Source organism: Nakamurella leprariae, from assembly GCF_016918035.1.
Classification (GTDB): domain Bacteria; phylum Actinomycetota; class Actinomycetes; order Mycobacteriales; family Nakamurellaceae; genus Nakamurella; species Nakamurella leprariae.
Map to the genome: position 1 here is coordinate 228706 of NZ_JAERWK010000010.1, position 57671 is coordinate 286376.

Consider the following 57671-nt stretch of genomic DNA (forward strand, 5'->3'; position numbering starts at 1 on the left):
GGTTCAGTCCGGTGAGATCAGCACCATCCGCCGGGCCGCCCGCCGCGGCGATCGCATCCGCCACCCGGGCGCCGGCGGGCAGGGTGACGACGCCCGGACTGCGGACCAGGCCGGTGACCGACACCAGGATCGGCTGGTCGGCCGAGGTGGACGGAGCCGGACCGTCCGGCGATGCGGCTGCGGCTGCGGCTGCGGCTGCGGCTGCGGCTGCCGCATCGGCGGTCCCGGGAGCTCCGTCGACCGGCGCCGGGACCGCGGCCGCGATCGGCTCGAGGCCCGGCACCGGCAACTCGGTGGGTCGCTGCCACCAGACCCCCACCGCAGCGACGACCGCCGCCACGGCGGCCACCGCCACCAGCAGGCGGGAGCCCCGCCGACCGGGGTCGACCCGCGCACCCCGCAACGGCTCCGGCACCCACTGTTCGACCAGCCGCCGACGCCAGCGCGCCGTGCGCAACCGGATCCGGCGCACCGGCAGCTCGCCGGGTGGCGCGTCGGCCGGCGAGTCGGACGACGACCCGGGCAGCGGGTCGGCCGGCCCGCTCGATCCGCGCGGCGGGGAAGGGTGTCCGCTGTCGTCGGGCTCCGGAGCCAGGGCCGGTCCGGCGCGGTGGGGTCGGCCGGGTCGGAGGGCGTCGAACGCGTGCCCGCCTGACAGGGGTGCGCCCGCTGCGGCCCCGGAGCCGGCACCCCGCACCGGCATCCGCCCGGCCGGCCGGACGGGCGCGTCGGGGGTCCAGCCGGCCGGCGACGGAGCGCTGCGGTCGACGGGCACTCCGGCAGTGTCGAGGCCTGTGCATCGCCGGGTGCGGTCGCCGGCCGCGGCTGTGGACAGCTCCGGGCATGGGGACAACTGCCCGGATCCGTCCTGCCGCTGCGCCCACCCGGTGGTCCCGCCCGGATCGATCCGGAGGTGACCGGCCGGGGTGTCACTGCGGGTCGAGCACCACCACGGACCGCAGCACGTCGCCGCCGTGCATCTTCTCGAACGCCTCGTTGATGTCGTCGATCCCGATCCGCTCGGTGACGAACTTCTCGAGCGGCAACCGGCCCTGCAGGAACAGGTCGATCAGCACCGGGAAGTCGCGGGTCGGCAGGCAGTCGCCGTACCAGGACGACTTGAGCGCCCCGCCCCGGCTGAAGATCTCCTGCAGCGGGATCTCCAGCTGCATCGACGGTGTCGGCACGCCGACCAGCACCACGGTGCCGGCCAGATCGCGCAGGAAGAAGGCCTGCTTCCACGTCTCCGGGCGGCCGACCGCGTCGATGGCGACGTCCACCCCGAACCCGTCGGTCAGCGCCTGCACCTCGGCGATCACGTCCTCGTCACTGCGGCCGCCACCGGCCAGCACCGTGTGCGTGGCGCCGAACTCCTTGGCCCAGTCCAGCTTCCGCTGGTCGGTGTCGATGGCCACGATGGTGTGCGCACCGACCAGCGCGGCCCCGGCGATGGCCGCGTCCCCCACGCCCCCGCAGCCGATGACCGCGACCGAGTCGTTCCGGGTGACGCCACCGGTGTTCAGGGCGGCGCCGATGCCGGCCATCACCCCGCAGCCGAGCAGTCCGGCCACATCGGCGGGCGCGGCCGGGTCCACCGTGGTGCACTGTCCGGCGGCGACCAGCGTCTTGTCGGCGAAGGCACCGATGCCCAGGGCCGCGGACAGCTCGGTGCCGTCGGTCAGGGTCATCTTCTGGGTGGCGTTGTGCGTGGCGAAGCAGTACTGCGGCCGCCCCCGCTTGCACGCCCGGCACTCGCCGCAGACCGCGCGCCAGTTGAGGATCACGAAGTCGCCCGGCGCCAGGTCGGTGACGTCCGGACCGACCGACTCGACCACGCCGGCGGCCTCGTGGCCGAGCAGGTACGGGTAGTCCTGGCCGATGCCGCCCTGCTGGTAGTGCAGGTCGGTGTGGCACACGCCGCACGCCTTGATCGCCACCACGGCCTCCCCGGGCCCCGGATCGGGCACGACGATCGTGGTCACCTCGACGGGCGCGTCCTGGCTGCGGGCGATGACGCCCCGGACTTCCTGCGGCATGGCCTGTCTCCTCGCTGTCCAGCGGCCGGCGGTCGGCACGGGCACCCGGCCCGGGCTCGGACCGGGCGCCGCCGCCGCCGCGATCGTGTCATGCCCTGGGCCACGGCCGCCGCCCCGGAGCGGCCGGCACGGTCAGACGCCGGCGACCTCGTCCTCACCGCTGGGCAGCACGACGCCGCCGAGCCCGGCGTTGTAGGCGTGCAGCCGCCACGGCGCCCCGGGCACCGGGCCGTCCACCCGGTGCAGCCCCACCCAGTGGCAGTTGCCCACGCCGATCAGCGTCGACCAGGCCTCCTCCGGCAGCTGCAGCAGCTCGCCGGTCAACCCGACGATGAGTCCGCCGTGCGCGACCAGCAGCGCCCGCCGGGCCGTGGTGCCGGCGTCGAGCTCGTCGACCACGGCCCGCGCGCGCTGCGCGACCTGCCACCGCGATTCGCCGCCGGGCGGGGCGAGCCGGCTGCTGCTGGTCCGCCAGGCCGCCCACTCGCCGGGCCACCCGGCCTCGACGTCGGCGCGGGTGAGCCCCTCCCAGTCCCCCAGCGAGGTCTCCCGCAGCCGGGCGTCCGTGGCCAGCGGCAAGCGGCACCGGGCCGCCACCACCTCGGCGGTCTCCCGGGCGCGGGACAGGTCGGAGGAGACGATCAGCTCGGGTTGCAACGCCGCGACCGACGGTGCCGCCTCGGCCGCCTGGCGACGACCCAGCTCGTTGAGCGGGACGTCCCGGTGACCCTGCATGCGGCGCGCGCGGTTCCAGTCCGTCTCGCCGTGCCGGAGCACGATGAGGTGCTCCAGCGTCATCGGACGGTGTCGGCCTCGTCGGTGCTCGGGGTCGGCTCCAGATCGCCCGTCGCAGCCGCGGCCGGCGATCCATCCGCATCGTCACCCGGTGAGGCTGCATCGACGAAGGGGATGATCGGGCAGTCCCGCCACAACCGGTCCAGCGCGTAGAAGACGCGCTCCTCGGCGTGCTGCACGTGCACGACGACGTCGAGGAAGTCGAGCAGCACCCACCGGCCGTCCCGCTCCCCCTCGCGACGGACCGGCTTGACCCCCTCGAGCCGGAGCCGTTCCTCGACGGCGTCGACGATGGCCCCGACCTGCCGCTCGTTGGCGCCGGTGACGATCACGAAGCAGTCGGTGATCGCGAGGCGGTCCGACACGTCGACGATGAGGATGTCGCTGGCGAGCTTGTCGGACGCCGCCTGGGCGGCGATGCGGGCCAGGTCCAGGGCGTGGTCGGTGGCGGTCACAGATCTCCTCGGTGCGCGGACGGGGTCCGGTGGGGCGGGACGGGGCCGCCGCCGGGCGGCGCGTCGTGGTCGCCGGCCGGCGGCTGCAGGCGGCGGTTGGTGGTCCGGTCGGCCAGTGCCGTCCCGGGCTGGTAGAGCCGGTGCTTGGCGATGTACTGCACCACCCCGTCCGGGACCAGGTACCAGACCGGTTGGCCGGACTCCACCCGCCGACGGCAGTCGGTCGACGAGATCGCCATGGCCGGCACCTCGACCAGCGTGGCCGCGCCCCGGGGCAGCGCACTGTCGCTGAGCTGGAAGCCGGGCCGGGTCACGCCGATGAAGTGCGCCATGGCGAAGACCTGGTCGACGTCCTTCCAGCTGGCGATGGCCTCCAGGGCGTCGGCACCGGTGATGAAGAACCACTGCGCGTCCGGCTCGGCGCCCCGCAGGTCGGTGAGCGTGTCCTTGGTGTACGTCGGCCCTGGGCGGTCGATGTCGACACGGGAGACGGTGAACCGCGGGTTCGCCGCGGTCGCGATGACCGACATCAGGTAGCGGTGCTCGGCCTTGCTGACCCCGCTCTTCTGGTACGGGTGACCGGTCGGGACGAAGATCACCTCGTCCAGTTCGAACCGGTCGGCGACCTCGGACGCGGCGACCAGATGGCCGTGGTGGATGGGGTCGAACGTCCCGCCCATGACGCCGATCCGGCGCCCGCCGCGGCGGTGCGCTCCGGCGGTCCCGGTCACGTGGCCGTCGCCGTCCGCCCCGGTCATCGGGGCGGTCACGGGGCCGCTCACGAGGCCGACCGGGTCTGGCCGGTGCCGGTCACCACGTACTTGGTGCTGGTCAGCTCGGGCAGCCCCATCGGCCCCCGGGCGTGCAGCTTCTGGGTGGAGATGCCGATCTCGGCGCCGAACCCGAACTCGCCGCCGTCGGTGAACGCGGTGGAGGCGTTCACCATCACCGCGGCCGCGTCGACGCCGGCGGTGAACCGCTGCGCCGCGGCCAGCGACCCGGTGACGATGGCCTCGGTGTGACCGGTGCCGTGCGCGGTGATGTGCTCGACGGCCGCGTCCAGGTCGTCCACCACCGCGGCCGCGATGTCCAGCGACAGGTACTCGGTGTCGAAGTCCTCGGCGGTCGCCGGGACGACGGCCGGGACGAGGGAGGCGTCGTCGCCGGCGGCTCCGATGACCCCGGCGATCTCGAGCACCGCCGGGTCGGCGTGCACCGTCACCCCGACGGCCTGCAGCGCCCGCACCGCCGACGGCACGAACGACGCCGCGATGTCCCGGTGCACCAGGAGGGTCTCGGCCGCGTTGCACACAGACGGACGGCGGGCCTTGGAGTTGACCAGGATGTCGAGCGCCATCTCCAGGTCCGCGGACTCGTCCACGTAGACGTGGCAGTTGCCCACCCCGGTCTCCAGCACCGGCACGGTGGAGTGGTTGACCACGGTCTGGATGAGCCCGGCGCCGCCACGCGGAATGATCACGTCGACCAGACCGCGGGCGGTCATCAGGTGGGTGACCGACGCCCGGTCCGTGCCCGGCACCAGCTGCACCGAGTCGGCCGGGAGCCCGGCCGACTCGGCCGCCGCCTGCAGGATGTCCACGAGCACCCGGTTCGACCGGAAGGCCGACCCGGACCCGCGCAGCAGTGCGGCGTTCCCGGACTTCAGCGCAATGCCCGCCGCGTCCACGGTGACGTTCGGCCGGGCCTCGTAGATCATGGCCACGACACCGAGCGGCACCCGCACCTGGGTCAGCTGCAACCCGTTGGGCAGCACCGACCCGCGCACCACCTGACCGATGGGATCCGGCAGTCCGATGAGGGTCTGGAGTCCGCCGGCCATCGCCTCGATCCGCGACGGGGTGAGCCGGAGCCGATCGACCAGGGCCGGGCCGGTGCCGGCCGCCTCGGCGGCGGCGACGTCCTGGGCGTTGGCCGCCAGCACGTCAGCCTGCTGGGCACGCAGCGCTGCGGCCATGGCGAGCAGCGCGGCGTTGCGGACCGCACCGGACACCTGGGCCAGCGCCCGGGCCGCGACCCTGGCCCGCTCCGCCGTGGCCAGGACGGCCTCCCGCGAGGCTGGACCCGCTCCGTCCACGGTCGGCACTGCCGGGGCCGGCGCGGGCGCAGCGGCGGTGGTCTCGGTGCTGGCGGTCATCGCGGACTCCCTGGGTGTTCGTCGTCCGGGGCTCCGGTGCCACGGTCGGTGTCGGGATCGATGTGCTCGTCGGAGGGCTCGGCGCGGCGGTCGTCGGCCCGGTCGGGACCGGGACGGCCGCCCGGCGCGGCGCTGCTCCCGGTCAACCGGACCAGGTCGTCGGCGTGCACCACGGGGTGGCGCAGCTCCTCGGCCACGTCGGCCAGCGACCGGCCCCGGATCCCCGCGACCTCGCCGGCGTCGTGCCCGGCGAACCCCCGCGCCACCACGACACCGTCCGGACCGATCAGCTCGATGACGTCTCCGGCCCCGAAATCGCCGTGCACGGCGATGATCCCGGCGGGCAGCAGCGACTTGCGCCGTTCCAGCACCGCACGCACCGCACCGGCGTCCAGGGTCACCGATCCGGTGGCGTCGGCCGCGTGCCGCAACCAGAACAGCCGCGCGGAGGTGCGCCGCGCCGCGGGGGCGAACACCGTTCCGACCGCGCGGACCGTGGCCCCGGCCGTCGCGGGTGCGTCGGTGCGCAGGGCCTGGGCCGCGTCGGCGGCCGCGGCCAGCAGCACCGGGATCCCGGCTCCGGTGGCGGTGAGCGCCGACGTGAGCTTGGACGCCATCCCACCGGTGCCGACATCGCTGCCGCTGTCGGCGATCCCGATGCCCACCAGTGCCCGGGCATCCGGCACGAACGGGATGCGGGCGGACTCCGGCAGCCGGGGGTCGCCGGTGTACAGGGCGTCGACGTCGGACAGCAGCACCAGCGCCTCCGCCCCGACCAGGTGGGCGACGAGGGCGGCCAGTCGGTCGTTGTCGCCGAACCGGATCTCGGCGGTGGCGACCGTGTCGTTCTCGTTCACCACCGGCACCACCCGGTCGAACGACAACAGCCGGGCGAAGGTGTTCTGCGCGTTGCGGTAGTGCGCCCGACGCACCACGTCGTCACTGGTCAGCAGCACCTGGCCGACCAGCACCCGGTGCCGGGCGAAGGACCCGGCGTACCGGGCCGCGAGCTGCTGCTGCCCCACCGACGCGGCCGCCTGCTGGGTGGCCAGGTCCCGGGGGCGGCGCCGCAGGTTGAGCGGGGCCAGGCCGGCCGCGATCGCACCGGAGGACACCAGCACCACGTTCGAGCCGGTGTCCACCCGGTCGGCGATGGCGTCGACGAGGGCGTCCAGCCGGGCCGGGTCCAGGCCGCCGTGCGACGTGGTGAGCGAGGACGACCCGACCTTGACCACGATGGTCCGGGCCTGGGCGATGCGGTGCCGCACCGACGCCTCGGTGTCGGGATCGCCGGTCACCCGGTCGGCCTCGGTGGAGTCGGCGGCGGCAGCGGCAGCGGCAGCGACGTCGGTGGCCGGCACCGCCGGCCCGGTCGACCGCAGCGACGCCGAGGTCACGACGTCGCGTCCCGATCCGAGCGGGCTTCGTCGGCGGCGGGATCCAGCCGGTCGGCCAGCAGGTCGTCGAACTCGTGCCCCTCGACCGGCAGCCCACGCCGGAGCCGGTGCAGCGCCTTGCGTTCCGCGGCGCCGATGCGGGTGTTGGGCTCCAGCCGGACGTCGCTGCCCCGGCCGCCCAGCGGCTGGTTGGCCGCGATGGCCGACACGGGTTCCCAGTCGAAGGTGACGTCGCCGATGGTGACCGGCGCCCCGGGCCGGGCACCGGCCGCGGCCAGGGCGTCCTCGACGCCGAGCCGGGCCAGACGATCGGCCAGGTAGCCGACGGCCTCGTCGTTGTTGAAGTCGGTCTGCCGCACCCACCGCTCCGGCCGGACGCCGGAGACCACGAAGGCGCCGTCCTCCTCGGGATCGGCGGTGACGCGGAAGTGTTCCTCGTTGAACGCCTTCGGCCGCAGCACGACCCGCGCGGGCGGGGCGGCGGGACGGTTGCGCCGGTCGGCGGCGACCGTCTCGGCCAGGGCGTACCGCAGCTCGGACAGCCCCTCGTGGGTGGCCGTGGAGACCAGGAACACCCGATGACCGGTGGCCTCCAGGTCCGCCCGCACGAACTCGGCCAGCTCGCGGGCCTCCGGCACGTCGACCTTGTTCAGCACGACCAGCCGGGGCCGGTCGGTCAGGTCGGTGGACAGCGACGGAGTGTACTGAGCGAGTTCGGCCTCCAACGCCTCGATGTCGCTGGCCGGGTCGCGGCCCGACTCGAACGTCGCGCAGTCGACCACGTGGACGAGCACCGCACAGCGTTCGATGTGCCGCAGGAACTCCAGGCCCAGCCCGCGGCCCTGGCTGGCCCCGGGGATGAGACCGGGCACGTCCGCGATGGTGAAGACCTCGCTGCCCGCCGACACCACACCCAGGTTCGGTTCCAGCGTGGTGAACGGGTAATCGGCGATCTTGGGACGCGCGGCCGACAGCACCGAGACCAGTGACGACTTGCCGGCGCTGGGGAAGCCGACCAGACCGACGTCGGCCACCGACTTGAGCTCGAGCACGACCTCGGCCGCCTCGCCGGGCTCGCCGAGCAACGCGAAGCCGGGCGCCTTGCGGGTGCTGGAGGCCAGCGCCGCGTTGCCCAGGCCACCACGGCCGCCACGGGCGGCGACGTACGTCGTCCCGGCGCCGGTGAGGTCCGCCAGCATCTCGCCGTCCAGCCCGAGCACCACGGTGCCGTCCGGGACGGCCAGCTCCAGATCGGTGCCGTTGGCCCCGTCCCGGTGGTCGCCGGCCCCGGGACGGCCGTTGCCGCCGCGAGCGTGCGGCCGGAAGTGGAAGTCGAGCAACGTGTGCACGTTGGGGTCGACGACCAGCGTCACGTTGCCGCCGTTGCCGCCGTTGCCGCCGTCCGGCCCACCCAACGGCTTGAACTTCTCCCGGTGCACCGACGAGCAGCCGTGCCCGCCGTCACCGGCCTGCAGGTGCAGGACCGCGCGGTCGACGAACCGAGCCATGCCTCTCTCCTCCCGGCGGTGCCGGATCCGCTCCGGCCGGTTGCGTGTGGTGCAGCGCCCGGCCGGCCGACCGGGTCGCTGCCCGGTCCACCGACCGCGACAACGCACAGGGGCGGGGCCCGGCGGCCGGGGGCGCCCCGCGCGGGGGGGTGGGGGGGGGCGGGGGCGGGGGGGGGCGCCGGGGCGACCCCGCGCCCCCCCCCCGGGGGGGGGGGGGCGGGGGGCGCCCCCCGCCACCCGGGAGCGGATGAAGCCGGGCCTGTAGGTGGACCTGGCCACCTCCTCGGAGCGGGCCGGCTTCGACTTCCTGTTCATCGAGGACACGGCGATGATCGAGGGCACCTACCGGCGGTCAGCGCCGCGGCAACCGCACCGCCGCTACGGCGTAACGCCACCGCAACACCGTCCCGACCAGCGAGAACGAGCCCCGAACGGGGCGTTCCGCCGCTCGACCTGCTGGTTCCCCGGAGTCCGGTCCCTCAGCCGCGACCGGCAACGGCGTAACTGGATGCTTACCGACCGGACCCGAACCCGTTTCCAAGGGTGGATTGGATAGCAGCATGGAAGCAACGCTGACCCGATCGGCCGCCGACCTCGACCTCGACCCGGCGGCCCAGAACGCCGTCGTGACCGTCCGCGACCTGCGGGTCAAGGCGGCCAACAGTCGTGGCACCAACGAGCTGCTGCACGGCGTGTCCGTGGCCGTGGCTCCCGGCACCATGCACGGCCTGGTCGGTGAGACCGGCTCCGGCAAGTCGATCACCGCGGCCGCGATCATGGGCCTGCTGCCCAAGGGGGTGACCGTCACCTCCGGCTCGATCAAGCTGGGCGACCGGGAACTGGTCGGTCTGGGCCACAACGAACTGCACGAACTGCGCGGGCCGGCCTTCGGCATGATCTTCCAGAACCCGCGCACGGCTCTGCATCCCATGTACTCGGTGGGCAAGCAGATGGGCCGGGTGCTGGCCGAGCACATGGAGCTGGGCCGCAAGGAGCGCACCGAGCGGGTGCTGCACTACCTGCGGCTGGTCGGCATCCCGGACGCCACCCGCATCGCCCACGCCTTCCCGCACGAGCTGTCCGGCGGTCTGGCCCAGCGCGTGGTCATCGCCACCTCGCTGCTGTGCGACCCCACCTTCCTGATCGCCGACGAACCGACCACCGGCCTGGACGCCACCGTGCAGCGGCAGATCCTGGAGCTGCTGGCCCGGCTGCAGGAGGACCTCAAGCTCTCGGTCCTGATGATCACGCACGACCTGTCGATCGTGGCGCAGTACTGCGCGACGGTCAGTGTGATGTACCAGGGCAACGTCGTCGAGGACGGCACGGTCCGCCAGGTGCTGCGCAGCCCGTCGGCGCCGTACTCCCGCAACCTGCTCAAGGCGTCCCGGCTGGAGTTCGTCACCCAGCGCGAGCGCTCCGGCCTGACGGCGATGTCGGCATGACGCTCATCGACCAGCGGGGTCCGGCGACACCGGAGTCCCGCGACGTGGTGGTGCTGCGCAACCTGCGCAAGACCTTCCGCGGCCGGGGTGGGTCCGCCGACGTGGTGGCCATCGACAACACCTCGATGCGGATCGAGCGCGGCTCGACCCTGGGCATCGTGGGGGAGTCGGGCTCGGGCAAGTCGACGCTGGCCCGCACCCTGCTCGGGCTGATCGCCGCCGATTCGGGCGAGGCCAACGTGCTGGGCGTCAACACCGTCGGCGCGACCGAGCGCAGCCTGCGACCACTGCGGCGCAGGGCCGGCATCGTCTTCCAGGAGCCCTACGAGGCGCTCGACCCGCGGATGAAGGTCGGCGACCTCATCGGCGAGCCGCTCAAGCTGCACCGCGGTCTGCGCGGGACGGCGCTGCGGGAGCGGGTGACGGAGCTGATGCAGCTGGTCGTCCTGGACCCGGCCCTGGCCGAGCGGTATCCGCACCAGATGTCCGGCGGTCAGCAGCAGCGCACCAACATCGCCCGGGCGCTGGCCACCGAGCCGGAGCTGCTGGTGCTGGACGAACCGACCTCGGCACTGGACGTCTCGGTCCGCTCCGAGATCCTGAGTCTGCTGGTGTCGCTGCAGAACCGGCTCGACATGACCTACGTCCTGGTCTCCCACGACCTGCCGACCATCCGCGCCGTGTGCTCGCACCTGGCCGTGATGTACCTCGGCCGGGTCGTCGAGCAGGGCACCGTCGAGCAGGTGCTGGGCTCGCCGTCCCACCCGTACACCCGCTTCCTGCTCGGATCGGCGCTCTCGCTCGATCCGGACGAGAAGACCGCCCCGCCCGCGGTGAACTCCGTCGGCCTCGACGGCAAGGTCGACCGGCGGGGGTGCTGCTTCGCCCCGCGCTGCGTGTACCGCGTCGACGAGTGCACGACCAGCATCCCGAAGCTGATGCACCGGAACACTCCGTCCGAGGCCGCCTGTCACCGCGCCGGCACCGTCTGAGCCAGGCACCCGCAGCAGTTCCGCTCGCCGAGAACCGTCGTGCACCGGGGCACGACGGCAGCGTGGTGTGCCGCCCAGCGCGGCCTCGACACGCATGTCCGTCCGAACGACCGGTCCGGTCCGCCCCGCCGGGGCCGGTGAAGGGAACACCCACCACGATGGTCACCACACTGCCCGAGCAGGCGCCCCCACCCAGCGGACCGACGCCGCCCGGATCGACGACCGTCGTCCCCGACGGCAAGCCGGCCAAGCAGTCCGTCATCCTGCCGATGATTCTGCGGCGGCTGCTGGTGATGATCCCCACCCTGCTCGGCGTCGTGACCATCACCTTCATCCTGACCCGGGCGCTGGGCGGCAACCCGGCCAAGCAGATCGCCGGCCAGGCCGCCGACCCGGCCACCATCGCCGCCATCGAGGCCGAGTACGGCTTCGACAAGCCGTTGATCGTGCAGTACTGGAACTACATCACCGGCCTGTTCCGCGGTGACCTCGGCACCTCGACGGTGACCAACGAGCCGGTGCTCGACGATCTGGTCGCCCGGTTCCCCGCCACCCTCGAGATGATCATCCTGGCCATCGCGGTCGCGCTGGTCATCGGCATCCCGCTGGGTGCCTGGGCGGCCCGGACCAAGCGCAAGGCCATCGGCGGCGCGATCAGCGCGGTCACCTTCTTCACCCTGGCGGTGCCGGACTTCTGGCTCGCCCTCATGGCCATCTATGTGTTCTTCTTCGTGCTCGGCTGGCTGCCCGCACCCACCGGCCAGGTGAGCCTGAGTGCGACCGGACCGGAGAACATCACCGGTGCCGCGCTGGTCGACTCGGTCATCACCGGTGACTGGGTCGCCTTCAGCGACGCGTTCCTGCACGCCGTGCTGCCCATCGGGGTGCTCGGCATCCTGCTGTCGGCGCCGATCGCCCGGCTCATGCGCGGCGCCATGATGGTCGCCCTGGAGTCGGACTTCATCCGGTTCGGCACCTCGATCGGCCTGAGCCGACTGATGCTGTGGCGCTACGCGGTCCGCGGGTCCATCCCGACGGTCATCACCTTCACCGGAACGTTGTTCGTGCTGCTCTGCGGCGGCGCGATCCTCATCGAGACCGTGTTCAGCTGGGGCGGTGTCGGCCAGTACGCGGCCCAGGCCATCCAGCGCAACGACTACGACGCCACCGCCGGCTTCGTGCTGGTCTCCGGGATCATCGCGATGGTCGGCTTCCTGGTCATCGACCTGATCCAGATGAAGGTCGACCCCCGCATCCGGGTCACCGGGCGCACCCGCCCGCTGCGCACCCTGTTCACCTGGCGCGCCGCCCGCTCCGAGGCTGAGCTGCCGGTGGCCGTGCCGGTCTCGATCGACCGCCCCGGTGAGCCGATCACTGCGGGTCCGGTCGACGAGGCGGCGCTGGACGAGGAGGAGCGGGTCGATCCGGAGCCGGTCCGGCCCAAGCGGTCCATGGCCGATCGGTTCGCCCCGGTGACCGAGCTCGGCTCGGTGCTGTGGGAGATCGTCCGGGACCTGCGCCCGCAGCGCATCCCCGGCGCCATCTGGCGGACCATCCGCAGTGGCAACGTCCCGCTGCTGGCCGGCGGCGCGATCATCGCGCTGATGGTGCTGGCCGCCTTCATCGTGCCGACGTTCTGGAAGTTCGACGTGCTGGCGCCGGACGTGCTCAACCCGCTGGCCGAGCCGAGCGCCGAGCATCCGTTCGGCACCGACAACTCCGGCTTCGACGTCTTCATCCGGGTCATCTACGCGGCGCGCACCGACCTGTGGATCGCCTTCGCCGGCGTGGCCATCTCCGCGGTGCTGGGCATCTTCCTCGGCATGCTGGTCGGCTATTCGCGCAAGCGCTGGGTGGACGACGTGGCGATGCGCATCGTCGACATGATCCAGGTCTTCCCGGTCCTCATCGTGGCCGTGGCCATGGTCGCCTTCTCCGGCAACAGCCTGACCAACGTCATCTGGGCGCTGGTGTTCATCAACGCGCCGATCTTCATGCGGCTGGCCCGCGGTGAGGTGCTCACCGTCCGTGAGCACCGCTACATCGAGGCCGCCGGGGCGATGGGCAACAGCCGCATCCGCACCCTGGTCAAGCACGTGCTGCCCAACATCATGAGCCAGGGCATCGTGCAGATGGGCATCCAGCTCGGCTACGCCATCCTGACCGTCGCCGGCCTGGCCTTCCTGGGCGTCGGCGTGCAGGCACCCACCGCGGAATGGGGTTCGATGATCCTGTCCGGCAAGGACAACATCGTCACCGGGCAGTGGTGGACCGTCACCTTCCCGGGCCTGGCCATCCTCGTCGCCGTCGCAGGGTTCAACCTGCTCGCCGACGGTGTGGCCAAGGCCCGCGACATCTACCGCTGACCCCTCGGACGGTCCGGCCGGTGCCTGCGGGTGTCGGCCGGACCGCGTCCCCGTTGTGTCCTCCTTTCGTCATCCGCCGGCCCGATCCGGCGAGAGAGGTTCTCATGAGCGACGCGCGTTTCCATCTGGCCTGGTTCCTCAACTTCAGTTCCCCGGCCTGGAACGGCACCTTCACCGGTTCGGACGGAGCGACCTGGACCGACGGCCGCGTGCACGTGGAGATGGCGCGCTCGCTGGAGCGGGGCGGCTTCGACTACCTGATGCTCGAGGACTCCTCGATGGTCTCCGACGGCTACGAGGGAAGTTCCCGGGTCGATCTGAAGTACGGACTGTACGCACCGAAGCACGACCCGATGCCGCTGATCCCGCTCATGGCGGACGCGACCCGGCACATCGGCATCGTCGGCACGGCCTCCACCACGTTCTACCCGCCGTACCTGCTGGCCCGGCGGATGAGCACGCTCGACCACCTCACCGGAGGCCGGGTCGGCTGGAACATCGTCACCTCCAGCGAGGACCGCGCCGCCCAGAACTTCGGGATGGACACGCTGTTCGAGCACGACCACCGGTACGACCGGGCGGACGAGTACGTCGACCTGGTCACCCGGCTCTGGGAATCGTGGGAGCCGGACGCGGTGGTCAAGGACGCGGCCACCGGCACCTTCGTGGATCACACCAAGGTCCACACGGTGGACTTCGACGGCAAGTTCTTCGCCAGTCGCGGCCCGCTGAACACGATGCCGCCCATCCAGGGGCGCCCGGTCATCTGTCAGGCCGGCGGCTCGCCGCGGGGCCGTCAGTTCGCTGCGACGCACGCCGACACGCTGTTGGCCTCCGCGTACGGCGTGGAGAAGATGAAGGCCTACCGCGATGACATCCGCGCTCGGCGCGCGGACCTCGGTGGCGACCCGGACTCGGTCAAGGTCATGTTCATCGTGTCCCCGGTGCTGGGCGAGACGATGCAGGAGGCTCAGGAGAAGGCGGATGCGATGGCTGCTGACTCGGCGGACAAGGTCGAGGCGGCGCTGGGGCACCTGTCCGCCCTCACCGAGAACGACTTCTCCACGTTCGATCTGGACGCGCCGGTGCCCACGGTGACCACCAACGGGCACCGGTCCACGTTGGCCGACTTCCTCAGCCTGGGGGAGGGGAACACCCGCACGCTCCGCGAGATCGCCAACGCCTGGACGATCAACTCGCTGCCGCTGGTGGGGACCCCTGATCACGTGGCCGGCCTGATGGGCGAGGCCATGCAGGAGGTGGGCGGCGACGGCTTCCTGATCACCGGCAAGCCGAACCGGCGCTACATCAGCGAGATCGCCGACGGCCTGTGCCCCGAACTGCGTCGTCGCGGACTGATCCGCGACGGCTACGAGCACCGCACCTTCCGCGAGAACCTCATGGCCTTCTGACCGATCACCCACCGATCACCGACCGCTCCGGCAGTTGTCCGGCCGGGAAACGGAGCCTTCCACACCATGTTTCACCTGGGTGCCTTCACCTCGTTCAAGCCGGTCAACTGGGCCGGGCCGTGGAGCGGTGATTCGGCCGACACATGGGCCGACGGGTCGTTCTGGATCGACATGCTGGTCGCCCTGGAGCGGGCCAAGTTCGACTACGTGATGTTCGAGGATTCCTCCATGGTGTCCGACGCCTACGGCGGCACCATGGAGAACGATCTGAAGTACGCGCTGTACGCGCCGAAGCACGACCCGATGATGCTGATGCCGCTGCTGGCCAAGTACACCGACCACATCGGCCTGATCGCCACCGGGTCGACCACGTTGTCGCCGCCCTGGATGCTGGCCCGCACGCTGGTCACCCTGGACCACATCAGCCACGGGCGCAGTGGATGGAACGTGGTGACCTCCAGCGAGGACCGGGCGGCGCAGAACTACGGACTGCCGACGTTGCCCGAGCACGACGACCGGTACGACCGCGCCGAGGAATTCGTCGAGCTGGTCACCGCGCTGATGGCGTCGTGGGATCCGGACGCCCTGGTCATGGACCGTGACACCAACACCTACGTGGACGCCGCCAAGGTGCACACGATCGATTTCCAGGGCCGCTACCACAGCAGCCGGGGCCCGCTGAACACGCTGGCACCGCCGAACGGCAAGCCGATCTACTGCCAGGCCGGCAGTTCGCCGCGCGGCCGGGACTTCGCCGCCAAGCACGCCGACACCATCCTGGTGTCCATCCACGGCGTCGAGCAGATGGCCGCCTACCGCGTGGACATGCACCGGCGGATGGAGGCGATCGGCCGCGACCCGTCGACCTGCAAGCTGCTGTTCGTGGTCATGCCGGTGCTCGGCGACACCGAGCGGGCCGCGACCGCCAAGCGGACCCGGTCCACCCGGAACATCGACGCGGCGCTGGGCAGTCTGTCCGCCATCACCGAGATCGATTTCTCCGCCTTCGATCTGGATCAGCCGTTGCCGGCGGTCACCACCAACGGTCACGCCGGATACCTGGCCGAGTTCGCCCGAGTGGGTGCCGCCCAGTCCACGTTGCGTGAGCTGGTGAACAACTGGTCGATCAGTTGCCTGGACCTGGTCGGGACGCCGGAGACGGTGGCCGAGCAGATGGCCGAGACGATGGAGATCGTGGGTGGTGACGGATTCCTCATTGCCGGGGTCAGCAGCCGCCGGTATCTGACCGAGGTGGTCGACGGCCTGGCGCCCGCACTGCAGGCGATCGGCGCCACGCGGTCGGAGTACTCGTCCACCACGCTGCGTGGCAACCTCATGGAGTTCTGACGCGACAACGCGTCTCGCCGGACCCGCCTGATCGACGGCGCAACCGTCCGGTAACGAGGACGAATCCTGCGACATCATCGACGTTGTCAGACTGCTCGTCGTAGCCCCCGCATCACCCGACGGTTCCCCTGGTCCCGTCGTGATCCCCCTCCAGCACGCGGCACCACCCCGTGGAGTTCCGTTGGACCACCCGGAGCCCGGTGTCACGGCCACCGTGCGCACCCCGCACGGCTCGAGAAAGAGCGCGCGAACTCACATGGCAGAGATGAAGGACGACCTGACGTCGCTGGCCAACGCGGCGTCGACCGCCCTGACGGTCAAGGCGCTGAACCGGCGCTCGCTGTTCCGCATCGGCGGATCCGCGCTGGCACTCGGTGGTGCCAGCGCCTTCCTGGCCGCCTGCGGCGGCAATCCTGCCGGCAACCGGGGTGGGACGTCCAGCGGGGGCAGCGCCGCCGCGTCCGGCGGTGCCGCCGGGGGGACCGACACGCTCACCGTCTCCACCTCGCTCGGCGGCACCGTCTTCGACCCCGAGCTCCCGGCCGGCAACTTCCAGTTCCCGATGCTGTACGACTCGCTGTTCGACACCGACACCCCGCCGGACTCGGCCGAGGCGCAGGCGTTGCTGGCCGACTTCGAGCCGCAGCCGGCGCTGGCCACGAAGTGGGAGTCGAACGAGGACAACTCGGTCTGGACGATCACGCTGAACACCGAGGCGACCAGCCCCTACGGCAACAAGCTCACCTCGGCCGACATCCTGTGGACCTTCGAGCGCCACCTGGCCATGAAGTGGTACGGCGGGATCTTCCTGAACCGGGTCGGTGTCACCGACATCAGCCAGATCGAGGCGCCCACCCCGGACACGTTCGTGATGAACCTGGCCGGCCCGGTGGGCCGCACCTATTTCCTGCTGGTCATGGGCTGCTTCATCGTCCCGATCTTCGACTCGGTCGAGGGTCAGCAGCACGTCACCGCCGAGGATCCGTGGGCCTCGGACTGGATCAGCAAGAACGCCTGCGGGTTCGGCCCCTACACGCTCAAGTCGTCGTCCCCGGACGGTGCGCTGAACGTGTTCGAGGCGAACCCGAACTACTACGGCGAGACGCCGATCCAGACGGTCACCTTCCGTCAGACCACGGAGACCAGCACCCAGCTGCAGCTGCTGCTGCGCGGGGAGGCCCAGCTGATCGACTCGCTGTCGCCGATCCAGGTGGCCGAGGTCGAGAACAGCGACTCCGCCAAGATCACCCGGGTAGCCAACACCGGCTACACGTTCATCGGGTTCAACAACAGCCAGGACAACTACAAGGAGGTCGCGCTGCATCAGGGCATGGCCTACGCGCTGCCGTTCGGGGACATCGTGGACAGCGTCTACAAGGGCCTGGCCACGCCCATGCAGAGCGTGCTGCCCGACTTCTTCCAGGGTGCCACCAACGAGTTCTGGACCTACGAGCAGGATCTCGATCGGGCGCGCGAGCTGCTGGCGCCGTTCGCCGACGCCGGTCTGGTGCTGCAGTACAAGGCCGGCGACACGGTCATCCAGACCCTGGCCGTGCTCATCCAGAGTTCGCTGCAGGCGGTCGGCCTGCCGATCGAGCTGAACGCGATGGATCCCGCTTCCTTCCAGCAGCAGCTGACCGGGGCCACGCTGTCGATGTGGATCGACAACCAGTCGACGCCGCTAGTGCCGGACTCGCTGTACGGCCTGCAGCTGCTGTTCCCCAGCGAGCCGACGCAGGTGCTCATCCACTACTCGAACCCGATCGTGGACGAGGCCGTGGGCGCCCTGGCCAGCTCGTTCGACCCGCAGGAGCAGGTCGAGCTGATCCGCACCGCTCAGGAGCAGATCATGAAGGACCTGGCTGTGCTGCCGCTGGCCCAGACCGGTGGGCTGGTGCCGACCGCGAACAACGTCACCAACATCAAGGGCCACGGCGCCAACCTGGCCTGGGCCAAGGGTCTGCAGTACAGCTGACCGACTCGTCCGCGACCGTCCCGCAGTCCCGCCTGCCCGGCGGCCCGCCGGTCTCCCCGACCGGTGGGCCGCCGGGACGGTGACGCACGCGAACACCGCACCGGAGCAACCCCTCTCGATCCACACCCCTGCCGGCCTGACGGCCGCGACCGACTTGGAAGGTGGCCGCGATGGCCGAGATCCGTCCCGACCTGGCGCTGTTGGCCTCGCTGAACGCTCAGGCGTCCACGGAGTCCAATCTGCGGGCCCTGACCCGGCGTTCCGTGCTGCGCGGGGCGGGTGCCCTGCTCGCGGCGGGCGGCGCGAGCGCCTTCCTGGCCGCCTGTGGCGGCGGCAATCCCGCCGGCAACGTCGGCGGCACCTCGGGTGCCGCGGCGACCGCGGGCGGGGCTGCTGCCGTCTCCGACACCCTGACCGTCGCCGCCGCCTCCAGCGGCACCATCTTCGACCCGGACGTGCGGGGCAACACCTCGCAGTACCAGATGCTGTACGACACCCTGTTCGACACCTCGACCCCGCCGGACGCCACCGAGGCGCAGCAGTACCTGGCCGATTTCGAGCCGATGCCGTCGCTGGCCACCAAGTGGGAGTCCAACGATGACAACTCGGTGTGGACGATCACGCTGAACACCGAGGCGACCAGCCCGTTCGGCAACAAGCTGACCTCGGCCGATGTGCTGTGGTCCTTCGAGCGGCACCTGGCGCTCAAGTGGTACGCCGGGATCTTCCTGAACCGGGTCGGGGTCACCGACATCAGCCAGATCGAGGCGCCCAGCGACGACACCGTCGTGATGAACCTGGCCGGCCCGGTCGGCCGCAGCTACTTCCTGTTGCTGATGGGCTGCTACATCGTGCCCATCCTGGACTCGGTCGAGGGCAAGAAGCACGTGACCGGCGACGACCCCTGGGGGTCGGAGTTCATCAAGACCAACGCGTGCGGGTTCGGCCCGTACACGCTGGCCAGCTCGGCCCCGGACGGTTCGATGAACGTCTTCGAGGCCAACCCGAACTACTACGCCGAGGTGCCGATCAAGACGATCACCTGGCGTCAGACCACGGAGACCAGCACCCAGCTGCAGCTGCTGCTGCGCGGCGAGGTCCAGCTGATCGACGGGCTGTCCCCGATCCAGGTCGACCAGGTGGATGCCAGCGACATGGCCAAGGTGACCCGGGTGGCCACCACCGGCAACGTCATCCTGGGCTTCAACCACGATCAGGAGCACTACGGGGACGTCGAGCTGCACCAGGGCATCGCCTACGCGTTGCCGTTCGACGACATCATCAACAGCGTCTACCGCGGTCAGGCCACGCAGATGAAGAGCGTGCTGGTCGACTTCCTGCTCGGCGCCACCGACGAGTACTGGGTCTACGAGCGGGATCTGGACAAGGCGCGGACGCTGCTGGCGCCGTACGCGGACGCCGGCCTGGTGCTGCAGTACCAGGGTGGTGACACGCTGGTGCAGACCCTCGCCGTGCTCATGCAGAGCTCGCTGGCCGAGGCCGGTCTGAACATCCAGCTCGAGGCGTTGGACCCCAGCACCTATCAGACCAAGATCACCGAGGCGACCATGTCGATGTGGATCGACTCCAAGACCGCGCCGCTGGTGCCGGCCTCGCTGTACGCGCTGCAGCTGCTGTACCCGACCGCGCCCACCCAGGTGCTGCTGCACTACTCGAATTCGGTGGTGGACGAGGCCGTGGGTGCGCTGGCCAGCGCGTCCGACCAGGACGAGCAGATCGAGCTGATCCGCACTGCGCAGGAGCAGCTCATGAAGGATCTGCCGATCGTGCCGATCGCGCAGACCGGCCAGCTGGTCCCGACCGCGATCAACATCGAGAACGTCCGAGGGCACGGTGCCAACGCCGTGTGGCCCAAGGGGCTCGAGTACAGCTGACACCGCCGCCCGGGCCGTAGCTCCGGGCCCGGGCGGACCGGCGCGACGATGCGTGGCCCGCCCGGGCTCCGGGATCAGACCTGCTCGGTCGCCGTCGCGGCCGACATGGCCGACGTCATCGCGGCGGCCCGGTTCACCGCGGACACCGCAGCCTTGAGCGTGGCGGTGGTGATCGACGAGTCGATGCCGATGCCCCAGACCACTTGTCCGTCGATGGCGCACTCGACGTAGGCGGCGGCCCGGGCGTCGCCGCCTGCGGACAGCGCGTGCTCCACGTAGTCCAGCACCCGGACGTCGGACCCGATCTGGCCCAGCGCCTGGCAGAACGCGGCCAGCGGACCGTTGCCGGCGCCGGTGATGACCGACTCCTCGCCCTGGTGCACGATCCGGGCGGTCACCTCGTCGAAGACGGTGGTCTCGCTGCCGTCGGCGGGCGCGTCGGGGGACTCGACCCGGGCCCGGACCAGCTGCAGCGGCGCGGTGCGCTCCAGGTACTCGTCGGCGAAGTACCGCCACATGGCGGCCGGGTCGACCTCGCCGCCCTCGCTGTCGGTGACGCCCTGGATGACGCGGGAGAACTCGATCTGCATGCGCCGCGGCAGGTCCAGGCCGTGCTCGGTCTTCATGATGTAGGCGACGCCGCCCTTGCCGGACTGCGAGTTGACCCGGATGACCGCCTCATAGGTGCGGCCGACGTCCTTGGGGTCGATCGGCAGGTAGGGCACCTGCCAGGTGAACGCCTCCACCGGCACACCGGCGGTGGCGGCGTCCCGCTGCAGGTGGTCGAAGCCCTTCTTGATGGCGTCCTGGTGCGACCCCGAGAACGCCGTGTAGACCAGGTCACCGCCGTAGGGGTGCCGCTCCGGCACGGCCAGCTGGTTGCAGTACTCGACGGTTCGGCGGATCTCGTCGATGTCGGAGAAGTCGATCTGCGGGTCGACGCCCTGGCTGAACATGTTCAGGCCCAGGGTGACCAGGCAGACGTTGCCGGTGCGCTCGCCGTTGCCGAACAGGCAGCCCTCGATACGGTCGGCGCCGGCCAGGTACCCCAGCTCGGCCGCGGCGACCGCGGTGCCGCGGTCGTTGTGCGGGTGCAGCGACAGGATCAGCGAGTCGCGCCGCTCCAGGTTGCGGTGCATCCACTCGATGGAGTCGGCGTAGATGTTCGGCGTGGCCATCTCGACGGTGGCCGGCAGGTTCACGATCATCGGCCGCTCCGGGGAGGGCTGCCAGATCGCGGACACCTGGTTGCACACCTCGACGGCGTACTCCAGCTCGGTACCGGTGTAGGACTCGGGGGAGTACTCGAAGCGCCAATCGGTCTGCGGGTACTTCTCCGCCCAGCGGGCGACCTCCTCGGCGCCATTGGTGGCAATGCCCGCGATTCCCCTCCTGTCCAGGCCGAAGACGACCCGGCGCTGCAGCGTGGAGGTGGAGTTGTACAGGTGCACGACCGCCGAGTGCGCGCCCTCGACCGCCTCGAACGTGCGGGCGATCAGCTCCGGGCGGGCCTGGGTCAGCACCTGGATCCGGACGTCCTCGGGGATGGCGTCCTGCTCGATGATCTCGCGGACGAAGTCGAAGTCGGTCTGGCTGGCCGCCGGGAAGCCGACCTCGATCTCCTTGTAGCCCATGGCCACCAGCAGGTCGAACATGCGCCGCTTGCGGGCCGGGGTCATCGGATCGATCAGCGCCTGGTTGCCGTCGCGCAGGTCGACCGCGCACCACAGCGGGGCCGTGGTGATCTGCCGGTCCGGCCAGGTCCGGTCGGCCAGGTCGATCGGCGCGAACGGGGTGTACCGCTGCACCGGCATGTGCGACGCGCGCTGGCGGTTCCAGGCCGGCTGATCAGCCGGGGCCGGACCGCTCGGGATGACGATGCGGGACGGAGTGGGAGTGCCCATGTCAGGAGTGTCCTTCTCGGTTGACACCCGGGGCCGTCGCCAGTGGATGCGGCTCGCCGGGCGGAGGTTGCGACCGGCAGCACGACGTCCCGCGGCGGGGGAGCCAGTCTGGAATCAGACCCCGTCGCGGCGACGAAGGAGCAGGCCGTCGCGGCCCGGCGCGGCCGGACCGACGTCTGCGAGGCGGATCACGGGCTGCACTGTACGCCCGGCCCCGCCGGGCGCCCAATTCGGGCACCCGATCCGGGCCGATCAGCCCCGTGCCCGGGCGGCCTCGAGCACCGTCGCCAGCACCGCCCGGTGCACCACCTCCTCCAGGGCCGCCGCCGCCGGATCGACCATGCCGGGGCCGCCGCGCAACGGACCGCCGGGGTGCACCGGCGCCAGGTTGACGTGCAGATGGGCGACCCGCTCGCCGAACAGGTACCCGTAGGTGCGCTCGGCGCCGGTGGCGTCCCGCAGCAGGGCGGTGGCGGCGGCCAGCGCGGGGCCGAAGGTGGCGGCCTCCGGACCGTCGAGATCGGCGATCGACGGGATGTGCCGGACCGGCTCCAGGTGGGCGAAGCCCGCCACCGGGCCTCGCAGCACCACGGACAGCCGCCAGCCGTCCCGCTCCCAGATCCGGGCGCGGTCGAAGGCGGCGTCGGCCGCGGTCGGGTCGCACAACAGGCAGGCCGCTGCCCGATGCCGGGTGGTCATCGCGCCACCGTGCCAGGACCGGGCCGTTGGGGCGACTCACTCTGCGTCGTCCCAGAACTGCAGCCACGGCATCGACCCGACGAGCCCCAGCGACACCGCGGAGACCACCAGCACGACGAGCAGCACGACGAGCAGCACGACGAGCGTGGTGCGGCGGCCGGCGCCGTCGATCGGGTCCAGCCAGCGGCGGAACCATCCGGGCGTGTACCGGGCGGCGCCCACGGCCCGGCCGTCGGCCAGCAGCTGCCGGCGGACCGCCCCGTCCGGCCACGCGTCCCGTCGTGCGCCGCGGCCGCGGCCAGCGCCCGCTGCGCCCACGCGCGAACCGCCCGGCGTCCGGGCATGGTGGAACAGCGCCACCCCGACCGCCCGAACCCCGGCGCTCCGTCGCGGTGGTCCACCCGCGCGGCCGGCGCCGGCACGTCAGGGAGCGACCAGGCGGCGGCCCTGGACGTGCACCGCGGTGATGGCCGGCTCGCGCATGGTCATCAGCAGCGTGAAGAGCGTCTGGTCCCGCGCGGTGTCGGGATCCTCGGACCGGGTCCCGTGGTCGATCGCGGCGCCCAGCGGCCCCCACGCCCGGGGGTCGACGACCAGGAAGTCGGCCTCCTTGCCGGCGTCGAAGTTGCCGAACCGGTCCTCCATGTCCAGCGCCCGCGCCCCGGCCAGCGTGCCGGTGAACAACATCTCGGCCGGGTGCATCGAGACGGCCGCGTCACCGGGCTCGGAGATGTGCACCTTGAAGGCGTCCGACATGACCTCGGAGATGAGCCAGGTGTCGCCGCCGCCGAAGTCGGTGCCGGCGGCGACGTTCACGCCCGAGGCGATGGTGCGCCGCCACGGCATGGTGCCGGAGCCCAGGAACTGCTGGGAGACCGGGCAGTGCGAGATGGAGGTGCCGGTCTCGGCCATCCGGGCCAGTTCCGCGTCGGTGCAGTGGACCGCGTGGGCCAGGATGCTGCGCCGGCCCAGCAGGCTCTTCCCGCCCACGGCGGAGCCGGGCAGGAACTTGCCGTCGTAGGTGTCCAGGTAGGTCTCCACCTGGTAGCTCTGCTTCACCGAGTCGATTTCGCCGGTGCCCGGTCGGTTGTTCTCGTTCAGGTGCGAGTGGAAGTACACGCCGTCGCCGCGCACCGCGTCGTAGAGCTCGCCCAGGGCGGCCAGGGTCTCGGTGGTCACCGACAGCGAGAAGCGCGGCACCACGGCGACATGCAGCATCGCGGTGGCCGCGTCGCCGGTGTCGGCCCCGTGCCAGCGCCGGATCTCCTCCTCGGTGAGCCGGATCGCGTCGGCCTCGCTGGTGATGAGGGCCGTGGCCGAGTCCGGGCCGACGGTCTGGGTCCCCCGGCCGCTGACCATCCGCAGCCCGGCCTGCCGGGTCTGCTCGAACAGGGCGTCCTGGGCGTGCGGGAAGGCCGAGCCGAAGACCATGGCGGCCGTGGTCCCGGCCGCGATCCGGCGGCGGACGAACTCGGCCGCGGCCTGCTGGGCGAACGACGGATCGGCGAACCGGGACTCGGACGGGAAGATGCAGGAGTTCAGCCACTCCAGCAGCTGCCCGCCGCCGTAGGCGTCGCCGGCGAAGGTCTGCGGGAAGTGGATGTGGGTGTCGACGAATCCGGGGATCAGGAAGGCCGGCCGGTGGTCGACCACCTCGGCCTCGGCGAACTCGGCCGGCACCTCGTCGAACGGGCCGCAGTGGGCGATGCGGCCGTCGTCGCCGACGACCAGGGCGCCGTCCGGGTACGAGACCAGCGCATCCGCGGCCTGCTGCACAGTGGGGCGGCCTGCGACGTGGAAGAGATGACCTCGATGGATGCGCACCGTGCGAACCCAACACGATGCATCGGCGCAGGTCCATCCGGTGCGCCCGACGGAGGGAGCGTGATCACGCGATCCGGGTCGGGTCCGCGGCCGACGGTCACCGGGTGCCGATCCCGGACGGCTGACCGGCGCGCCGTCGGGGCGGGTGCGCGGTGACCCGGGGGACGCCCGGCTCCCGGTACCCTGGACGCGCCGTGAAGTGGGTGTTCCGCGCCTGGTGGCGGCGGTGCCCGCGTCCCGGCGGTGCGCCGCGCGACCATCGATCCGGGGACCGGCTCGCGGTGCCCGGTCGCGACCGGCCGGGCGGGCGGCATGGGAAGCGGGGCAGCGGTGAGTCTGGTCGTGCAGAAGTACGGCGGGTCGTCGGTGGCGACGGCGGAGCGCATCAAGCGGGTCGCCGAACGGATCGTCGCCACCCGCAAGCAGGGTCACGACGTGGTCGTGGTGGTCTCGGCCATGGGCGACACCACCGACGAGCTGATGGACCTGGCCTCCCAGGTCGCCCCGGTGCCGCCGGCCCGCGAGCTGGACATGCTGCTGACCTCCGGCGAGCGGATCTCGAACGCCCTGGTCGCCATGGCCATCCAGTCCCTGGGCGCCGAGGCCCGCTCGTACACCGGGTCGCAGGCCGGGGTCATCACCACCTCGGTGCACGGCAAGGCCCGCATCATCGACGTCACCCCCGGGCGCATCCGCGAGGCGCTGGACGCCGGGCAGATCGCCCTGGTCGCGGGGTTCCAGGGCGTCTCGCAGGACACCAAGGACATCACCACCCTGGGCCGCGGCGGTTCGGACACCACCGCCGTCGCCCTGGCCGCGGCGCTCGAGGCCGACGTGTGTGAGATCTACACCGACGTCGACGGCGTGTTCACCGCCGACCCGAGGATCGTCCCGGACGCGCAGAAGCTCGACAGCATCACCTACGAGGAGATGCTCGAGATGGCCGCGTCGGGCGCCAAGGTGCTGATGCTGCGCTGCGTCGAGTACGCCCGCCGGTACGGGGTCCCGGTGCACGTGCGCTCGTCGTACTCCGATCTCGAAGGCACCATCGTCACCGGCAGCATGGAGGACCAGGCAGTGGAACAGGCTCTGATCACCGGCGTCGCCCACGAGCGGGGCGAGGCCAAGGTCACGGTGACCGCGGTGCCGGACCACCCGGGCGTGGCCGGGCGCATCTTCCGCGTCATCGCCGACGCCGAGATCGACATCGACATGGTGGTGCAGAACGTGTCCCGGGCCGCCGAGGGCCGCACCGACATCACGTTCACGCTGCCCAAGGACGACGGCCCGCGCGCGGTCGCGGCGCTGGAGGCCAAGAAGGCCGAGATCGAGTTCGACCAGATCGTCTACAACGACCACGTCGGCAAGATCTCGCTGATCGGCGCCGGCATGCGGTCGCACCCGGGCGTGACGGCCACCTTCTGCGAGGCGCTGGCCGAGGCCGACGTCAACATCGACATCATCTCCACCTCCGAGATCCGCATCTCGGTGCTGGTCCGCGACGTGGAACTGGACAAGGCCGTGCAGGCGTTGCACCGGGCGTTCGACCTGGGTGGCGGGGACGAGGCCGTGGTCTACGCGGGAACGGGACGGTGAGCGGGATGAGCGGCGCTGCGCAGGGTCTTCGGGTCGGGGTGGTCGGCGCGACCGGGCAGGTCGGCGCGGTCATGCGCCGGATCCTGGACGAGCGGGACTTCCCGATCGCCTCGATCCGCTTCTTCGCCTCGGCCCGCTCGGCCGGTCGCGAGCTGGAGTTCCGTGATCGCACCGTCGTCGTCGAGGACGCGGCCACCGCCGACCCGAGCGGGCTGGACCTGGCCCTGTTCTCGGCCGGGGCGACCACCTCCCGGGCCCAGGCGCCACGGTTCGCCGCCGCCGGGGTCACCGTCATCGACAACTCCTCGGCCTGGCGCAAGGACCCGGAGATCCCGCTGGTGGTCGCCGAGGTCAACCCGGGTGACGTCGAGTCCGGCCTGGCCGGCCGGGACGGCTCCCGCGGCATCATCGCCAACCCGAACTGCACCACGATGGCGGCCATGCCGGTGCTGCGGCCGCTGCACGACGAGGCCGGCCTGCGCCGGCTGATCGTCTCGACGTACCAGGCGGTCTCGGGTTCCGGGCTGGACGGGGTGGACGAACTGGACGGCCAGGTCCGCGCGGCGTACGCCGACGGCGGCGAGCCGGCCCGGCTCACCCACGACGGATCGGCCATCACCTTCCCGGCGCCGAAGAAGTACGTCGCGCCGATCGCCTTCAACGTGCTGCCGATGGCCGGGTCGGTCGTCGACGACGGCACCGAGGAGACCGACGAGGAGCAGAAGCTCCGCCACGAGTCCCGCAAGATCCTGCACCTGCCGGACCTGCTGGTCTCCGGGACCTGCGTGCGCGTCCCGGTCTTCACCGGGCACTCGCTGTCGATCAACGCCGAGTTCGATCGGCCGATCACCCCGGCGCGGGCCCGTGAGCTGCTGGCCGGCGCGCCGGGCGTGGAGCTCTCCGACGTGCCGAACCCGGTGCAGGCGGCCGGGTCCGATCCGTCGTTCGTCGGCCGGATCCGGCAGGACCCGGGCGTGCCGGACGGCCGCGGACTGGCCCTGTTCATCTCGAACGACAACCTGCGCAAGGGCGCCGCGTTGAACGCGGTGCAGATCGCCGAGCTGGTCGCGGGTCTCGGCTGAGCGGTCGCGCGAGCGAGGGACGAGCGAGCGCGGGCCGCGACCAATGTTGCGGACTAGGTCGGGTCCGGTCGAGAGGATGCGCACCGCGGGGATCGATCTCGCGGCGCAACCGGAGCGGACCGGCGCGGCGCTGCTCCGCTGGGCCGGATCACCCGGGGCCGTGACCGCGGTGGTCGAGTCGGTCGGGACGGGCGTCGATGACGACGCTGTGGTGCGACTCGTCGGCGTCGCGGCCGTGACCGGGCTGGACGTGCCGCTCGGCTGGCCGGATGCGTTCGTCGACCTGATGGCGGCGATCCGGTCCGGCACGGTCGAGCCGTCCGTGGCCGTCGACCGGGACGCCCGGCGGCGGTTGACGTTCCGCCGGACCGACGAGGTGGTGCACGAGGTGACCGGGCGTCGGCCGCTGAGCGTGTCGGCCGATCTCATCGCCCATCCGGCCATGCGGGCGGCCGGGTTGCTGGCCCGGCTGCAGGCCGCCGGAGTGCCGGTCTCGCCCGACGGCATCGACTCGGCAGTGGCGGAGGTCTACCCGGCGGCGTCACTGCGGCGGTGGGACCTGCTGCCGGCCCGCCGCGGTCCGAAGACCGATCCGGCCGTGCTGGGCGTACTGGTCGATCGGCTCCGGGCGGCGGCGCCGTGGCTCGATCTGGCCGGCACCGAGCCGGTGCTCCGCCGTCGTCACGACGCGTTCGACGCGGTGGTCGCTGCGCTGGTCGCCCGGGCCGTGCAGGTCGGCCGCAGCGCCGGTCCGGCCGTGGGGGAGCGCGATCGGGCCCGCCGTGAGGGCTGGATCCACCTGCCCGATCCGGCGTTCCTGCGGGATCCGAGCTGACCGATCCGACGGCGGCGCAGCGGACCGGAGCTGTCCGGTGAGCTCCCGAGCGTCCTGCGTGTCCAGCCGGCGACCCGAAGAGGATGCCGCCATGACCGACCTCTCCACGCCGACCCCCGCTCCCGCTGCCCACCGCGCCCTGGGCACCCGAGCGTCAGTGGTGGTCGGCCCGGCACATCGTCCTGCACCTGTTGCGCGATACCGCCCACCACGCCGGGCACGCCGACATCATCCGGGAGTCGCTGGACGGCGGGAACACCACGCAGGCCTTGGCCGAGGAGGCCGGGCCGGACCGGTCGTCGCCGCAGGACCGGACCTGACCTGGTCGCCGACGGGTCCGGATCGCCGATGGGTCGGGACCACCGATGAGTCCGGACGCCGGGACCACCGCACGCGTGCTGGACGCCGACGTGCGGCGGTACGTCATCTCGGACGTGCAGGACGCCTGAGCGGCCGGCGGAGTCGCGCGCGGGCGCCGACCACGACCCGGACGACGACCGGCCGCTCCGGCGCTCGCTCGTCAGAGGTCGTTGGCGAACTCGTCCGGCTCGTCGACCTGCTTGGTCGAGTTGGTCGCCTCCTCGCGGGCCACGTCGTGGGTCTGTGCGTGCCTGCCCTCGGGTCCGCCCTGGTCGGAGTACGGCTCTCGGCTGTCGCCGGTGCTGTGGTCGTCGGTCTTCCCGGTCTTGTTGATGTCGTCCCGGCCGGTGGTGGCCATGAGGTGCTCCTCTCGTCGCGTCACGGACCAGTGCCCGCTCCCGGCCCGCGGCAAACCCGGGCCCGGTCAGCCGCGCCGATCAACCCCGCAGGGCCCGCACGGCCAGCTCGACGTCCTGGCTGGTCGTGTACAGGTGGAACGCCACCCGGACCTGCCCGGCACGCATGCCGAACCGGACGCCGGCCGCGGTCAGCCGGGCCACTGCGGCCGGGTCGGCGGGCACGCTGACGATGGCCGAGTCCGACGGCGGCCGGTCCAGACCGGCCAGGAACTCGTTGGCCAGGGCCACGTCGTGCCGGCCGATCGCCACCGGGCCCACGTCGGCCAGCACCCGGAGCGCCGGCGCGGTGCCGACCCAGCTGTGCCAGGCCGGCGAGATGTCGAACCGGCGGGCGTCCTGCGCCAGCCGCAGCGGCAGCCCGTAGTACGAGTCGTGCACGTCCGCGCCCGCGAACCAGCCCGCGGCCAGCGGCAGCAGGCGGTCCGCGAAGGCCGGGTGACGGTCGGCCAGGGTGGGGTGGTGGACCAGGAAGGCGGTGCCGCGGGGGCTGCACAGCCACTTGTAGGCCCCACACACCAGCAGGTCGGCGGCGTCCGGGTCGAGCGGCAGCCAGCCGGTGGCCTGGGTGCTGTCCACCACGGTGAGTGCACCCACCGCACGTGCCGCGGCGGACACCGCGGCCAGGTCGGTGACCTGACCGGTGGCCGACTGCACGGCCGAACAGGCGACCACGTCGACGTCCTCGGTGATGGCATCGGCCAGCCGGTCCGCCGGGGCGCTGCGCACGGTGACCCCACGGCCGGCGTGCACCGCCCACGGGAAGACGTTCGAGGTGAACTCGACGTCGGGCACCAGCACGGTCGCGCCGTCCGGCACGGCCGCCGCGGCCGGGGCCAGCAACTGCGACACCGACACGCCGGTGGCCACGTGGGAGGCGTCCACGCCGACCAGCTCGGCGAACAGCACCCGGGAGGTGTCCACTGCGGTGGCCCAGCCCTCCCACGAGGTTCGGGCGTGACGCCACTGTTCGAGCGCCTCCTGCAGCGCCGTCCAGGCCGGACGGGGCGGCGGGCCGTAGGACGCCGAGTTCAGGTAGCCCGGCTCGACCTCCCACAGTGTGGCGGCCTGGTCCACGGTGAGCGGTGCGGGCAGCGGGTCCGTGCCCGGGTCGACGTCGGGCTCCCGGTCGGACGGCCGGTCCGGCTCCGAGGTGGTCGCGGTGTCTGCGGCGCTCATGCCGGGGAGTCAACCAGTCCCGCGGTCCGGGACGACGCATCCGCAGGGCCTCGGCTGCCGTGCCCCGCCCCGGGGCCGCCTCTTGTGCGCCCGAGAAGACTGGGCGCATGACTGAGCCCACCACGGTCCCGACCGGCTCCTCTGATGGAAGCTCTGCCGTCGCGGTGCAGGACGGCGGCGACGGCGGCCTGCCGCCCGGCATGCTCGCCGCCCTCGGGCAGGGTCCGGCGTACGCCGAGCTGCCCGACGACTGGACCAGCGCCCTGTGCGTCGCCGCCCACCCGGACGACCTCGAGTACGGGGTGGCCGCCGCCGTGGCCACCTGGACCGACGCCGGCAAGCGCGTGACCTACGCGATGGTCAGCTCCGGGGAGGCGGGCATCGGCTCGATGGATCCGGCCGTCTGCGGCCCGCTGCGGGAGCAGGAGGAGCTCGACGGCGCCGCCCTCGTCGGCGTCGACACGGTCGACTTCCTCGGGCACGCCGACGGCGTCATCGAGTACGGCCTGCCGCTGCGCCGGGACATCGCCCGGGCCATCCGCACGCACCGGCCGGACGTGGTGCTGACCGCCGGCCTGGACGTGCGGCCGCCGTGGGGCGGGGTCGACCACCCCGACCACCGGGCCGTCGGGCTGGCCTGCGTGGACGCGGTGCGGGACGCTGCCAACCGGTGGGTGTTCACCGACCAGATCGCCGAGGGCCTACCGCCCTGGAAGGTCCGGTACGTGCTGATCGGGGCGACCGAGCGCTCGACGCACGCCGTGCCGGTCGGCGACACCCTCGACCGCGGCGTGGCCTCGCTGCAGGCCCACCGCAAGTACCTGGAGGGTCTGGGCCCGGCCGTGCCGGACGTCGAGCAGATGCTGCGGGGCATGGCCCGCGCCTTCGCCCCGCGGTTCGGTGGGCGACCCTGCGTGCCGGTGGAACTGCTGGAGATCTGACCGGCCGCCGGCGGGCCCCGGGGACCGGGCCGGTACCGTCCGCGCCCATGACGACGCCCCTGGGTGATCTCGGACGGTACGGACTCTGGCGCGGCGCAGCGCAGGTGGATCCCGCGCTGGCGAAGCGGATCGAGGCGGCGGGCTTCCGGGCGGTGTGGCTGGGCGGTTCGCCGGACGCGGCGGCGCTGGCCGAGGTGGCCGGCCTGCTGGAGGCGACGGAACGGCTGGTGGTGGCGACCGGCATCGTGAACGTCTGGCAGACCCCCGCCGAGGACGCCGCGGCCGCCTACCACCGACTGGAGCGGAACTTCCCGGGTCGGTTCCTGCTCGGCATCGGCATCGGCCACCCCGAGGCCGTCAAGCAGTACCGCAAGCCGTACGACTCGCTGGTCGACTACCTCGACGTGCTCGACGATCAGGGCGTGCCGGTCGAGCACCGGGCGCTGGCCGCGCTCGGGCCTCGGGTGCTGCGGCTGGCCCGGGACCGCACCCGCGGCGCCCACCCGTACCTGACCCCGCCGGAGCACACCCGGGTGGCACGCGAGGAGCTGGGCCCGAAGGCGCTGCTGGCCCCCGAGCACAAGGTGGTGCTCGAGTCCGACGCCGCCGCGGCCCGGGCCATCGGCCGGCCGAAGGTCGACCGGCCCTACCTCCACCTGGTCAACTACGTGTCGAACCTCAAGCGGTTGGGATGGACGGACGCCGACATCGCCGACGGCGGTTCCGATGCGCTCATCGACGCGCTGGTCGCCTGGGGCACGCCGGAGGCCGTGGTGGCGAAGCTCGACGAGCACCTGGCCGCGGGCGCCGATCACGTCACCGTCCAGATCCTGGGTCCGGACGAGCGGTTCGAGCGGGACCTGGAGACGCTCGCCGAGGCGCTGGACCTGCCGGCCTGATCCCGCGCCGCACCGGCCCGGCCGGGGGTCAGCGGCAGGTACCGACGGCCAGCGTCGCGGTGTCCGACAGCGGCCCGGCCTCGGAGGCGACGGCGAGGCCGCAGCCGCCGCCGGCCGGCCCGCTGATCGCCTCGGCCTGGACCAGGTCGGGCGTGGGCAGCCGCCGCCACGGCCAGTCGCCGACCCCGGCGATCGGTGCCTCCGGGGACGGCGGCGTGTACTCCAGCACCTGGTCGTAGGTCAGCACCAGCACCCGGTCGCCGACCAGCGCGGCGTCGGTGATCACGGTCCCGGTGAACAGCGACAGCCCGGCCCGCTCCGGTCCGGGCGGGGTGATCGAACCGACCTGCACGAGGGCGCCGCCGCCGGCCTGTCCGCGCCAGACGGGATGCGGCAGCACCGTCCTCGGGTCGTCCGACTCCGGCTTGCCGATGATGAGCAGGGAACCGTCCCGGTCGACGAGCAGCGACTCGGCGTCCCGGACGGTGCCGGGATCCGGATAGGTGAACTCCCAGGCGTCGGCCGCCACGGTGATGGTGGTCGGTGCCGCCCCGGCGTCGGTGGGCACGGTCGGCACCGGCAGCCGGTGCACGGTGACCGACGGCCGGCCGACGTGATCGCCGATGTCGCCGACGAAGAGGCAGTCGCCGGGTGCGCCGGGATCGCACGGCGCCCGGGTGAGCGCCTCGGCGTTGCCGGCGTCCATGCCCTCGACCCGGTACCGGCCGAGCAGCTGCGCCGGGCCGTCGCCCGGCACCGAGACGGCCACCACCTCGTCGGTGCCGGTGGCGTCGTCGACCAGGAACCACTGACCGGGCCCGTCGCCGGCCGCCAGTCCGCTCGCCTCCGGGGCGACCCCGGCGGGCAGCCGCACGGTGTCGAACGTGACGGTCGCGCGGTCCGGACCCCCGGAGGGGGTGGCGGCGGGGTCGGCGGACGGGGCGGGAGCGGGACGGCCGGGAGCCGTCCCGGCGGCGGTCTCCGGCGGTGACGGCGCCCCGGTGCACGCCGCGGTCACCGCGCAGAGCACGATCACCAGCAGGGTCGCCAGCCGCGTGGTGACCGGACGCCGACGGACGCGTCCGCCCGGTCCGGCGGCCGCAGTCGGAGAGGAGCCGAGATGGTGAGCAGCGAACCGCAGGTCGAACCCCGCCCGGTGCGGGTGGTCGGCATCGGCGGATCGGTCGACCCGGGCTCGCAGTCCGAGCGCGCGCTGCGGGCGGTGCTGCGGGAGCTCGAGGCGCACGGCGCGACGACCCAAGCCTTCACCGGGACGGCGATCGACTTCCCGCCCTACCACACCGGAGCGACCCTGCCCGGCCACGCCGGCGCGTACCTGGAGGCCGTCCGCACCGCCGATGCCGTGGTGCTCAGCTCGCCCGGGTACCACGGCACCGTCTCCGGCCTGGTCAAGAACGCACTGGACTACCTGGAGGAGCTGCGCCGCGACGCGCGCCCGTACCTGGACGGCCGCGCGGTCGGGCTGATCGCCGTGGCCCACGGCTGGCAGGCCGCGGTCACCACCCTGGTCACCCTGCGCCAGGTCACCCACGCGCTGCGGGGCTGGCCGACGCCGATCGGACTCACCGTGAACGGGGCCGAGACCCGGTTCGGTGACGACGGTTCCGTCACCAGCACCACCACGGTTGCGGCCGGGTCGAGTTCGCAGGCCGCGTCCGGCAGGTCCGGCGTGGCCGGGTCCATCGAGGTCATGGCCCAGCAGCTGCTCGGCTTCGCCCGGCGCTGATCCAGTCGGCGCCGACCCACCCGACGCCGGACCCTCCCGGCCGGTCACCGTCCCGCGGATCGGTCGAGTTCGGCCCGGGCGAAAGCGATCTCGCACCGGACCTGACGCAGCCGCTCGTCCACCACCAGGGACCCGTGACCGGCCTCGTACCGGTACTGCGCGTACCGGCGGCCGCGGTCGGCCAGCGCGTCGAGGTAGGAGTCGATCTGCCGGATCGGGCAGCGCGGGTCGTGCTCACCGGCCAGCACCAGCACCGGGGCGGTGACCCGGTCGATCCAGGTGAGCGGGGAGGAGTCCCGGTACTTCTCGGGCACCTCCTGCGGCGAGCCGCCGAACAGGGCCCGGTCGTAGGCGCGCAGCGGTTCCATCTCGTCCTGGTACGCGGCCAGGTAGTCGGCCACCGGGACGCCGGCGATGCCCACCGCCCAGCGCTCCGGCTGGGTCCCCAACCCGAGCAGGGTGAGGAAGCCGCCCCAGGACGCCCCGGCCAGCACGCAGCGGTCGGCGTCGATCACCCCGGTGCCGACGAGATGGTCGTGCACCGCGGCGATGTCGGCCAGCTCGACGTGCCCGACCCGCTCGGTGAGGGCGTCCCGCCACCGGGAGCCGTACCCGGTGGAGCCGCGGTAGTTCACCTGCACGACGGCGAACCCGGCGTCCAGCCAGACAGCCCGCTCGGCGTCGTAGGAATCCTCGTCGGCCGCCGCCGGGCCGCCGTGGACCAGGAAGACCGCGGGCGGGGTGCTGTCGGTGCTTTCGGTGCTCTCGGGGGCCGGCTCGGGCAGACCGAGCAGCGCGTGGATGCGGCCACCGGGGCCGTCCACCCAGTGGTCGACCGCGGGCCGGGACGGCGGCGCCGGCGGGCCGACCGAGACCAGCACCCCGTCCCGGCCGTCCGGGCCGAGCGTCCGCACCTGGGCGGCGGTCCCGGCGTCCGACCAGCGGTACCAGATGGCACCGTCGGGCCGGCCGAGCGCGCTGCTGACCACCCCCGGCGACACCGGCAGCTCCGCCAGTTCGCCGCCGTCCAGGACGTAGCGGAACAGTCCGGTGCGGCCGGCGTGGGTGTGCAGCACGATCAGCGCGGTGCCGTCCCGGCTGAACCCGGCGTCCAGGTCGCCGGGCAGGTCGACGGCCAGTTCGGTGACGGCGCCCGTGTCGGTGTCCCACAGCAGCAGCTCGTCCCGGCCCCGCCGCTCGTGCCCGACCAGGAGCCGCTGATCCCCGGGGACGGGGGAGAACTCCAGCGGGGTGAGGCCGCGTCCGGGGGTGTCGTCCAGTTCGGCCAGGACCTCCGGCTCGCCCTCGGTGCGGTACACCCGCAGGGCCGGGTACCGCGAATCGCCGTGCTCGGAATGCGCCAGTACCCAGCGTGTCTCGTCCGCGGACAGGCCGCCGACCGACCCGTCGGCCTCGTGGCGGTACACCAGGCGGGCCGGACCGCCGTCCGGGCCGGCCAGGTGGACCCGGGTGCCGTCGTCGTCGGCGAAGCCGGCCAGCACCACCGAGCGGCCCACCTCCAGTCCGGCCGAGTAGCCCGGCGGGACGTCGGCCAGCTGGGCGGGCTCGTCGTCCGAGCCGGGTGGGCTGCCGAACGGCTGCACCCGCCACCGGCCGAACTCGCTGCCGGCCTCGTCGTCGAACCACCAGAGGGTGGTGCCGTCGGCCGACAGCGTCCCGGAGGTGGTGCCGTCGGGCCGATCGGTGGCCGGACGGACGTCACCGGCGGTCCCGGGTCCGCGCACGTCCCAGCAGGCCAGCTCGAACCGGCCGCCGGCGTTGGAGACCAGCACCGCCCGGTCCGGCGCGTCCCGGGCCGGGTCCGGCAGCGACACCCGGACGGCGGCGAACCGTCGTCGCCAGCGCTGCTCGGCCTCGGCGTCGTCGAACAGCAGGTCCGGCACCTCCGCCGTGGGGTGGGTCCGGCCGGTCGGGTGCCCGGCCGCGGGTCGGGCGTCGGGCGTCGGGAAGCCGGTCGTCGGGAAGTCGGTCGTCGGGAGGTCCGTCGCCGGCGGTGACGGTGGGATCGGGGCGGCGGTCGACGGTGGTACCTGGTGGGTCACCCGGACATCTTGCCCGCGCAAGTCGTCGCTCCCGCGCGCCCGCGGGTGGCCGGCCGGTCGAGCACGGGTGCCTGCCGCGCCCGGTCGGGCGGGCGCGGCGGGACGCGGATCCACGGGCCGGCGAACCGTCGGCGGCGGCGTGGTCAAGGTTCGCCGGTGCGTCGCGCGAGCAGCACGGCCGCGCGGCGCAGCACCCGGACCAGCGCCGGGAGGCGCGGCGGCGGGACCTCCCCGGAGGGTCCCAGGGCGCTCAACGCGACCGAGGTTCCCGGCACCGGCACCGCCACCGAGCGCATCGCGACTCCCGAGATGACGTGGTCCACCACGGCGAACCCGTCGCCGCGTACGCGGTGGAGGTCCCGGACCAGGGCCCGTCCGGCCAACCAGTCGGGGGCGGACGGCACCGGAGCGCTCCCGGAGGTCCAGCCGGTCGTCCCGTCGGCGGTCCCGTCGGTCGCTGCGGCGACCTCCTCGGCCAGCCGGTGCACGACCGAGTCGGCCAGTTGGGAGACCAGGGCCCGGCCGGCCGCGGTCCGCATGAACGGTGACGGCCGGTCCGTGGTGGTGAAGAGCTCCAGGCGACGGAGGGACGGTGTCAGTTCCAGCCACAGGATGCGGACGTGCGCGCCTTCGAGCACCGACAGCACCGCCGCGAGCTGGTTGGCCTGGCACAGCTGGCCGAGCAGGGGCCGGGCCTGGTGGACGATCCGGTCCAGCCGGGGCGTGGACGGCGGAGCCAGTCCGCCCAGCACCGACTCCGCGGTCAGCTGGTAGGTGGTGCCATGGTCCCCGCGGCGGACCCAGCCGCGCCGTTCCAGCGCCGCCAGGTACCGGAACGTCGAACTCTTGGGCAGGTTGACCGACGAGGACAGGGTGGACAGCGAGACCGGGGCGCCCGCCTGGACCAGCGCCTCGACCAGGTCGACGACCCGGTCGACCGCACGGAGTGAGTAGATGCGCAGCTCGTCGTCGCGATCGACGGCCTCGACGAGATCGGGATCAGGTGGCGGCGCACCGGAGTCGCCCCGGGCGTCGTCGGTGACCCGCGCGGCGGCATCCAGAGGGCGCAGGCGGTCGGAGGCCGACGGATCAGGCCCGGAGCGGGGCTTCACCCAGTGATCCCGCCGACGGGTGGGCGGCGACGGTCGGCACCGCATCCGGGCGGACCGCCCACACCCCGGGCGGTCCTGGTCGACCCGACGCAGCAGGCCCGGGACTCCGCCAGCCGGGCGACCATCAGCACAGCGTGATGAACACTGCGTGAGGTTCAGCAGTGTGTGACCGTCTGCGCACGATTTGTGTTTTACACCAAGGCGGGACGAAAAGACCAGGGGAGCGCCACGTCGGCGCATCGTCGGTCACCGATCGTCGTCGGTCGACCACCTCCGGCCCACCGCTCGGACCACGGGTACTTCGGCCGGAGAACGACTCAGGCCCACCGACCGGAACGGTCGGAGGGCCTCACGTGGGTCGGGGTGACAGGATTTGAACCTGCGGCCTCTTCGTCCCGAACGAAGCGCGCTACCAAGCTGCGCCACACCCCGTGGCTGGTTCTTCCCGGACCTGTGAGCCCCGGGAGGAGCCTGGACCACTCTAGCGGATCGGCGCGGGTGCTCCTGACCAATTCGCGCTGTCCGCTGCCGGGCCTGGCCTTGGCCGCGTCCGGGTCAGTCCCGCGGCAGCAGGGTGATCAGGGTGGCCTCGGGACGGCAGCAGAACCGCACCGGCAGGTACGGGTTCCCGCCCAGGCCGGCGGACACGTGCAGCCACATCGACGAGCCCCACCGGGACAGGCCGCGCACCCGGGACCGGTCGATGCCGCAGTTGGTGACCACCGCCCCGATCCCCGGGATCCGCACCTGGCCGCCGTGCGTGTGCCCGGCGAGCACCAGGTCGTAGCCGTCCTCGGCGAACCGGTCCAGGACCCGCGGCTCCGGGACGTGACTGAGCCCGATCCGGACCGCGGCGGTCGGGTCGGCCGGGCCGGCGATCGCGTGGTACCGGTCCTTGCCGGTGAACGGGTCGTCGACCCCGGCGAACGCCAGTCGTTGCCCCCGCACCGTCACCGTCGCCTGCGCGTTGTCCAGGTCGAGCCAGCCGCGCTCGGTCTGGGCCGCACGCAGATCCTGCCAGGGCAGCGCCTGGCCGCGCCGCACCGGAGCCGGCCGCTGCAGGTAGACGTGCGGGGACTTGGGCACGGGAGCGAAGTAGTCGTTGTTGCCGAAGACGAACACGCCCGGGGTGTCGAGCAGCTGGCCGAACGCCTTGATGGCGGTCGGCACCGATCTGGGTCCGGAGAGGGTGTCGCCGGTGTTCACCACCACGTCGGGCCGCAGGTCGGCCAGCCCGGCCACCCAGCGCTGCTTGCGCTGCTGGCGGGGCAGCAGGTGCAGGTCCGACAGGTGCAGGATGCGCATCGGCCAGCTGCCCGGCCGCAGCACCGACAGCTCCACGCGGCGCAGCGTGAACAGGTGCGGCTCCAGCAACGCCCAACCGCCGGCGACGGCGCTCGCCCCGACGGCGGCGCCGGTCACCGCGGCCGCGCGCCCGAGCGACGGACGGCGGTGTGCGGTCACCCGGCGGTCACCGTCAGCCGGATGGCGCTCCCGGGGACCGCGAAGCCCACGGCGGGCTCCTGGGCGATGACCACGTTGGCCCGCACCCCGGGGGCCTGTTCGACCTGCGGCGCGGGCACCTGGTAGCCCTTGGCGGTGAGCTGGGCGATGGCTTGCTCGACCGGCAGGCCCACCACGCTGGGCACCTGGGTGTCCGGCTGACCGGTGACGTACTGCGGCACCGCGGGCGCGAAGAGCTGGTCGCCGACGCCGTCGGTGATCGGCTTCATCATCGACATCCAGGTCGCCGCAGGGGTCGAGCCGCCGCCCATGCCGTTCCCCGCCTGAGCCTCGTCGGTGGAGCAGCTGCGCAGCGGGTTCACACAGATCGACTGGGGGCGCGGCAGGTAGTCCCAGGCGATGACCGAGGCGCTGTAGGTCGGGGTGAAGCCGAGGAACGCCGACGACTTGTAGTCCTGCGTCGTGCCGGTCTTGCCGGCCGCGGTGGCGGTGAACCCGGCCGCGGTGGCCGCGGTCACCGCGGTGCCCCGCGCTCCAGGCGCCGCCTGGAAGTCGCCTTCCATGGCCACCGCGAGAGTGCGGGCCAGGCCCTGGTCGAGGACGTCCTCGCACGGTTGCGTCTCCCAGGACACCAGCCGGCCGTCCCGGTCGGTGATGGTGTCCACCGGGGTCGGTGGGCACCAGCGGCCGTCGGAGTTCAGTGTGGCGCCGACGTTGGCCAGCTCCAGCGGGCTGACCGGCGAGACGCCGAGGGTGAAGGAGGCGATCTCCCGGTCGGTCACCTGCTGGGCGTAGTCGGTGCCGGTGTTGGCGAAGGCTGGATCGACCTCACCGGCCGGCAGGGTGTAGCCGCGCAGTCCGAGCTTCACGGCCATCTGGGAGACCTCGCCCAGTCCGACCGATTCCTCGAGCCGGACGAATCCGGTGTTCGGTGAGGTGGCCAACGCCTGCTGCAGCGTCTGGGTGGCCGGATAGTTCTCGTTCGCGTTGTTGAACGTCGACCTGTTGCCGATCCCGGACGTGTACTCGCTGCCGACCTGGATCGTCTGGCTGGTGCCGAGGCCCGCTTCCATCGCCGCGGCCGCGGTGAAGATCTTGAACGTCGATCCGGCCCCGAGAGGGGCGAACGTGGTGGTCAGCTTCTGCACCGTCTGGCCGGCCTCCGCGTTCAACCCGAAGGGCCGGTTCGCGGCCAGCGCCAGCACCTTGCGCGGTTCGCCGCGCTGGACCACGGCGGTGACGTTCGCGATCCGTCCGACGTTCGGGTCGGCCGGGTTGGCGTTGGCGTCGACCGCCGCCTTGGCCTGGCCCATCACGGTCGGATCGAGGGTGGTGCGGATCGTGTAGCCGCCTCGGGTGACGTCGTCGATGCCGACGTTCTCGAGGTAGTCCAGCACGTACTCGCAGAAGAAGCCGTTGGCCTGCGACCCGGCCGCCGGCAGGCAGCCACTGGCCACGGTGGACGGGTTCAGCCCGAGGTCCTGGGCCTTGGCCTGGTCGGCGGTGGCCTGCGAGATGCGGCCGCTCTCCGCCATCAGGTCGAGCACCAGGTTCCGGCGGGTGAGCGTCTGTTCGATCCGGTCCGGGTCCAGCGGGTTGTACCGGTTCGGGTTGTTGATCATCGCGGCCAGCAGGGCCGCCTGCGGCAGCGACAGCTGGTCGGCGTCGACGCTGAAGAACCGCTGCGAGGCGGCCTGGGCGCCGTAGGTGGACGGCCCGAACGCGACCAGGTTGAGGTACCGCTCGAGGATGTCGGCCTTGCTGTTGAGCTCGCTCTCCAGGGCCAGCGCCATCCGGGCCTCGCGCAGCTTGCGGATGGGGGTGGCCGCGATGGCGTCGGCCTTCTCGGCCTCAGTCTGGGCCTGCACCAGGTAGAGGTAGTTCTTGACGTACTGCTGGGTCAGCGTGGAGCCGCCCTGGGTGGCGTCACCCTGGGCGTTGACCAGGACGGCGCGGACGGTGCCGCGCCAGTCCACGCCGTTGTGCGAGTAGAAGCGGCGGTCCTCGGTCGCGATGACCGCGCCCTGCAGGTAGTCCGAGATCTGGGCCAGCGGCCGGTACACCCGGTTCTGCTCGAAGACCAGGGCCAGCGGGTTGCCGGCCGCGTCGGTGATGGTGGTGCGCAGCGGCACCGGTTCGTTGAGCGCGTCCGCCTCGGCGCCCTGGACCGCAGTGGCGATCTCGTCGGCTGCGCGGCCGGCGCCGAAGGCGTACGGCATCAGCAGTCCGGCGACCAGCACCCCGGCCATCAGGGTCCCGAGCAGCAGCTTGCCGAGACCGGTCATCACACGCACGCCGGTCAGGGTACGGGAGGGGCCCGACAGGCCCGGGGAACCGCGAGCGTGCGACGGCCGGCCCCGAACCCGACGAACCGGACTCAGTGCTTGGCCGGCGGTGGGTCGGGCCGCCGGTCAGGCCGGCGTGGGCCCGACGGGGACCGGCCCGGCCAACGCCGCCCCCACCGTCCGCAGCGCCTCGAGATCGTGCGCGTCCGACGGCAGTGCCGGCACCTCGCGCACGGGCAGGCCCGGATGCTGGCGCTGGAACCGCCGGCGCATCCGCAGCTCGGCGTCCCGGGTGGTCGCCCGCTCCGCATGCACGGACAGCAGCCCGGCGAGCAGTTCGTCCTGCGGGTCCCCGTCCGGTCCGGTCGCCAGTCGCTGCTGCAACTGCTCGGTGGCGGCGACGGTCAGATCGGTGGCCGGCGGGTGGGTGCGGTTGAGCACCAGACCGGCCAGCGGCATCCGCTCGGCCTGCAGCCGATCGGTGAAGTAGGCGGCCTCGCGCAGTGCGTCCGGCTCCGGGATGGCCACGATGACGAACGACGTCCCGGGCCGCCGCAGCAACTGGTACGTCGCCTCGGCCCGCGTCCGGAAGCCGCCGAACATGTCCTCGAAGAGCTGGACGAACTTCGCGGCGTCCGCCAGCATCTGCCCGCCGATCACCGCCGTCACGGCCCGGGTGAACAGGGTCAGCCCCGCACCCACCACCTTGAGCACACCGCGACCGGGGCTGGCCAGCAGCCGGATCATCCGTCCGTCCAGGAACGCCGACATGCGCTGCGGTGCGTCGAGGAAGTCGAGCGCCGACCGGCTCGGCGGGGTGTCCACCACGATGAGGTCGTACTGCCCGGTGCCGGCCAGCTTGCCCAGCTTCTCCATGGCCATGTACTCCTGCGTGCCCGAGAAGGACGTGGAGATGGACTGGTAGAAGGGGTTGCCGTAGATCTGCTCGGCGCGCTCGGGCGTCGAGTGCGCGGCCACCATCTCGTCGAAGGTGCGCCGGCTGTCCAGCATCATCGCCCACAGCTCACCGGACGTGTCGGTGTCGGTGTCAGCAGGCAGCTCGACCCGCCGCGGGTCGTTGTCCAGCTCGTCCAGGCCGAGCGACTGGGCCAGGCGCCGGGCCGGGTCGATGGTCAGCACCGCCACCTTGCGACCCGCGTCGGCCGCCCAGAGCGCGAGCGCGGCGGCCGTGGTCGTCTTGCCGACACCGCCGGACCCGCAGGTGACGACCACCTTGGTGGCCCGGTCGGTGAGCAGCGCGGCGAGGTCCAGCCCGTTGGTGACGGCCGACCGCGGCGAGCCCGCGGACACCGTGACCGGTGGCGCCGAGCGGTCCCCGCTCACGCGTGCACGCCCTGCTCGGCCAGCAGCTCGGCCAGCTCGTACACCCCGCCGAGATCGGCGCCGTCGGCCAGCCGGGGCAGCTGCAGCATCGGCAGCGCGGCGCCCTCGAGCCGACGCCGGCAGTCCGCCTCGTCCAGGACGCGGACGGCGTGGTCCCGGCCCTCCTGCAGCAGTCCGGTCACCGTCGCCGGGCCGACGTCCGCGCCCAGCGCCCGTATCCGGTCCCGCACGGTGTCGGCGTCGAGTCGACCAGCGGCCGCCGCGGCCGGTTCCGGCAGGCGCGATCCGGTCGCCGCGTTCACGATGATCGATCCGACCGGCAGATCCGCGGCTCGCAGGTGCTCGATCGCCTCCAGGGTCTCGGCCACCGGCATGTCCTCCAGCAGGCTGACCAGGTGGACCATCGTGTCCGGCGAGTGCAGCAGCCGGATCACGCCGTCGGCCTGGCCGTGGATCGGGCCGCGCCGGGCCAGCGAGGCCATGGCCACCGTGACGTCGAGGAAGTCGACGATGCGGCCGGTGGGTGGCGCGTCCATCACGACCGCGTCGTACACCGGCCGGTTGTCGTGCCCGGTCCGGGTGACCGTCTCCTTGGCCTTGCCGGTGAGCAGCACGTCCCGCAACCCGGGCGCCAGGGTGGTGGCGAACTCGATGGCGCCCATCCGCCGCAGACTCCGGGCGGCGAACCCGAGGTTGTAGAACATCTCGAAGTACTCGAGCAGGGCCGCCTCGACGTCGACGGCCAGGGCGCGCACCTCGCCGCCGCCGGTGGCGATGGCGATCTTGCGTTCCTCGTACGGCAACGGCGGGACGTCGAACAGGCGGGCGATGGCCTGCCGTTCCTCGACCTCGATGAGCAGGACCCGGCGCCCGTCGACGGCCAGGGCCAGCGCCATCGCGGCGGCGACCGTGGTCTTGCCCGTCCCGCCCTTGCCACTCACCACGTGCAGCCGCGCCCGCCGGTGCGCGGCGGTCCAGCCGGGCCGGGTCAGGGTCGCGACGGGAAGGCCGGAGTCGGCGGATGACGGTGCGACGGCCGGCATCGGGGCATCGTGTCCCATCGCCGGTCAGCTCGCCAACGCCAGCACGGCGATCGCGAGGGCCGGCACGGCGATCAGCACCAGCACCAACCAGGCCGGGGACAACAGCACGGCCAGGAAGCCGGCCGGCACCAGCAGCGCCCAGACCAGACCGTGCAGCAGCGCCGCCCGCCCCGTGCCGCGGCCCTGTTCGCGCAGGCTGTCGAACCGCAGCAGGACGAAGACGGTGATCAGCAGCGTCTCGGCGCCCGCGGCCACCCAGCGCCACCACTCCATGCGCTCAGCGTAGGGGGAGGGATCGGACGGTGACGCCGGACGTCCACCCCCGAGCGGCCGGGCTCTACGCTGGGCCACATGAGTGCACCCGAGTCGGGTCGGCGCAGCTTCGAGTACGCCACCGTGCCGCTGATCACCCACGCCACCAAGCAGATCCTGGACACCTGGGGCGAGGACGGCTGGGAACTGGTGCAGGTCGTGCCCGGACCCAACCCCGAGCAGCTGGTCGCCTACCTGAAGCGCGAACGGGCGTGAGCACGCCGGTCGAGCGGTTGGCCCAGCTCGGGCTGGCTCTGCCGGCCGTGCCGGCCGCGGCGGGTTCCTACGCGCCGTTCGTCCGGTCCGGCAACCTGGTCTTCACCGCCGGTCAGCTGCCCTTCGTCGACGGCGCCCTGCCGCTCACCGGCAAGGTCGGTGACGGTTCGCCCGCCGCGGGCCACCTGGACGTGGTCGCCCCGGCCCGGGCCACCGAGCTCGCCCGGCTGTGCGCGCTGAACATCCTGGCCGTGGTGGAGTCGGCGGTCGGCCTGGACGCCGTCACCCGGGTGGTGAAGCTGGTCGGCTTCGTCGCCGCGGCGCCGGGGTTCACCGCGGTGCCGGGCGTGATCAACGGCGCGTCCGACCTGATGACGGCGGTGTTCGGCGAGGCCGGTCGGCACGCCCGCTCCGCGGTCGGGGTGGCCGAGCTGCCCCTCGGGTCGCCGGTCGAGGTCGAGGCCGTCGTCGAGGTGCGCTGAGCGGCGCTGCTCCGGACCTGCCGGCCGGTCCGCCGACGGGACCGTCGGCCCGGTGTCCTACCGTGGGCGCCGTGACACAGGAGTCCCCGTCGGCCGATCCGTCCGTCGATCCCGCCCAGGTGATCCGTCCCGCGGCGACCGTGTTGCTGCTCCGCGAGGACCCGGAGCACCCGGACGACGTCGGTCCGGTGCAGGTGTACGTGATCCGCCGCGTCGCCGACATGGTGTTCGCCGGCGGGGCCACCGCCTTCCCGGGCGGCGCCATCGACCCGAGTGATGCCGACGCCACCGACGTGCAGTGGGCCGGTCCGGGTCCGGACTGGTGGGCCGACCGACTCGACCTCGATGCGGCCACCGCGCGGGGGTCGGTGCTCGCGGCCGTGCGGGAACTGTTCGAGGAGACCGGCCTGCTGTTCGCCGGGACCGACGCGCAGGTCGTCCGTCAGTTCGAGGACCACCGGGCCGGCGACCACACCGACGTCCCCGGCGGGTGGAGCGAGGACGTCGCCGAGCAGCACCGGGCCGATCTGGCCGCGCACCGGCGCAGCATCGCCGCCCTGCTCGCCGCGGAGCGCCGTCCCGTCCGGGACGACCTGCTGCGACCCTGGGCGCGCTGGATCACGCCACCCGGCCGGACCCGCCGGTACGACACCGTCTTCTTCCTCGGCCTGCCCCCGGTGGGCGTGGAGCCGCGGCTGGTCGGGACGGAGGCCGAACACGGCGACTGGCAGACCCCGGCGGCCATCCTGGCCGCCGAACTGGCCGGCCAGGTGAAGATGATGACGCCCACCCGGGCGGTGCTGCGCCGGCTGGCCGCCGCCGGTTCCCTGGACGAGTTGCGGGCCACCGACCTCCGGCTGCACATCGCCACCGAGGCCGAGCGGGTCGCCGCCGGGCGGCACGCATGAGCGAGCTGATCGCCGGCGAGTGGCGCCGGCCGGACCCGCGGGTGTCCGTCCTGCTCGCCCCCAATCCGGGACCCATGACGCTGGACGGCACCAACAGCCACCGGCTGGCCGCGCCGGGGGCGTCCACCGGCATCGTCATCGACCCCGGCCCGGACGATGCCGGACACCTGCGACGGCTGGCCGAGGCGGGCCGGGTGGACCTGGTCCTGATCACGCACCGGCACGCCGACCACACCGGCGGTTCGGCCGGGTTCGCCGCACTCACCGGGGCGCCCGTGCGGGCCCTCGACCCGGCGTTCTGCCTCGACGCAGATCCGCTGCGGGACGGCGAGCTGATCGAGGTCGCCGGCCTGTCCGTGCAGGTGGTGGCCACGCCGGGCCACACGGCCGACTCGGTGTGCTTCATGCTGCCGGCCGGCCCCACGGCGGGTCCGGCGGTGTTCACCGGGGACACGATCCTGGGCCGTGGCACCACGGTGCTGGCCCCACCCGACGGCACCTTGCGGGACTACCTGGCCTCACTGCACCGACTGCGGGCGCTCGGACCGGCACGGGTGTTCCCGGCCCACGGTCCGGACCTGCCGGACCTCACCGCGATCAGCCAGCAGTACCTCGACCACCGCGAGCAGCGGCTCGGCCAGATCCGGGCGGCGCTGGTCACGTTGGGCACGGACGCGGCCGGCGCGACGGTGGCGGCGGTGGCCGACGTGGTCTACGCCGACGTCGACCCCTCGGTGCGCGGCGCAGCCGAGTCGTCGGTCGCCGCGCAGTTGACCTACCTGCGCGGCGACCGCTGACGCGTTCGGGTCCCCGTCAGCGGGCCCGGCGGGACAGCCGGTCGGCGTCCAGCAGGACGACCGACTTGCCCTCCAGGCGGAGCCAGCCGCGGTGGCCGAAGTCGGCCAGCGCCTTGTTGACGGTCTCGCGGGAGGCGCCGACGAGCTGGGCCAGCTCCTCCTGGGTCAGGTCGTGCGTGACCCGGAGGTTGCCACCCTCCTGCTGACCGAACTGGCGGGCCAGCTGCAGCAGCGCCTTGGCCACCCGGCCGGGCACGTCCGTGAAGATCAGATCGGCCAGGGAGTTGTTGGTACGCCGCAGCCGACGGGCCAGCACCCGCAGCAGCTGCTCGGCGATCTCCGGGCGCTTGGTGATCCACTCACGCAACGCGGCGCGGTCCATGGTGGCCAGCCGGACATCGGTGACGGCCGTCGCCGACGACGTGCGCGGACCCGGATCGAAGACCGACAGTTCCCCGAACATGTCGGACGGGCCCATCACCGCGAGCAGGTTCTCCCGGCCGTCGGGGGAGTGCCGGCCGAGCTTCACCTTGCCCGAGAGGATCACGTAGAGGCGGTCGCCCAGTTCGCCCTCGGCGAAGATCGAGCTGGTCCGCGGGTACTCCACGGTCTCCAGCTGGCTACCCAGTGCCTCGGCCGCTTCGGGCTCGACACCTTGGAAGATGCCGGCCCGGGCGAGGGTTTCCTCCACCTGTCCTCCTGATGACGCCGTACGCAGTGTCGGTCATCACACCACCGACGGTCCGTCAGTCTAGGCGTTGGCCGGGCGACCGAGCCGTCACGGGGTGATCGGGGCGCGTGCCGCGGAAGGATCAGCCGCGGCTGCGTCGTCGCAACCGGGGCTTGCGGCGGCGGCGGAAGACGGCCAGCGCGCCCGTCCAGCCCTCCCGGATCAGAGTGTTCACCTCGTCCGGTCGGGCTTGGTCGAAGAACTGCTCGACCTCGTCCTCACGCACCGACGGGGTCCGCAACCGGTGCTCCACCCGTTCCATGAGCAACGCGAACACCATCAGCAGCAGCGGGATGAGCAGCACCAGGAACGCGGTCATAGTGGTCCCGATTGTCCGACACGCCCCCCGGCCGGGGCCAACCGCCACGCGCCACCGGCCGTGCCGGTCGCCCCGCGGTCCGGGGCGAGGTCCGGGGCGAGGTCCGGGGCGAGGTCCGGGGCACGGCACGGTCCCGGGCGTTGTCGGGGCCGTATGGCAGGCTCGCTCCGTGGTGGCCAGCCAGGGGACTCCGACGTCCGCGACGACGCGATCGACGCCCGACGGACCCCGTCGGCGCCGGGCGAAGCCGCCGGCCACGCCGCTGGCCCGGACCCGGCGGGCCCGCAGCATCACCGCCCAGTTGACCGTCGGCTACCCGGACGCGCACTGCGAACTGGACTTCACCACTCCGCTCGAACTCGGGGTGGCCACCATCCTGTCCGCCCAGTGCACCGACGTCCGGGTCAACCAGACCACCCCGGCACTCTTCGCCCGGTACCGCAGTGCCGCCGACTACGCCGGCGCCCGCCGGGAGGAACTCGAGGAGCTGATCAGGCCGACCGGCTTCTACCGGAACAAGACCACCTCGATCATCGGGCTCGGTCAGGCGCTGGTGGAACGGTTCGACGGCGTGCTGCCGCACACGCTCGAGGAACTGGTCACGCTGCCCGGCTTCGGGCGCAAGACCGCCAACGTGGTGCTCGGCAACGCCTTCGGCGTGCCGGGCATCACGGTGGACACGCACCTGCAGCGGCTGACCCGGCGCTGGGGTCTCACCGAGGCGCAGGACCCGGTCAAGATCGAGCTGGAGCTCAACGCGATGCTCCCGCCGCGGGAGTGGACCATGTTCTCCCACCGGGTGATCTTCCACGGCCGGCGGGTGTGCGCGGCCCGCAAGCCCGCGTGCGGGGCCTGCTTCCTGGCGTCGTCCTGCCCGTCGTTCGGCGACGGCCCGACCGACCCGGCCGTCGCGGCGGCGTTGGTCACCGGTGAAGAACGCGACCACCTGCTCGCACTGGTCGGGCTGGACGGCGACGGCGCACCGGTCGGGATGGTCGGTGGCTGAACCGGGATGGGTCGGACCGCCCGGCGCCGTCCGGCCGCTCGACGAGGTGGGGATCCGGCTGGTCGAGGACGACGCTGTCCCGGCCTGGATGTGGCCCCTGCTCCAGCGCGTCGACGGGCTGAGGATGCCCGATGGCTGGATGCGGCAGGCCACCGTGCCGGCACACCTGGTGCGCCGGCACAGCGCGGTGCTGATCCTGCTGGCCGACGGCTCACACGGTCCGGACGTGCTGCTCACCGCCCGGGCCGCCACCCTCCGGTCGCACGCCGGGCAGCCGGCGTTCCCGGGCGGGGCCACCGATCCGGGCGAGGACGCCGTGATGACGGCCCTGCGCGAGGGGCAGGAGGAGACCGGTCTGGAGCCGGCGTCGGTGCTGCCGGCGGGGCTGTTGCCGGAGCTGTTCCTGCCGCCGTCCGGCAATCTGGTGCGCCCGGTGCTGGCCCACTGGCACACGCCGGGCGCGGTGTCCGCCGTCGATCCGGCGGAGACCGCCGCGGTGGCCCGGGTGCCGGTGACCGAGCTGGCCGACCCGGCCAACCGCGGCACGGTGGTGTCCCCGAACGGCGAGCGGATCGGCCCGGCGTTCGCGGTCGCGGGCATGACGGTGTGGGGTTTCACCGGCGGGCTGGTCGACCTGGTGCTGCGGCTGGGGGGCTGGGAGGTGCCGTGGGACCGGCGCCGGCGGTTGGCCCCCTCGACCCTGACGTGACGCACACGTCGACCCACCGCCGGCGCGTCCGGATCGATCCACCGGCGGCCGGGGTGAACCAGCCCCGGGCCTGGGGCGTCCTGCAGCACATGACGGGGAGCCGACGCAGTGCCGCCCGAGATCTTCCTTCCACGCGTCCGGGCTCGCGATGACGGTCGTCGACGCGGTGGTGCTGGCCATGCTGCTGCTGGCGGCCATCTCCGGCTTCCGGCAGGGCCTGATCACCGCGACCCTGACCCTGGTCGGCGCGATCGGCGGCGCGGTCCTGGCGTTGTGGCTCTCGCCGTCGGCGGTGGCGCTGGTCGACGACACCGCCGCCCGGCTGGCCATCGCCATCGCCTGCGTGGTGCTCGGTGTGGGCCTGGGCGAGCTGCTCGGCGGGGCCATCGGCCGCCGGTTGTCCGACCGGATCACCTGGCGTCCCGCCGTCGCGGTCGAACGGGTCCTCGGTCTGGTCGTGCACACCCTGGCCGTCCTGGTGGTCATCTGGATGATCGCCGTGCCGTTGGCGTCGGTGCCCTACCCGTGGCTGTCGTCGGCCATCCGGTCGTCCACCGTGCTGAACGAGGTCGACCGGGCGATGCCGACGCCGGTCCGTGAGGTCTCCGACCAGCTGCGCAGCGTGTTCGACGAGTCGGGCTTCCCGGCCATCCTGGATCCGCTGGCCCCGACACCGGGGGTGGCGGTCGAGGCGCCGGACCCCGCCATGGCCGCGGATCCGGTCGTCCGAGCCGCCCGGCCGTCCGTCCTGAAGGTCCGCTCGGTCTCCGCCGGCTGTGGTCGGGGATCCACCGGCACCGGGTTCGTCATCGGGCCGGAGCGGTTGTTGACCAATGCCCACGTGGTGGCCGGGGCGTCCCAGGTCGTCGTCGAGGTGGACGAGGACTCGCTGGGCGGGCAACTGGACGCGACGGTGGTGGTCTACGACCCGGAGCGCGACCTGGCCGTCCTCGACGTCCCCGGGCTGGACCGGCCGGTGCTGCCGTTCAGTGACACGCCGGCCACCGTGGGGGCCGATGCCGTGGTGGTCGGCTACCCGCTGGACGGCCCGTTCACGGCCACCCCGGCCCGGATCAGTGACCGGATCGCGCTGCGCGGCCCGGACATCTACCAGTCACAGACCGTGCAGCGGGACGTCTACACCGTCCGCGGGCAGGTGCGTCCGGGCAACTCCGGCGGCCCGCTGCTGGCATCGGACGGCACGGTGTACGGCGTGGTCTTCGGTGCCGCGGTCAGCGACCCGGACGTCGGGTTCGCGCTCAGCGCGGAGGAGGTCGCCGACGTGGTGCAGGCCGGTCTGGGTGACACCTCGCCTGACGACACCGAGGCCTGCCTGCCGACCGCGGCCTGATCCGGTCGGGGCGGCCGGCCGGACCGCCTCAGCCGGCGCGGCGGACCGGAGCGCCGGCGAACTCGGCGATCAGCCGGGTCACCACGTCGGGTTGCTCCTCGGCCGGGTAGTGGCCGACGGCCGGCAGCGTGACCAGCCGGTAGTCGTCCAGGCAGTGTTCGCGGGCGTCGGCGACCAGACCCGGCGGAATGAACGTGTCGCCGTCCCCGGCGATCTGCAACACCGGCGTCCGCAGTGGCACGGCCAGCGCCTCGCGGTGCCGCCGGCCGTCGGCCCGCCACGGCGAGCGCCCGAGCCAGGCCAGGTGCTCGACGGCGGCACCGGCGACGCCTGGGACGAGCATGGCCCGGCGCATCCGCGCCGCGGCGGTCCGGAAATCGGCCGACGCCTTCCAGGCCGGGCCGGCGCAGCTGCGCATCAGCCGTTCCACCATCAGCGCGGCTCCGGCCCGGAGCTTGCGGCGCGGCCACACCGGCACGCTGGCCCAGGTCACCAGGCGACCGGCCCGGCCGGCGCGCAGCGGGTGCGTGGCCAGCGACGCCGGGTGTGGCGCGGCGACGGCCACCACGCCGCGCACCTGGTCGGGGTGCAGCACGGCGGTGTTGAAGGCGGTGAGCCCGCCGTACCCGTGGCCGACCAGGATGGCCGAGCGCTCGCCGCAGGCCCGGATGAGGCCGGCCACGTCGGCCGCCTGGGTGGCGGCGTCGTACCCCCGCGGCGTCTTGTCGCTGTCGCCGTAGCCGCGCAGGTCGGGAGCCAGCACCCGGAACCCGGACGCCGGCAGATCGGCCAGTTGGTGCCGCCACGACCACCAGTACTGCGCGAAGCCGTGCAGCAGCACGACCAGCGGGCCGTGACCGGCCTCGACGACGTGCAGCCGGATGCCGTTGGCGCTGACGTCCCGGTGCCTCCACGGGCCGTCCTCGCGCAGTTCCGGGAACCGCAGCTGGTCCGGTGGACCTGCGGTGGCCGGCTGCGACTCGGCGCCATCGCCGGCCGCGGCGGCGCCGGTCAGTGGCGCGGCAGGGTCGGGGCCGTGACCACGCCCTGCGTCGCGGTCTCGGGGTGCTGGGTGGCCGCCATCTTCAGCGTGCTGGCGGTCTTGTTCAGCTCCGCGATGGTCTTCTCCGGCTTCTTGATCTGCTTGACCTTGCGGTATCCCAGCAGGGCGCAGACGCCGGCCATCAGCAGCATGGCCACGAAGACGATGGTGAAGGCCAGCCAGCGCCACAGCCAGATCGACAGGATCTCGCCGACCATGAACCAGAAGAAGAAGAGCGAGAAGACACCGATGGCGGCGGCGAGGCCGAAGAAGATGCCGCCGCGCATGCCGGTCTTGACCGTCTCGGTGATCTCCATCTTGGCCAGCTCGATCTCCGAGCGGACCAGCGTGGAGACGTGTTCGGTGGCCTGCTTGACCAGGGTGCCCATCGACGCCGAGCGGTCCACGTCGGGTTCCGTGACCAACGGGATGGCGGCGTTCGCCGCGCCGGGGACGGTGTACCGGTTCGGCGAGGTGGGGGTGCCGGAGATCGTCACGTACGGCTCCTGGTTCGCTGTCGATCGAGTCACGGCTCGGGCTCAGCCGATCGAGAGTCATCGTGCCACGGCGACGGCCGGGTTCCGACGGTCAGGTCCGCCGGGCGTGCCGGGTGCGGAACGCCCGGCCGTCCACACCCACAGGCGGCCGGGCGTCCACGCCGGGACCGCCCGTGGGCGCCCCATCTCGGCGTCAGTCCGCCGAGCCCGCGGACAGTCCCGAGCTGATCAGGTTCATCACCGACGAGTCCTGCAGGGTGGTCACGTCGCCCAGGTCGCGGTTCTCGGCGACGTCCCGCAGCAGCCGGCGCATGATCTTGCCTGAGCGGGTCTTGGGCAGCTCCGGGACGACCATGATCTGACGCGGTCGGGCGATGGGCCCGATCTCCTTGGCCACGTGGCCGCGCAGCTCCTTGATGAGGGCCTCGCCGTCGGCCCCGTCGCCGCCGGTGGCACTGGCCCGGAGGATGACGAAGGCGACGATGCCCTGCCCGGTCATCGGGTCGGAGGCGCCGACCACGGCGGCCTCGGCCACCGCCGGGTGCGAGACCAGTGCCGACTCCACCTCGGTGGTCGAGATCCGGTGGCCGGACACGTTCATGACGTCGTCGACCCGGCCGAGCAGCCAGAGCGCGCCGTCGTCGTCGTACTTGGCGCCGTCGCCGGCGAAGTAGTAGCCCTGCGCGGCGAACCGGGCCCAGTAGGTGTCCCGGAACCGCTCGTCGTCGCCCCAGATGGTGCGCAGCATCGACGGCCACGGCTGGTCGACCACCAGGTAGCCGCCCTGACCGTGACCCACCGGGACCCCGTCGTCGTTGACGATGGTGGCGCTGATGCCGGGCAGCGGGCGCATGGCCGAGCCGGGCTTGGCCGCGGTCACGCCGGGCAGCGGGGCGATCATGATGGCGCCGGTCTCGGTCTGCCACCAGGTGTCCACGATGGGGCAGTGGTTCTTGCCGATGACCTCGCGGTACCACATCCAGGCCTCGGGGTTGATCGGCTCACCCACGCTGCCCAGCACCCGCAGCGAGGACAGGTCGTACTTGGCGGGGATGTCCGCGCCCCACTTCATGAAGGTGCGGATCAGCGTGGGCGCCGTGTAGTAGATGGTGACGCCGTACTTGTCGATGATCTCCCAGTGCCGGCCCTCGTGTGGGGTGTTCGGCGTGCCCTCGTAGACGACCTGGGTGACGCGGTTGGCCAACGGTCCGTAGACGATGTACGAGTGGCCGGTGACCCAGCCGATGTCCGCGGTGCACCAGTAGACGTCGGTGTCGGGCTTGTGGTCGAACACGGCGTGGTGCGTCCACGAGGCCTGGGTCAGGTAGCCCCCCGAGGTGTGCAGGATCCCCTTCGGTTTCCCGGTGGTGCCCGAGGTGTAGAGGATGAACAGCGGCTGCTCGGCCGGGAACGCCTCGGGGGTGTGCTGCTCGGACTGCTGGTCGACCAGCTCGTGCCACCACACGTCCTTGTCCGACCAGGCCACCTCGGTACCGGTGCGCCGGACCACCACCACGTGCTCGACGGGTGAGTCGGCGGCGGCGACCGCCTCGTCGACGGCGGCCTTGAGCGGAGCCGGGGTGCCGCGGCGGTACTGCCCGTCGCTGGTGATCACCACGCGAGCGCTGGCGTCGGCGATGCGGGTGCGCAGCGCCTCGGCCGAGAACCCGCCGAAGATCACCGAGTGGGCCAGCCCGAGCCGGGCGCAGGCCAGCATCGAGACGATGGCCTCGGGGATCATCGGCAGGTAGATGGCCACCCGGTCGCCGGCCTGCAGCCCCAGCGAGGTCAGCGCATTGGCTGCCTTGCTCACCTCGCGCAGCAGGTCGGCGTAGGTCAGGTCGCGGCTGTCGCCGGGCTCGCCCTCCCAGTGGATGGCCACCTGGTCGCCGTGGCCCGACTCGACGTGCCGGTCCACACAGTTCACCGCCACGTTCAAGGTGCCGTCGGCGAACCACCTGGCGTGCGGCGCGTCGCTCCAGTCCAGCACGGTGGAGAACGGCGTGGCCCAGGTCAGCCGGCGCGCCTGCTCGGCCCAGAACGCCTCCGGATCAGCCGCCGCCCGGTCGTAGCCCTCCGCCCGCACGTTCGCCGCTGCGGCGAACGCCTCCGACGGCGGGAACGTGCGGTGCTCCGCGGAGAGGTTGTCCAGGGCCTGCCCGCTCCCGCCTGCTCCGTCGGGCTGTTCGGCGCTGGTCGCGGTGCTTCCGGTCTGGCTCACGGGTCCTCCGTCGTTGAGATCGACGCTGATCGGCTGCGCGGCACCCGCCCCGACCCGACATGCGCCGGCCTGGGCGCCCGGTCACCGGCGGAACGGTCCGTTCGCAGCGACCGTAGCGCGACCGTCCGACGGTCGGCACGGCGACCGCACCGGGTCGTCCGGTCGTGCGCCGAGCGCTGGCTACTGTGCGCAGATGCGGACACAGGACGGCACCGGCGGCGCAGGACCGCCCTCCGGTCCGACCGCGCTGCTCACGTTCCCGGGCGTGGCCGAGCAGATCGAGCGGGTGCAGCAGGCGGCGGCGGACCTGGCTCGGCACCCGGTCAACCGGCGGGGCTGGCCGAGGACGGCGGCCGCCGCGTCCATCCGGGCGGCGCGGGCGTCGTCGCTGCTCGACGGCGGTTCCGGGGACCTGACCGGCGCGACCGTGCAGGACCCGGTGCTGGCCGGCGCGCTGCGGGTGGCGGCCGAGCAGGGTGCCCTGGCCACCGTGTGGCGTCGGGCGCCGTTGCAGGCGCTCGCCCGGATGCACGCGCTGGCGGCCGCGGACCTCGCGCCGGCCGAGTCGCTGGGGCGACCGCGGGCGGATCCGGGCGTGCAGGTCCGGTTGCGCCGGTTGGCCGACCTGGTGGCCGCACGGACGGTCCCGGCCCCGGTGCTGGTCGCGGTCGTGCACGGCGAACTGCTCGCGTGCGAACCGTTCGGGACGGTCGACGGGGTGGTGGCGCGCGCGGCGGCCCGGGTGGCCGGGATCGCCGCCGACCTCGACCCCAAGGGGCTGGCGGTGCCCGAGTCCGGGCAGCTGGCCCGCCGGACCGAGTACGCCGCCGCTGCCGCCGGGTGGCGCGCGGGCACGTCGGTCGGGGTCGCCCGCTGGCTGTCCGTGGTGACCCAGGCGTGGCTGGACGGCGCTCGTGAGGGCACCGCCATCGCCGACGCCCTGGCCGGGGCCTCGTCCAGCTGATTAGCGACGGACACGCGGACGGGGCTCCGCGACCGCCACCGGACGGGGTCGGCGTGGATCGCGATCGGGTGATCTTCGCGGCCACCGATGAGTCGTCATCTGCGCTTCGCGAACCGGACACGTGTCGTTCATCACCATGGCCGAGGCGTCACCGGACGCGTGTCGACCCAGCGGCAACGCCCGGAACAGTCCGCGACGACGCCCCGGTCGTCCCGCCCCGGCGCCGATCGCGCCACCACGCGTCCGGAGCGGCCGGCTCCGACGGGGATGCCCGGAAGCGGTCCGCGGTGCTGTCCGCGGACCGGAGGCCACCGGATCGCCGCTGGTGACACCGTCGCTGAGCTGCGGCGATGATCATCCGGGGCGACCGGCGCGGGCATCCCGGGTGGGTGTGCGGGTCGCGACGGCCGTCGCCGAGCGCCCTCGACGGCCCGTCGACCGATGGTCGGCGGCCACACGTCACCGGCCGGGGGACCGGGGATGTGTGGGCAGTGATCGACGAACACCCGACCGGGAGACGGATCACCCGTCCGAGATGCAACGGCCCGTCGAACGACCCGAATGGGTCACCGACCGTTGATCGGAGCCGGTGACAGCGCCGCGCCGCCGTCCTGGTTGATGACGAACGACCCTGGTCGGCGCTACAGTGAGTAGGTCGGTTTCCACCCCCCCGGAACCGACCTCCGGTTCAGCTCAACCCCCCGGAGCTGAACCCCCGCGGCCCCCGCCCTCCCCCCTGGCGGGGGCCGCGCCTTTTCTTCCTCCGCTCGCCGCCCGTGTGGTTCCGGGCTTCGGATGCTTCCACGTGCCGGCCGGATCGCCGGTTGTCCCCATGGCTGCCGGCTGTCCACATGGTGCCCTGGCCCGTGGCCATCTCCGTCCCGCTGCCGGTCCGATGGCGGTGAGCCCACGGTGGGCCGCGGCCGGAAGGCCTTCCCGGTGGGAGGGACAGTGCTCGATGACGACGGGACCGCCAGTGGACCGCGCGGACCGGCGCGGCCGGACGGACCAGATGCCAGTGCGGCCGGTCCACGCCCGCTGATCGTCACCGACGACGAGCTGGTGCTCGACGACCTGCTCCGGGTGGCCGCGGCCGCCGGTGTGGACGTCGACCACCAGACGGCGCCGGGAACGCCGGCCACCTGGCGCGCGGCGCCGGTGGTGTTCGTCGACGCCGCGGCCGCCGGACGGATGGTCGCCGCAGGTCTGCCCCGCCGGCCCGCGGTGATCGCCGTGGCCGCCCAGCCGCCGGACGACCAGCAGTGGCACCACTGTCTGCAACTCGGGGTCGAGCAGGTGATCGAGCTGGACACCGGCGCCCGGGCCGACCAGCAGCTGCTCACCCTGTTCGCCGAGTCGGCCCGGCCCGGCAGCGGCGACGGACGCACGGTCGCGGTGATCGGTGGCTGCGGCGGCGCGGGAGCGTCCGTCCTCGCCGTGGCGATCGCGGTGGCATCGGTCCGGGAGCGCTGGCCGACCCTGCTGGTCGACTGCGACCCGGGCGGCGCCGGGCTGGACGTGCTCACCGGAGTGGAGTCGGCGTCCGGCCTCCGCTGGGACGACATCCGGGTGACGCACGGGACCGTGTCGACCTCGGCGATCCGCGCAGCGGTGCCGGCGGCCGTGGTCGGCCGGGACCGCCTGCCGGTGCTGTGCCCGGATCGGGACCGCCCGGTGCCGGTGGACCCCGACGCGGTCGCCGCCGTCCTGGCCGCGGGCCGCCGGACCGGGGGTGTGACGGTGGTGGACGTCCCCCGGTGCGAGGACCCGGCCGGGGAGCGGGTGCTGGCCCTGGCTGACCTGGTGGTGCTGATGGTGCCGTCCGACGTCCGGGCCACCTACGCGGCACGGCGGCTGCTGCCGCGCCTGCAGCGGGCCACCGACCGGGCCGGGGTGGTGGTGCGCGGACCGGCTCCCGGCAGCATCACCGCATCGGAGGTCGTCGACGCGCTCGGGCTGCCGCTGCTCGGCACCATCCGCGCGCTGCCCCTGCTGGGTCGCGACCTGGACCACGCGCGACTGCCCGGCGCCGATCCCGGGGCGCCGCTGGGCCGGGTGGCCCGGGCGCTGGTCCAGATGCTGGTCGGCGACGGGACGGCCCAGCCGTGACGACGGTCCCGCCGCACGTCGGATCCGGTGCGTCGCGGACCGGACCCCTGGCCGACGCGGTCGTCGACCGGGTGGCGCGGCGGCTGGTCACCGAGGGGGCCGGCGGAGCGCCGGTGTCCCCGGCGGCCCTGGCCCGGGCGCTGCGCCGCGAGCTGCCCGGGGTGGTCGGTGACGCGGAACTGGCGCACCTGATCAAGGTGATGCGCACCGAGCTGGTGGGCGCCGGTCCGGTCGCCGAGCTGCTCGCCGACCCCGAGACCACCGACGTGGTGATCAACGGCCCCGACCAGGTGCTGGTCGACCGGGGCGCCGGGTGGGAGGACAGCGGGATCCGGCTGGCCGACGACGCCGCCGTGCAACGGCTGGCCCGACGGCTGGCCGTCGCCGCGGGTCGGCGGCTGGACGACGCCCATCCCTGGGTCGACGCCCGGATGGCGGACGGCACCCGCGTGCACGCGGTACTCGCACCGGTGGCGGTGTCGGGCACCTGCCTGTCGTTGCGGGTGCTGCGGCCGGTCCGCCACGACCTGGCCGCGTTGCAGCAGCGTGGATTCCTCCCCGGGGTCGGCCTGACGTTGCTCCGGGCCGTGCTGCAGGCGCGGCTGGCCACGCTGGTCAGCGGCGGGACCGGGTCGGGCAAGACCACGTTGCTGGGAGCGCTGATCGGCGCCCTGCCGCCGGGCGAACGCATCGTGGTGGTCGAGGACGCCGAGGAACTCCGCCCGCCCCATCCGCACGTGGTCCGGTTGGTGGCCCGACCGGCCAACGTCGAGGGCGCCGGCGCGGTGACCCTGCGCGACCTGGTGCGTCAGGCGCTGCGGATGCGGCCGGACCGGCTGATCGTCGGCGAGGTCCGCGGCGGCGAGGTGGTCGAGTTGCTGGCCGCGTTGAACACCGGCCACGACGGCGGCGCCGGGACGGTGCACGCCAACACGGCCGCCGACGTCCCGGATCGCGTCGAGGCGCTGGCCATCCCGGCCGGTCTGTCCCGGGCCGCGTGCCAGGCCCAGCTCGCGGCGGCGGTGCAGGTGGTCCTGCACGTGCGGCGGTCGGCAGGTCACCGATGGCTCGCCGAGATCGCGGTCCTGGCCCGCGACGGGTCCGGGCGGGTGGTGGTGGAGTCCGCGGCGCGCGACGGCGTCCCGGGCGGGCCGGGCTGGCCCCGGCTGGTCGAACTGCTGACCGATCGGGGCGTCGAGGTCCCGGCGGTGGGCGTGGACCGGGTCGACGGCGGACGGCGGTGAGCGCGGCAGGGCTGCCGCCGTCGGTCGCCGTCCTGGCGGCCCTCGGCGTCGCGGTGCTGCTCTGGCCCGCGCCCAGGCGGTGGTCCGGGCCTCGATGGCCGGGTCCGGGGCGACGCCGGTGGCAAGCTCCGCTGCCGACCGCGGTGGGCCGGGCCGGCGCGATCGGCGCCGCTGTGGTCGTCACGGTGGTGCT

General features: G+C 73.1%; 50 protein-coding genes, 1 tRNA gene and 2 pseudogenes (2 of these 53 only partly in view). 25 read left to right on the top strand and 28 right to left on the bottom strand.

What is annotated here, in order from left to right; translation table 11 throughout:
* The 8 genes and pseudogenes from JL106_RS08680 to obgE form a co-directional block, all read right to left on the bottom strand.
* A protein-coding gene (locus JL106_RS08680; protein WP_205260297.1) for a ComEA family DNA-binding protein crosses the window boundary here: on the bottom strand, positions 1 to 775 show its 5' portion. It extends 323 nt beyond the left edge of the window; the window shows 775 of its 1098 coding nt (coding positions 1-775); the start codon lies at positions 773 to 775; its stop codon lies beyond the left edge, outside the window.
* A gap of 154 nt (positions 776 to 929) precedes the next feature.
* Positions 930 to 2036 carry an S-(hydroxymethyl)mycothiol dehydrogenase gene (locus JL106_RS08685; protein WP_205260298.1) on the bottom strand — a complete coding sequence of 369 codons (1107 nt, stop codon included), beginning with the start codon at positions 2034 to 2036 and terminating at the stop codon, positions 930 to 932.
* Positions 2037 to 2168: 132 nt separating this feature from the next.
* Positions 2169 to 2834, bottom strand: a complete 666-nt coding sequence (locus JL106_RS08690) for a histidine phosphatase family protein (protein WP_205260299.1) — start codon at positions 2832 to 2834, stop codon at positions 2169 to 2171.
* Positions 2831 to 3286 (bottom strand): ribosome silencing factor, encoded by a 456-nt coding sequence (gene rsfS / locus JL106_RS08695; protein ID WP_205260300.1) that lies wholly within the window; start codon positions 3284 to 3286, stop codon positions 2831 to 2833. Before rsfS ends, JL106_RS08690 begins: the two co-directional genes overlap by 4 nt.
* A gap of 128 nt (positions 3287 to 3414) precedes the next feature.
* Positions 3415 to 4044: pseudogene (nadD, locus tag JL106_RS08700) on the bottom strand (nicotinate-nucleotide adenylyltransferase); the annotation flags it as partial.
* Positions 4045 to 4064: 20 nt separating this feature from the next.
* Positions 4065 to 5441 (bottom strand): glutamate-5-semialdehyde dehydrogenase, encoded by a 1377-nt coding sequence (locus JL106_RS08705; protein WP_205260301.1) that lies wholly within the window; start codon positions 5439 to 5441, stop codon positions 4065 to 4067.
* Positions 5438 to 6739, bottom strand: a complete 1302-nt coding sequence (proB, locus tag JL106_RS08710) for a glutamate 5-kinase (RefSeq protein WP_407940131.1) — start codon at positions 6737 to 6739, stop codon at positions 5438 to 5440. Before proB ends, JL106_RS08705 begins: the two co-directional genes overlap by 4 nt.
* A gap of 95 nt (positions 6740 to 6834) precedes the next feature.
* Positions 6835 to 8346, bottom strand: coding sequence for a GTPase ObgE (gene obgE / locus JL106_RS08715; protein ID WP_205260302.1), 1512 nt, complete (start codon positions 8344 to 8346; stop codon positions 6835 to 6837).
* A gap of 560 nt (positions 8347 to 8906) precedes the next feature.
* On the opposite strand from obgE, the gene JL106_RS08720 reads away from it, so the two are divergent.
* The 7 genes from JL106_RS08720 to JL106_RS08750 all read left to right on the top strand — a co-directional run bounded on the left by JL106_RS08720 (position 8907) and on the right by JL106_RS08750 (position 19778).
* Complete coding sequence (locus JL106_RS08720) at positions 8907 to 9791, top strand: ABC transporter ATP-binding protein (protein WP_205260303.1); 885 nt, start codon at positions 8907 to 8909, stop codon at positions 9789 to 9791.
* The gene (locus JL106_RS08725; RefSeq protein WP_205260304.1) at positions 9788 to 10783 is read left to right on the top strand and encodes an ABC transporter ATP-binding protein; all 996 of its coding nucleotides are present in this window, start codon (positions 9788 to 9790) and stop codon (positions 10781 to 10783) included. Before JL106_RS08720 ends, JL106_RS08725 begins: the two co-directional genes overlap by 4 nt.
* 158 nt (positions 10784 to 10941) lie before the next feature.
* Positions 10942 to 13149, top strand: coding sequence for an ABC transporter permease subunit (locus JL106_RS08730; protein WP_205260305.1), 2208 nt, complete (start codon positions 10942 to 10944; stop codon positions 13147 to 13149).
* Positions 13150 to 13253: 104 nt separating this feature from the next.
* A complete protein-coding gene (locus tag JL106_RS08735; protein ID WP_205260306.1) occupies positions 13254 to 14561 on the top strand; it encodes an NtaA/DmoA family FMN-dependent monooxygenase in 1308 nt (435 codons plus the stop codon).
* A gap of 66 nt (positions 14562 to 14627) precedes the next feature.
* Entirely contained in the window at positions 14628 to 15908 is a 1281-nt protein-coding gene (locus JL106_RS08740; RefSeq protein ID WP_205260307.1) for an NtaA/DmoA family FMN-dependent monooxygenase, read from the top strand.
* Positions 15909 to 16173: 265 nt separating this feature from the next.
* Positions 16174 to 17883: an ABC transporter substrate-binding protein gene (locus JL106_RS08745; RefSeq protein ID WP_205260308.1), complete on the top strand. Its 1710-nt coding sequence runs from the start codon at positions 16174 to 16176 to the stop codon at positions 17881 to 17883.
* Between the two features lie 170 nt (positions 17884 to 18053).
* On the top strand, positions 18054 to 19778 hold the full coding sequence (locus JL106_RS08750) for an ABC transporter substrate-binding protein (protein WP_205260309.1): 1725 nt from the start codon (positions 18054 to 18056) through the stop codon (positions 19776 to 19778).
* A 74-nt stretch (positions 19779 to 19852) separates the two neighbouring features.
* Here the strand turns inward: JL106_RS08750 and leuA are convergent, their stop codons facing one another.
* The 4 genes from leuA to JL106_RS08770 all read right to left on the bottom strand — a co-directional run bounded on the left by leuA (position 19853) and on the right by JL106_RS08770 (position 24205).
* A complete protein-coding gene (gene leuA / locus JL106_RS08755; RefSeq protein WP_205260310.1) occupies positions 19853 to 21682 on the bottom strand; it encodes a 2-isopropylmalate synthase in 1830 nt (609 codons plus the stop codon).
* Between the two features lie 252 nt (positions 21683 to 21934).
* Positions 21935 to 22381: a hypothetical protein gene (locus JL106_RS08760; protein WP_205260311.1), complete on the bottom strand. Its 447-nt coding sequence runs from the start codon at positions 22379 to 22381 to the stop codon at positions 21935 to 21937.
* A gap of 36 nt (positions 22382 to 22417) precedes the next feature.
* Positions 22418 to 22699 (bottom strand): hypothetical protein, encoded by a 282-nt coding sequence (locus JL106_RS08765; RefSeq protein WP_205260312.1) that lies wholly within the window; start codon positions 22697 to 22699, stop codon positions 22418 to 22420.
* A 105-nt stretch (positions 22700 to 22804) separates the two neighbouring features.
* Positions 22805 to 24205, bottom strand: a complete 1401-nt coding sequence (locus tag JL106_RS08770) for a guanine deaminase (RefSeq protein ID WP_205260313.1) — start codon at positions 24203 to 24205, stop codon at positions 22805 to 22807.
* A 330-nt stretch (positions 24206 to 24535) separates the two neighbouring features.
* Between JL106_RS08770 and JL106_RS08775 the strand changes: the two genes are divergently transcribed.
* From JL106_RS08775 to JL106_RS08790, 4 genes and pseudogenes are all read left to right on the top strand, one after another.
* Positions 24536 to 25801 carry an aspartate kinase gene (locus JL106_RS08775; RefSeq protein WP_205260314.1) on the top strand — a complete coding sequence of 422 codons (1266 nt, stop codon included), beginning with the start codon at positions 24536 to 24538 and terminating at the stop codon, positions 25799 to 25801.
* 5 nt (positions 25802 to 25806) lie between these two features.
* Positions 25807 to 26883 carry an aspartate-semialdehyde dehydrogenase gene (locus JL106_RS08780; RefSeq protein WP_205260315.1) on the top strand — a complete coding sequence of 359 codons (1077 nt, stop codon included), beginning with the start codon at positions 25807 to 25809 and terminating at the stop codon, positions 26881 to 26883.
* 76 nt (positions 26884 to 26959) lie between these two features.
* The gene (locus tag JL106_RS08785; RefSeq protein ID WP_205260316.1) at positions 26960 to 27718 is read left to right on the top strand and encodes a DUF429 domain-containing protein; all 759 of its coding nucleotides are present in this window, start codon (positions 26960 to 26962) and stop codon (positions 27716 to 27718) included.
* 119 nt (positions 27719 to 27837) lie between these two features.
* Positions 27838 to 28038, top strand: a pseudogene (locus JL106_RS08790) (mycothiol transferase); the annotation flags it as partial.
* Positions 28039 to 28238: 200 nt separating this feature from the next.
* On the opposite strand, the gene JL106_RS08795 reads toward JL106_RS08790, so the two are convergent.
* Both JL106_RS08795 and JL106_RS08800 read right to left on the bottom strand, forming a co-directional pair.
* Positions 28239 to 28436 carry a hypothetical protein gene (locus JL106_RS08795; RefSeq protein WP_205260317.1) on the bottom strand — a complete coding sequence of 66 codons (198 nt, stop codon included), beginning with the start codon at positions 28434 to 28436 and terminating at the stop codon, positions 28239 to 28241.
* Positions 28437 to 28515: 79 nt separating this feature from the next.
* The gene (locus tag JL106_RS08800; protein ID WP_205260318.1) at positions 28516 to 29673 is read right to left on the bottom strand and encodes an aminotransferase class V-fold PLP-dependent enzyme; all 1158 of its coding nucleotides are present in this window, start codon (positions 29671 to 29673) and stop codon (positions 28516 to 28518) included.
* Between the two features lie 200 nt (positions 29674 to 29873).
* On the opposite strand from JL106_RS08800, the gene JL106_RS08805 reads away from it, so the two are divergent.
* Together JL106_RS08805 and JL106_RS08810 are read left to right on the top strand one after the other, a co-directional pair.
* Positions 29874 to 30614: a PIG-L deacetylase family protein gene (locus tag JL106_RS08805; RefSeq protein ID WP_205260455.1), complete on the top strand. Its 741-nt coding sequence runs from the start codon at positions 29874 to 29876 to the stop codon at positions 30612 to 30614.
* Between the two features lie 47 nt (positions 30615 to 30661).
* Positions 30662 to 31513, top strand: coding sequence for an LLM class F420-dependent oxidoreductase (locus JL106_RS08810; RefSeq protein ID WP_205260319.1), 852 nt, complete (start codon positions 30662 to 30664; stop codon positions 31511 to 31513).
* A 28-nt stretch (positions 31514 to 31541) separates the two neighbouring features.
* Here JL106_RS08810 and JL106_RS08815 read toward each other — a convergent pair whose 3' ends face one another.
* Positions 31542 to 32549: a hypothetical protein gene (locus JL106_RS08815; protein ID WP_205260320.1), complete on the bottom strand. Its 1008-nt coding sequence runs from the start codon at positions 32547 to 32549 to the stop codon at positions 31542 to 31544.
* A gap of 84 nt (positions 32550 to 32633) precedes the next feature.
* On the opposite strand from JL106_RS08815, the gene JL106_RS08820 reads away from it, so the two are divergent.
* The gene (locus tag JL106_RS08820; protein WP_205260321.1) at positions 32634 to 33260 is read left to right on the top strand and encodes an NADPH-dependent FMN reductase; all 627 of its coding nucleotides are present in this window, start codon (positions 32634 to 32636) and stop codon (positions 33258 to 33260) included.
* Between the two features lie 44 nt (positions 33261 to 33304).
* On the opposite strand, the gene JL106_RS08825 is transcribed toward JL106_RS08820, so the two are convergent.
* From JL106_RS08825 to JL106_RS08860, 8 genes are all read right to left on the bottom strand, one after another.
* Positions 33305 to 35164, bottom strand: a complete 1860-nt coding sequence (locus tag JL106_RS08825) for a S9 family peptidase (RefSeq protein WP_205260456.1) — start codon at positions 35162 to 35164, stop codon at positions 33305 to 33307.
* A gap of 302 nt (positions 35165 to 35466) precedes the next feature.
* Complete coding sequence (locus tag JL106_RS08830) at positions 35467 to 36435, bottom strand: IclR family transcriptional regulator (protein WP_205260322.1); 969 nt, start codon at positions 36433 to 36435, stop codon at positions 35467 to 35469.
* A gap of 358 nt (positions 36436 to 36793) precedes the next feature.
* A tRNA-Pro gene (locus JL106_RS08835) sits at positions 36794 to 36867 on the bottom strand.
* Between the two features lie 123 nt (positions 36868 to 36990).
* Complete coding sequence (locus tag JL106_RS08840) at positions 36991 to 37899, bottom strand: metallophosphoesterase (RefSeq protein WP_205260323.1); 909 nt, start codon at positions 37897 to 37899, stop codon at positions 36991 to 36993.
* On the bottom strand, positions 37896 to 40184 hold the full coding sequence (locus tag JL106_RS08845) for a penicillin-binding protein (protein ID WP_236007251.1): 2289 nt from the start codon (positions 40182 to 40184) through the stop codon (positions 37896 to 37898). Before JL106_RS08845 ends, JL106_RS08840 begins: the two co-directional genes overlap by 4 nt.
* Before the next feature lie 126 nt (positions 40185 to 40310).
* Positions 40311 to 41528, bottom strand: coding sequence for an ArsA family ATPase (locus JL106_RS08850; RefSeq protein ID WP_328841838.1), 1218 nt, complete (start codon positions 41526 to 41528; stop codon positions 40311 to 40313).
* Complete coding sequence (locus tag JL106_RS08855; RefSeq protein ID WP_205260325.1) at positions 41525 to 42571, bottom strand: ArsA-related P-loop ATPase; 1047 nt, start codon at positions 42569 to 42571, stop codon at positions 41525 to 41527. Before JL106_RS08855 ends, JL106_RS08850 begins: the two co-directional genes overlap by 4 nt.
* Positions 42572 to 42595: 24 nt before the next feature.
* Positions 42596 to 42844, bottom strand: coding sequence for a hypothetical protein (locus JL106_RS08860; protein WP_205260326.1), 249 nt, complete (start codon positions 42842 to 42844; stop codon positions 42596 to 42598).
* 78 nt (positions 42845 to 42922) lie between these two features.
* On the opposite strand from JL106_RS08860, the gene JL106_RS08865 reads away from it, so the two are divergent.
* The 4 genes from JL106_RS08865 (at position 42923) to JL106_RS08880 (ending at position 45286) form a co-directional block, all read left to right on the top strand.
* Positions 42923 to 43099 carry a DUF4177 domain-containing protein gene (locus JL106_RS08865; protein ID WP_205260327.1) on the top strand — a complete coding sequence of 59 codons (177 nt, stop codon included), beginning with the start codon at positions 42923 to 42925 and terminating at the stop codon, positions 43097 to 43099.
* Positions 43096 to 43581, top strand: a complete 486-nt coding sequence (locus JL106_RS08870; protein ID WP_205260328.1) for a RidA family protein — start codon at positions 43096 to 43098, stop codon at positions 43579 to 43581. The genes JL106_RS08865 and JL106_RS08870 overlap by 4 nt, the downstream gene beginning before the upstream one ends.
* Before the next feature lie 71 nt (positions 43582 to 43652).
* Positions 43653 to 44489, top strand: coding sequence for an NUDIX hydrolase (locus tag JL106_RS08875; RefSeq protein ID WP_205260329.1), 837 nt, complete (start codon positions 43653 to 43655; stop codon positions 44487 to 44489).
* Positions 44486 to 45286: an MBL fold metallo-hydrolase gene (locus tag JL106_RS08880; RefSeq protein WP_205260330.1), complete on the top strand. Its 801-nt coding sequence runs from the start codon at positions 44486 to 44488 to the stop codon at positions 45284 to 45286. The genes JL106_RS08875 and JL106_RS08880 overlap by 4 nt, the downstream gene beginning before the upstream one ends.
* 16 nt (positions 45287 to 45302) lie before the next feature.
* Here JL106_RS08880 and JL106_RS08885 read toward each other — a convergent pair whose 3' ends face one another.
* A complete protein-coding gene (locus JL106_RS08885) occupies positions 45303 to 45977 on the bottom strand; it encodes a Crp/Fnr family transcriptional regulator (RefSeq protein ID WP_205260331.1) in 675 nt (224 codons plus the stop codon).
* A 121-nt stretch (positions 45978 to 46098) separates the two neighbouring features.
* Positions 46099 to 46335: a hypothetical protein gene (locus JL106_RS08890; RefSeq protein WP_205260332.1), complete on the bottom strand. Its 237-nt coding sequence runs from the start codon at positions 46333 to 46335 to the stop codon at positions 46099 to 46101.
* A gap of 169 nt (positions 46336 to 46504) precedes the next feature.
* On the opposite strand from JL106_RS08890, the gene nth reads away from it, so the two are divergent.
* The 3 genes from nth (at position 46505) to JL106_RS08905 (ending at position 49401) form a co-directional block, all read left to right on the top strand.
* Positions 46505 to 47341: an endonuclease III gene (gene nth / locus JL106_RS08895; RefSeq protein ID WP_328841842.1), complete on the top strand. Its 837-nt coding sequence runs from the start codon at positions 46505 to 46507 to the stop codon at positions 47339 to 47341.
* Positions 47334 to 48050 (top strand): NUDIX hydrolase, encoded by a 717-nt coding sequence (locus tag JL106_RS08900; RefSeq protein WP_328841844.1) that lies wholly within the window; start codon positions 47334 to 47336, stop codon positions 48048 to 48050. Before nth ends, JL106_RS08900 begins: the two co-directional genes overlap by 8 nt.
* A gap of 148 nt (positions 48051 to 48198) precedes the next feature.
* Complete coding sequence (locus JL106_RS08905; RefSeq protein WP_205260334.1) at positions 48199 to 49401, top strand: MarP family serine protease; 1203 nt, start codon at positions 48199 to 48201, stop codon at positions 49399 to 49401.
* 28 nt (positions 49402 to 49429) lie between these two features.
* Here JL106_RS08905 and JL106_RS08910 read toward each other — a convergent pair whose 3' ends face one another.
* The 3 genes from JL106_RS08910 to acs all read right to left on the bottom strand — a co-directional run bounded on the left by JL106_RS08910 (position 49430) and on the right by acs (position 53092).
* Positions 49430 to 50242: an alpha/beta fold hydrolase gene (locus JL106_RS08910; protein WP_205260335.1), complete on the bottom strand. Its 813-nt coding sequence runs from the start codon at positions 50240 to 50242 to the stop codon at positions 49430 to 49432.
* Between the two features lie 170 nt (positions 50243 to 50412).
* Positions 50413 to 50940, bottom strand: a complete 528-nt coding sequence (locus JL106_RS08915) for a phage holin family protein (protein WP_205260336.1) — start codon at positions 50938 to 50940, stop codon at positions 50413 to 50415.
* A gap of 193 nt (positions 50941 to 51133) precedes the next feature.
* The gene (gene acs, locus JL106_RS08920) at positions 51134 to 53092 is read right to left on the bottom strand and encodes an acetate--CoA ligase (protein WP_205260459.1); all 1959 of its coding nucleotides are present in this window, start codon (positions 53090 to 53092) and stop codon (positions 51134 to 51136) included.
* A gap of 262 nt (positions 53093 to 53354) precedes the next feature.
* Here acs and JL106_RS08925 point away from each other — a divergent pair, with 262 nt between their 5' ends.
* The 4 genes from JL106_RS08925 to JL106_RS08940 all read left to right on the top strand — a co-directional run.
* Positions 53355 to 54125 carry an oxidoreductase gene (locus JL106_RS08925; RefSeq protein WP_205260337.1) on the top strand — a complete coding sequence of 257 codons (771 nt, stop codon included), beginning with the start codon at positions 53355 to 53357 and terminating at the stop codon, positions 54123 to 54125.
* A 951-nt stretch (positions 54126 to 55076) separates the two neighbouring features.
* Complete coding sequence (gene ssd / locus JL106_RS08930; protein WP_205260338.1) at positions 55077 to 56234, top strand: septum site-determining protein Ssd; 1158 nt, start codon at positions 55077 to 55079, stop codon at positions 56232 to 56234.
* Positions 56231 to 57478: a TadA family conjugal transfer-associated ATPase gene (locus tag JL106_RS08935; protein WP_328841847.1), complete on the top strand. Its 1248-nt coding sequence runs from the start codon at positions 56231 to 56233 to the stop codon at positions 57476 to 57478. The genes ssd and JL106_RS08935 overlap by 4 nt, the downstream gene beginning before the upstream one ends.
* A protein-coding gene (locus JL106_RS08940; RefSeq protein ID WP_205260339.1) for a type II secretion system F family protein crosses the window boundary here: on the top strand, positions 57475 to 57671 show its 5' portion. It continues 625 nt past the right edge of the window; 197 of the gene's 822 nt are visible here — the first part of the coding sequence; it begins with the start codon at positions 57475 to 57477; its stop codon lies off the right edge, out of view. Before JL106_RS08935 ends, JL106_RS08940 begins: the two co-directional genes overlap by 4 nt.

What these genes read in the sequence shown, in the direction of transcription:
- JL106_RS08685 (WP_205260298.1), bottom strand. Translation starts at nt 2,036, where the DNA reads ATGCCGCAGGAAGTCCGGGGCGTCATCGCCCGCAGCCAGGACGCGCCC.
- JL106_RS08690 (WP_205260299.1), bottom strand. Translation starts at nt 2,834, where the DNA reads ATGACGCTGGAGCACCTCATCGTGCTCCGGCACGGCGAGACGGACTGG.
- JL106_RS08705 (WP_205260301.1), bottom strand. Translation starts at nt 5,441, where the DNA reads ATGACCGCCAGCACCGAGACCACCGCCGCTGCGCCCGCGCCGGCCCCG.
- obgE (WP_205260302.1), bottom strand. Translation starts at nt 8,346, where the DNA reads ATGGCTCGGTTCGTCGACCGCGCGGTCCTGCACCTGCAGGCCGGTGAC.
- JL106_RS08720 (WP_205260303.1), top strand. Translation starts at nt 8,907, where the DNA reads ATGGAAGCAACGCTGACCCGATCGGCCGCCGACCTCGACCTCGACCCG.
- JL106_RS08725 (WP_205260304.1), top strand. Translation starts at nt 9,788, where the DNA reads ATGACGCTCATCGACCAGCGGGGTCCGGCGACACCGGAGTCCCGCGAC.
- JL106_RS08730 (WP_205260305.1), top strand. Translation starts at nt 10,942, where the DNA reads ATGGTCACCACACTGCCCGAGCAGGCGCCCCCACCCAGCGGACCGACG.
- JL106_RS08735 (WP_205260306.1), top strand. Translation starts at nt 13,254, where the DNA reads ATGAGCGACGCGCGTTTCCATCTGGCCTGGTTCCTCAACTTCAGTTCC.
- JL106_RS08740 (WP_205260307.1), top strand. Translation starts at nt 14,628, where the DNA reads ATGTTTCACCTGGGTGCCTTCACCTCGTTCAAGCCGGTCAACTGGGCC.
- JL106_RS08745 (WP_205260308.1), top strand. Translation starts at nt 16,174, where the DNA reads ATGAAGGACGACCTGACGTCGCTGGCCAACGCGGCGTCGACCGCCCTG.
- JL106_RS08750 (WP_205260309.1), top strand. Translation starts at nt 18,054, where the DNA reads ATGGCCGAGATCCGTCCCGACCTGGCGCTGTTGGCCTCGCTGAACGCT.
- leuA (WP_205260310.1), bottom strand. Translation starts at nt 21,682, where the DNA reads ATGGGCACTCCCACTCCGTCCCGCATCGTCATCCCGAGCGGTCCGGCC.
- JL106_RS08760 (WP_205260311.1), bottom strand. Translation starts at nt 22,381, where the DNA reads ATGACCACCCGGCATCGGGCAGCGGCCTGCCTGTTGTGCGACCCGACC.
- JL106_RS08780 (WP_205260315.1), top strand. Translation starts at nt 25,807, where the DNA reads ATGAGCGGCGCTGCGCAGGGTCTTCGGGTCGGGGTGGTCGGCGCGACC.
- JL106_RS08785 (WP_205260316.1), top strand. Translation starts at nt 26,960, where the DNA reads ATGCGCACCGCGGGGATCGATCTCGCGGCGCAACCGGAGCGGACCGGC.
- JL106_RS08795 (WP_205260317.1), bottom strand. Translation starts at nt 28,436, where the DNA reads ATGGCCACCACCGGCCGGGACGACATCAACAAGACCGGGAAGACCGAC.
- JL106_RS08800 (WP_205260318.1), bottom strand. Translation starts at nt 29,673, where the DNA reads ATGAGCGCCGCAGACACCGCGACCACCTCGGAGCCGGACCGGCCGTCC.
- JL106_RS08805 (WP_205260455.1), top strand. Translation starts at nt 29,874, where the DNA reads ATGCTCGCCGCCCTCGGGCAGGGTCCGGCGTACGCCGAGCTGCCCGAC.
- JL106_RS08810 (WP_205260319.1), top strand. Translation starts at nt 30,662, where the DNA reads ATGACGACGCCCCTGGGTGATCTCGGACGGTACGGACTCTGGCGCGGC.
- JL106_RS08820 (WP_205260321.1), top strand. Translation starts at nt 32,634, where the DNA reads ATGGTGAGCAGCGAACCGCAGGTCGAACCCCGCCCGGTGCGGGTGGTC.
- JL106_RS08845 (WP_236007251.1), bottom strand. Translation starts at nt 40,184, where the DNA reads ATGACCGGTCTCGGCAAGCTGCTGCTCGGGACCCTGATGGCCGGGGTG.
- JL106_RS08855 (WP_205260325.1), bottom strand. Translation starts at nt 42,571, where the DNA reads ATGCCGGCCGTCGCACCGTCATCCGCCGACTCCGGCCTTCCCGTCGCG.
- JL106_RS08860 (WP_205260326.1), bottom strand. Translation starts at nt 42,844, where the DNA reads ATGGAGTGGTGGCGCTGGGTGGCCGCGGGCGCCGAGACGCTGCTGATC.
- JL106_RS08865 (WP_205260327.1), top strand. Translation starts at nt 42,923, where the DNA reads ATGAGTGCACCCGAGTCGGGTCGGCGCAGCTTCGAGTACGCCACCGTG.
- JL106_RS08880 (WP_205260330.1), top strand. Translation starts at nt 44,486, where the DNA reads ATGAGCGAGCTGATCGCCGGCGAGTGGCGCCGGCCGGACCCGCGGGTG.
- JL106_RS08890 (WP_205260332.1), bottom strand. Translation starts at nt 46,335, where the DNA reads ATGACCGCGTTCCTGGTGCTGCTCATCCCGCTGCTGCTGATGGTGTTC.
- JL106_RS08905 (WP_205260334.1), top strand. Translation starts at nt 48,199, where the DNA reads ATGACGGTCGTCGACGCGGTGGTGCTGGCCATGCTGCTGCTGGCGGCC.
- JL106_RS08925 (WP_205260337.1), top strand. Translation starts at nt 53,355, where the DNA reads ATGCGGACACAGGACGGCACCGGCGGCGCAGGACCGCCCTCCGGTCCG.